This window comes from Cupriavidus phytohabitans, from assembly GCF_000426345.1.
GTDB lineage: Bacteria > Pseudomonadota > Gammaproteobacteria > Burkholderiales > Burkholderiaceae > Cupriavidus.
Map to the genome: position 1 here is coordinate 264,348 of NZ_AUFE01000001.1, position 56,187 is coordinate 320,534.

Here is a 56,187-nt window from a genome sequence, read left to right on the forward strand (position 1 = left end):
GCACTGCGCAACGTACTGACGAAGTCCGTTCGCACGACTTATGACTGGAAGTCCGCCATGAACCAGTTTGCTATCCTGTATGGGGAGAGATTTACCGCGGCCCGAGGCTAACAAAATTCAAAACCGCCTCGCACACAAAAATACGGACAGGTCCACGCACTCCGTGCCCGTGCCCCCGACCTACGATACTGAGCGCGCGCAGCGCAGCCGTAGGCGTCCTCGCGTTGACGCCGGCAGCAGGCGGCCTACGCCCGACATGGGGATCGTTCAATAGTGGGTCGACGCAGCCACTATCCCTAACTCACCTGGCGTAGCAGCTTCGGACCACTAACCACATCGAACGGAAATCACCACCGTCCGAACCACCCACGCCGATAAATTGATTGCCAGCCGCTCAGGCGACGCGCTTTTTGGTTACGTTTTGTCGCTCGGACAAAATGTGACCCGCCCAGCAGGGCGGAACCAGGCGCTTCAACGGCCGACAGCATGTCACAAACAGCGACCACACTGGCAGCACGCGAAAACCGCCCCCCCTTAATCCCCCACCGCCACCCCCTCCCTCCGCGGATCCGCCCCACCCGCCCAAACCACCTTCCCGTCCGGCCCCGGCCGCCGCACGATAGCCTGCGTCCCGCTGGTCATCTCAATCTCGGCAACCTGGTGCCCGCGCTGCTGCAGCGCCTGCACCAGCCCCGGCGACACCAGCCCCTTCTCTACCTCGGTAGGTCCATTCCTGCTGCCGAAATTACCCATGCCGATCGCAGCCTGCGGATCCATGTTCCAGTCCAGCATGCCGACCAGCGTCTTGGACACATACTCGATGATCTGCGAGCCGCCGGGCGAACCGACCGTGGCCACCAACTGCCCGGTCTGGCGGTCGAACACCAGCGTAGGCGCCATCGACGAACGCGGCCGCTTGCCCGGCTCGACGCGATTGGCCACCGGCTTGCCGTTCTCGCTCGGCACGAAGGAGAAGTCGGTCAGCTGGTTGTTCAGCATGAACCCGCGCACCATCAGATGCGAGCCGAAGTACGACTCGATCGTCGTGGTCATCGAGATCGCGCCGCCGCGGTCATCGACCGCGACGATCTGCGAGGTGGAGATGCGCGGTGGCGAGCGGTCCGGGGCGTACGCCACCGCAGGCCCCGGCGGCACGCCCGGCTGCGCCTTGCCCATGCTCTTGTCGCCGATCAGCTCGGCTCGGGACGCAAGATAGTTGGGATTGACCAGGCCGGCGACATCGATCTGCACGAAATCGGCATCCGCCACATACAGGCCGCGGTCGGCATAGGCCAGGCGGTCGGCTTCGGCGATAGCGTGGACCGCGTCCGGATTGGCTTCCACCTGCGCGGGCGTATTGACGTTTTGCGGTTTGAGCGCTGCCAGCGCGTACTTGGGATTCTTTGTCTCCAGCGCCTGCAGCGTGCCCAGGATCTGCGCAATCGCGATACCGCCTGACGACGGCGGTGGCATGCCGCAGATCTTCCAGCGCTTGTAGTCGGTGCAGACCGGCACGCGCTGCTTGGCCCGGTAGCCGCGCAGGTCAGCCATCGACAGCGAGCCCCGGTTGGCGCTGCCGTTGACCTTGGCGACGATGTCCTGCGCGATCGGGCCGCCGTACAGCACGCCGGCGCCGCGCCGCGCGATATCGCGCAGCGTCTGCGCGAGCTTGGGGTTCTTCAGTACCGTGCCTGCCGGCTTGGGCTTGCCCTGCGCATCGAGGAAGTACGCGGCCATTTCCGGCGAGTTGGCCAGGAACTTGTCGGCGGCCACCTGCGTGTACAGGCGCTGCGAGATCGGGAAGCCCTTCTCCGCCAGCGAGATCGCCGGCTCGAACAGCTTGGCCCACGGCAGGCGCCCGTGCTGCCGATGCGCCATCTCCAGCGCGCGCATCACACCCGGCGTGCCGACCGAACGCCCGCCGATCTGTGCCTCGCTGAATTCCATCGGCTTGCCGTCGGCGCGCATGAACAGGTTCTCGGTGGCGCCGGCGGGAGCGGTTTCGCGGCCGTCGAAGGCCTGCACGCGCTTGCCGTCCCAGTACATGATGAAGGCGCCGCCACCGATGCCGGTGGCCTGCGGCTCGACCAGCGTCAGCACGGCCTGCATGGCGATGGCGGCATCGATGGCCGAGCCGCCCTGGCGCAGCATGGCGCGCCCGGCCTCGCTGGCCAGCGGATTGGCCGCGGCGGCCATATGGCGCTGCGCATAGACCGTCGACATGCCGGCGCGGTAGCCGGAAGCGACCTCCGGGGCAGGCGGCATGGCCGCCGCAGGCGCCGCGGCAGCAGCTGGTGCCGCCGTTGCCGCGGGCGTCCCGGTCCCTCCGCCCTGCGTTCCACACGCGCCAAGCAGCGCGGCCGTAGTCAGGGCCAGCGTGCTGCGCCACACCACCGAATCAAGGTCAAAGCGGGCCATGCGATGTCTCCTGGGGGAAGGAATCAGGCGATTGTAGTGGCGATCGCCGCATGTGGGGGTCGGGCGAAGTCTGATTTCCGTCACCTGATTGGGCGTGCAGCGAAAAAAACGTGGAGGATCTAACCCCTCCGGGAACCGTGCGCCGTTTCATGGACAGGCCACCTGGCGTCCCGCCTGCGGCCCACCAGGAGAACAACATGCAACTTCGCGCACCGGTCGTGTCCACCGTTGACGCCCGGCGGATCCGGGCCGCCGCTGCCTGCTGCGCCGCCGCGCTGGCCCTGGCGCTGTCGGCCTGCGGCGGGCATTCGCCTTCACTGACGCAGGCACCGCAATCCGATTCGCCGGCCCCGGCGCCCGCGCCGGTTTGGGACCGTGCCGCCGAAGCGGCCAAGGCCGCAAATTCCACTCCGGCCGCCGAGATGCGCGCTATCGCACCTCATGCCGCGCAGGCCATGTCGCCGCCCTACCACCTGCGGCCACCCCCGGCCGCGGATCGCGAGCGCTACGGCCAGATCGAAGAAAACGGCGTCAAGCTCGTCGCGCAGGCCCCGGTGTCCACCTTCAGCATCGACGTCGATACCGGCAGCTACAGCAATATGCGCCGCCTGCTCAATGCCGGCCGCCTGCCGCCCGCGGATGCCGTGCGCGTGGAAGAACTGCTGAACTACTTCCCGTACGACTACGCCCAGCCCGCCGACGGCAGGCCCTTCGCCGTGCACACCGCGCTGGCGCCCGCGCCCTGGCATCCGTCCAACGTGCTGCTGCGCATCGGCATCAAGGGCAAGGACATCGCCAGCGGCGCGCTGCCGCCGGCCAACCTGGTGTTCCTGGTCGATGTGTCAGGGTCCATGGATTCGCCCGACAAGCTGCCGCTGCTCAAGTCATCGCTGAAGCTGCTGGTGAACAAGCTGCGCGCGCAGGACCGCATTACGCTGGTCACCTATGCCGGCGGCACCCGCGTGGCGCTGCCCCCCACGCCGGGCAGCGACAAGGCCGCGATCAGCGCCGCCATCGACCAGCTGGTGGCAGGCGGCAGCACCGCCGGCGCCAGCGGCATCGCACTGGCCTACCAGGCCGCGCAGCAGAGTTTTATTGCAGACGGGATCAACCGGGTGCTGCTCGCCACCGACGGCGACTTCAATGTCGGCGTCACAGATTTCCGGCAGCTCAAGGGCATGGTCGAAGAAAAGCGCAAGTCGGGCGTGTCGCTGTCGACACTGGGCTTCGGCACTGGCAACTACAACGAGCAGCTGATGGAGCAGCTGGCCGATGCCGGCGACGGCGCGTACTCGTATATCGACAACCTGATGGAAGGCAACAAGGTGCTCGCGAGCGAGATCAGCTCGACGCTGGCCACCATCGCCCGCGACGTGAAGATCCAGGTGGAATTCAACCCGGCGACGGTGAAGGAATACCGGCTGATCGGCTATGAAAACCGCATGCTGGCGCGCGAGGATTTCAACAACGACAAGGTCGATGCCGGCGACATCGGCGCAGGCCATACGGTGACCGCGCTGTACGAGCTGACGCTGGCCGGCCAGCCCGGGCTGGTCGATCCGCTGCGCTACCAGCCGGCCACGCCGGCACCCGCCCGCGACGGCGAACTGGCGCATGTGAAGCTGCGCTACAAGCTGCCTGCGGCCAGCACGAGCCAGCTGATGGATGTCACCGTGGCGCGGCAGGCGATCCGGACCCTGGCCCAGGGCGACGACGACTTCCGCTTCGCCGCCGCAGTGGCCGGCTTCGGCCAGGCGCTGCGCGGCGGCAAGCACACCGGAAGCTGGGGCTACGCCGAGGCGCACGCGCTGGCGCAAGCCGCGCGCGGCCCCGACCGTTTCGGCTACCGCGGCGAATTCCTCAAGCTGGTCGACCTGGCGCAAAGCCTCGCAACCAGCAAACCGGCGGATGCCGGTGGCGCGGTACCCGAGCGGGCGGCGCGCTGACAACGTCGCGGCACAGGGCGGCGCAGCGGTTTGTCGCCCCGCCCTGCGCCCTCTTATACTCGGACGCATGCAGGCTCCAGATCCCGTCCCGTCTCCCCCGTTGGCCGCACTGCCCGACCCGGACCTGATGCTGCTGGTCGCGTCCGGCATCATCGAGCAACCCATCGCCGAGCTGTTCCGCCGCCACAACGCCGGCCTCTACAACTACGTGGCGTGGCTGTGCCAGGGCAATACCGGCGAGGCCGAGGACATCGCGCAGAAGACGTGGATCAAACTGATGACCCGCTGCGGCGACTACCAGCCTGCCGCGGCGTTTCGCACCTTCCTGTACCAGATCGCGCGCAATGCCTGGCTCGACCAGGTGCGCAGCGCGGATGCGCGCCAGCGCCGCGATACGGACGACGGCCAGCCGCCCGAGCTGCCCGTCGACGACCTGTCGCCGGAAGCCGAGCTGCAGTTGCGGCAGCATGCGCACCATGTCCACCTCGCGCTGCTGCAACTGCCGGCGGCACAGCGCGAGGTAGTGGTGCTGCGCTTCTTCAGCGACATGAGCGTCGAGGATATCGCGCAGATGCTGGGCGAGAAGTTCGAGACGGTGAAGAGCCGGCTGCGCTACGCCTTCGCGCGCTTGCGTGCCGAGCTGGCGGGCACCCTGCCGGGCGCGCGGGAGCCTCGGCCATGAGCGCCGCCGACCGCTTCATCGACGGGCAGGACCGGCTTGCCGCGCTGCTGAAGGCATTGCCTGCCTACATGCCACCGGAGCGGCTGGCCGCTGCCGTGCAAGCCGCGGCGCACGCGGCCCAACAGGAAGCCGACGCACGCCGCGCCGGCGCCCTGCCATTCGGCCTGCCTTTCTCCGCGCCGCCGGGGCTGGCGTCCGCGGTGCTGGAAGAAGCCGCGCGGCTGCAGGCAGCGCAGGCGGGCCGGCGCGATGCGGTGCTGGCCAGCATTGAGGCGGGCCAGCCGGCGGCGCAAGCCCTGGGTGCGCCCGTCAGCGATGCCACGCGCGACTGGCTGGCGGCGCAGGCGCGCAGCACGGCCATCGCGCAGGCCGCAGGGCGGACAGAACAGACACGCACGACACGCGCACGCCGTTGGTGGCGTTCGCTCGGCGCCGTGGCGAGCGTGGCGGCCGTGGCGGGGCTGACCACCAGCATCGTGCTGCGGCAGGTCGACGAAGGCGCCTTGCAACCGGGCGCGGTGCGCGAGTCGACCACACCACAGGCGGCCACACCGGCAACCGCGCCCGCGCCCGCGCCGACTGCGGCTCCGACGGCCGGGAACGCTCCCGCGCGCGTGCAGGACGCACCCGTCGCCGCGCCGGCAAACCCCACGCCGCCGGCACCCAAGGCCGCTCCGCCGGCATCGCGGGAGCTACGGCAAGAACGCGAAGCCACCCCGCGCCAGCGCGTGCAGCCGCCCGCCGAACGCAAGGCGACGCCACGCGGCGAAACACAGGCCATGCCCGCCCCTGCCACCGAAGGCTTGCTGCCACAGGCTCCCGCCGTCGCAGCAGCCCCGCCGATGCCTGCATACTCCGCCATGGCGGAAGCCGCGCCTGCACCGGCACCAGCCGCCGCCCCAGGCGCCGATTTCGCGCGCAAGGCCGCCCCGCCGCTGGCAGCGGCACGCGCACCCGCAGCGCTTGCCGCCGCAGCAATGGTCGTCTCGGTACAGGAAGATCCCGCGTCAGTCGCAGCGCGCATGCAGGCAACCCCGGCGCTCGGCCTGTGGGCGGCCGAACCGGACAGCGCGGATATCAGGGAATGGGTGGAACGGCTGTGGCAGTCGATGCCGGCGGGGCAGCGCCCGCCGTTGCCGTATGCCGTGCAGCCTGACCGCACGCTGGCGCCGGGCCAGGTGCGCATCGAGCTGCAGCACCGTGCGCCACAGTGAGCGCGGCGGTGCCTGGTAGCTGGTCGCGGAAGATCAGCGCGTGGTGAAGGACCAGCTCAGGTCCACCGGCTGCGAACCCAGCCGGCCGGTCACGCGCACGTTGTAGCGCTGGCCGCTGGCCAGTGGTGCCACCGGCGTGCAGATCGCCAGTCCGCGCGCGGCGCTGGACAGGCCCGACGAACGGCTGTCGACCTTCAGGCAATTGACGCTGTTGCCCTGCGCGTCGGTGATGGCGAAGTTGTCGGCATCAAACTGCAGCGAGGTATTGATCGCCTGCAGCGAAACCGGGTAGCCCACGGTCTTGCCTTCGTAGCCCGGCGCCGGGTTCGGGCTTTCGGTGTTGACCCAGCTCGCCGGCACATCGGCCTGGCCATTGAACGGGTACGCCACCATCTGGTTGTCGCTGCCGCCCTTGGACGCATCGGCCAGGTCGATGGTCTGGTAGTAGCTCGCGGAAGTGCCGCTGCCGTTCGGGCCCACGCTTTCGGCAAAGCCGCTGCCGGCCGAGCCGTAGCTGCCCAGCAGCGCGGCGCGGTGGAACGGCGCGTTGACCAGGTCGGAAACCAGCGCATCCTTGGGCGTCATCGACAGGTTGGCGTTGGCCACCGAGGTCCAGCGATTGGCGCCGGCCACCACTTCCGCGGTGGCATTGGTCGGGTAGGCTGCCTGGATGCGCTCGTTCGGCGTGGCACCGGTATAGCCGGTCCGGCCGCTGATTTCGTCGTGCGTCAGCGTGGCGTTGGCCAGCATGTACGCGGTGTGGTTCTGCGCCACGGTGTTGAGCGGGTCGCGCGCGGCCAGCGGCGGCAGGCCGACCTGCTCGCGGCGGTAGTTCGCGTAGCACAGGCCCGCAGTGCGCGGTTCCTCCAGCACGCGGTAGTTGCTGACCGCGCTGCCGCGCGCCGGCAACAGCGTGATGCCGCTGCCGGCCGCAGGCGCCGGTGCCGCACCGCTGACGGTGTAGCAGCCACCGGCAGTGGTCGGTGTGGAAGACGTCGAACCAGGACTCGCGCTGGACTGGGTGCCGGATTGCGAGGAGCCTTGCGGCGCGCCGGCCGACGTGGCGCCGTCGCCGCCGTCTCCACCGCCGCCACAGGCGGACAGGGCCAGCACGGCGGCAGCGCAGAGGCCGGTCAGGGTGAACGTGGTGTGCCGCGCGCGTCGCGGCAGCGTCGGTTGGCAATCAGCAAGCAAGCGTGTCCCGGTCATCGGTCTGGATTGTCGTAGTCGTCGGAAGAAGGCATCCGCCTGAGGGATCCGCACGTGGCGAAGCAGCGGCGAACAACCGGCGCGGGAGGCGCCGGAGGCAGAAAGACCGGACGATGGTATGAGGGTGACCCCGCAGGGTCTAGCCTGCGAACAAATGCTTACGTGTGAACCGCGCGCGCGGCACAGTAGCCACGCCGGGCGCACGTTGACGCAACCGGCATGCGACGCGCACAGCGCTTAGCCCGCCGGCGTCACATCGGCGGTGCCGCCACCGAGTGATGTCATCACCGCCAGCAACTGCTCGCGCAGCCACCGGTTGGCGCCATCGTTCTCGCCACCCGCGTGCCAGTACAGGTGCAGTTCCAGCGTCGGCACCTTGAACGGCAGGGACAGCAGCCGGTTGGCGTAAGGCTCGTTGGCGATGCGCGCATAGCGCAGCGGCAGCGTGGCCAGAAGATCGGTGCAGCTGACCACGCGGCAGGCGGCGGCATAGTGCTGGCAGCGCAGCCGCACGCGCCGCGTCAGGCCCATGCGGTGCAGCGCCTGGTCCTCCAGCCCGGCGCCACGCCGGCGCGACGACACGTGCACGTGCTCGGCCGCTAGGTAGCGCTCCAGCGTCAGCTCCTTCTTCACCAGCGGATGGTCGCGGCGCGCCAGCACCACCATCGGGTCGTTCATGAACGGCGCGTGGTGGATAGCCGGCGAGACCGGCAGCAGGATGTCGATCGCGGTATCGATGGTGCCGGCCAGCAGCTCGGACTCCATCTCGCGCCGGTCAAAGCGGATCGCGGCGATTTCCACGTGCGGCGCCATCGCCGTCACCCGCGCCATCAGCGGCGGCAGCAGCGTCGATTCCAGCGCGTCGCGCATGCCGATGGTGAAGCGCCGCACCGTATTGGTGGGATCGAAGTGCGGCGTGTCCTGCAGCGTCCGGGCAAACGACTGCAGCGCGCCGCGCACCTCGCCGGCCAGCGAACGGGCCAGCGGCGTGGGCGCCATGCCCTGCCCGCGGCGCTCGAACAGCGGGTCGTCGAACAGCGTGCGCAGCCGCCCCAGCGCATGGCTGACCGCCGGCTGCGTCAGGTTGAGCTGGCGCGCGGCCGCGGTGATGCTGCCTTCGCTGTAGATGGCGTCGAACACCACGAAGAGGTTGAGGTCGATGCGGGAGAGCTGCATGACGGAGATTCTGGCACGGAATGCAGGGAATTGATACTGGCAAATCCAGAAAATTCATTTTTCTTATTACCGTCTTTCAGATAGAGTGCATTGCATCGGCGATGTCTGCCTGATTGACGAAGCCCGTTGCCCGCCGTTGCCAATGCGCGGCGCCCACCGATCCGTAGCGAGGAGACCACATGGATTTCGAGTACAGCCCGAAGGTCAAGGAAATGCAGGCCAAGCTGCTGGCCTTCTTCGACAAGCACATCTATCCGAACGAGAAGCGCTTCGCCGAAGAGATCGACGCCAACCGCCGCGCCGGCAACGCCTGGATCCCGACCAAGGTGATCGAGGAACTGAAGCCGCTGGCGCGCGAAGCCGGCCTGTGGAACCTGTTCCTGCCGCGCTCGCCGCGCGCGCCGCAGGGCCTGTCCAACCTGGAATACGCCACGCTGTGCGAGATCATGGGCCGTGTGCCCTGGTCGGCCGAGGTGTTCAACTGCGCCGCGCCCGACACCGGCAACATGGAGACGCTGGAGCGCTATGCCTCCGAGGAACTGAAGGACAAGTGGCTGGAGCCGCTGCTCGCCGGCGAGATCCGCTCCGCCTTCCTGATGACCGAGCCGGCGGTGGCCTCGTCAGACGCCACCAATATCGAATGCCGCATCGAGCGCGACGGCGATCACTACGTCATCAACGGCACCAAATGGTGGTCCTCGGGCGCCGGTGATCCGCGCTGCAAGGTCTACATCGTGATGGGCAAGACCAATCCCGACGCCGGCCGCCATGAGCAGCAGTCGATGATCGTGGTGCCGGCCGACACCCCGGGCATCACCATCAAGCGCTTCCTGCCGGTGTTCGGCTACGACGACGCGCCGCACGGCCACATGGAGATCGAGCTGAAGAACGTGCGCGTGCCGGCCTCGAACATCCTGCTGGGCGAAGGCCGCGGCTTCGAGATTGCGCAGGGCCGCCTCGGCCCGGGCCGTATCCACCACTGCATGCGCAGCATCGGCGTGGCCGAGCGCGCGCTGGAGCTGCTGTGCAAGCGCGCGCTGTCGCGCGTGGCCTTCGGCAAGCCGGTGGCCAGCCAGGGCGTCACCCAGGAACGCATCGCCGAAGCGCGGTGCGAGATCGAGATGGCGCGCCTGCTGACGCTCAAGGCCGCGTACATGATGGACACCGTCGGCAACAAGGTGGCCAAGGCCGAGATCGCGATGATCAAGGTGGTGGCACCGAACGTGGCGCTGAAGGTGATCGACTGGGCCATCCAGGTGCATGGCGCCGCCGGTGTTTCCAGCGACTTCCCGCTGGCCAACTGGTGGGCGCACCAGCGCACGCTGCGCCTGGCCGACGGTCCGGACGAGGTGCACCGCAACGCCATCGCCAAGCTGGAACTGGCCAAGCACATGAACGTGAACCCGGACAGCATCAAGATGCCGGTGGCGCGCGGCTTCTGAGCGCCCGCCGCGGGGGGGCGCGCTCGCCCCTGACGCCAGCATGGAAACGCGCAGCCTGCCTGCGCGTTTTTTTCTTCTGTGCTTAAATCGCCCGGTTCGCCACGTCAGTGGTTGACGTGGCAGTCACCACGATCGCAGCCAGGGGAGCTTTTGCGATGATCGACGTCTATACCTGGGCAACGCCCAACGGCCACAAAGTCCACATCATGCTGGAAGAATGTGGCCTGGAGTACAAGGTCCATCCGATCAACATCGGCGCCGGCGACCAGTTCGGCGAGGACTTCCTGAAGATCAGCCCCAACAACAAGATTCCCGCCATCGTCGACCCCGACGGCCCGGACGGCAAGCCGATCTCGCTGTTCGAATCGGGCGCCATCCTGCTGTACCTGGCCGGCAAGACCGGCAAGTTCCTGCCCGAGGACGTGCGCGGCAAGTACGACGCGCTGCAGTGGCTGATGTTCCAGATCGGCGGCGTCGGCCCGATGCTGGGCCAGGCGCACCACTTCCGCATCTACGCCCCGGAGCAAATCGAGTACGCGGTCAACCGCTATACCAACGAGGCCAGGCGCTTGTACGGCGTGATCGACACGCAGCTGTCGAAGCACCAATGGCTGGCTGGCGACCAGTACACCATCGCCGACATCGCCACCTTCCCGTGGCTGCGCAGCTGGCAGAACCAGGGCGTCGAGCTTGACGAATATCCGAACCTGAAGCGCTGGTTCAACGAGATCGCCGAGCGCCCCGCGGTCAAGCGCGGCGTCGAGGTGCTGGCCAGCGCGCGCAAGGCGCTGCAGGACGACAAGGCGCGTGAGGTGCTGTTCGGCGCCACGCAGTACAAGCGCCACTGAGGGCCGCCGGCCCGGGCATGATCCCGGGCCACCGCGGCGTTCACGCCGCCACCAATGCCTGCGTGTCGATGCGCTCCCTGGGCAACCGTCCGGGGCAGCGCGCGGCCTGGCCGGTTCCGCCTTCGTTTTCATTCCCGCGAGCACCGTGCCCGCCCGGCGGGCCGAAACAGCACAGCAGGGCCGTGCCGGGCATGAGCACGTCGAGACGACAGGTTTCATTCGCATCCGGCGCGTAAAGCGCGCCGGGCTGCAGGAACGCCGCCTCGTCCGCCGCTGGCGCCTCGGGCCCGTGCCAATACAAGCCTGCAGCACCGCGATAGCACAGCGCCCAGCGCAAGCCGCGCGCGCGCAGCCGCTGCGCCCAGTCGCCGCCCGAGTCACCAAGCTGGATGAATTCGGGCCGCATGCCTGCCGGGCTTTGCAGCGCGGACTCGTCCGATGATGCGCCGGCCATGCCGCCGGGGTCGTTCGCACCCAGCTGCCCCAGCGTGCAGCGACACGCGCCAGCGGGCAGTGACACCGGCGCCGCGGCCACATCCTGCGCCACGGCGCGCAGCAGGATCGTATCGACCGTCGCGCGGACCTGCATCGACACGCCGGTGGCGGGAGCGAACAACTCACCGCCGCCGGTCAGCAGGCTGCCGCGCCCGGGCGCCGACATGCGCAGCCCGCCGCGAAGGCAGGCCCACCACTCGGGCCGCTGCGCCACGAATTCGGGCTGGGCCTCTCCCGCACGGAGAAATACGTAGTCGCAGGTTTCGCCCAGCCCTGCCGTGGAGGACAGCAAGCGCGACTGGAAACCGATGGTCAGATCCGCCACGGCATGGTGGCCGGATTGGAAGGCGCGCATCTGCGCCTCGAACAGCGTGAATATCTGCATGGCAATTCCCTGAGCAGGGCGACAGGATGCGGTCATCCTGTCCGCGCAACGCGGCGCACGCGAAAGCATCGCGCTCCGGCATCGCACAGTGGTCCCGTCTGGCGCGGCCATGCAAGCCGCCCGGTGTCATGCCATCGTGCCGCGCCATATGCACTGGCGCATCCCTTATTCCGCGGATCGGGCATCGATAGTGAGGGGGAGAATAAGTTGTCGTGGCCTCAAGGTCAAACCCTTAGCCTCAGAACACTCCGAACTTCTTACGATCCCATGACTACTCGACATCTCAGACTTTTCGGATTGCATCTCGCCTGGCTGCGCAAGCAGCGCGGCTGGTCCCAGGAGACGCTGTCGCTGGAAAGCGGTCTGGCGCGTTCCTACCTGAGCGGCATCGAAGGGGGCAAGCGCAACCTGGCGCTGATCAACATCTGCACGCTGGCCGAGACCCTTGCGGTCCCGCCGTCTGAAATGCTGGACTTCGCACGCCACGATGTCAGCGAGCTGCAGGTGGAGCAGGCGCCGATGCCCTACGGCAACCGGCAGCAGGCAGCCATCGAGGCGACCATGCGTCATATGGCCGAGCTCAACGAGCCCGAGCTGAACCTGGTGGCGGCGGTTGCCCGGGCGCTGGCGGGCAAGGGCAGCTTCCGCCCGCCGGTGAGCTACGTCAAACCCGGCGCCAGGGCTGCCGCGGGCGACATCGAGCCCTAGACGCCAAGCATGCCCTGCCGTTCGATGAAGCGGATGACTTCGTCAAGGCCCTGCCCGGACTTGACGCTGCCCATCACGAACGGCCGGGTGCCGCGCATCTTGCGGGCATCGCTCTCCATCACTTCCAGGGACGCGCCGACGTATGGCGCGAGGTCTGTCTTGTTGATCACCAGCAGGTCGGACTTGGTAATTCCCGGGCCGCCTTTTCTCGGAATTTTCTCACCGCCGGCTACGTCGATCACGTAGATCGTCAGATCAGAAAGTTCTGGGCTGAACGTTGCCGCGAGGTTGTCGCCGCCGGACTCGATGAACACCACGTCGGCATCCGGGAACTTCGCCAGCATGCGGTCCACCGCTTCAAGGTTGATCGACGCATCCTCGCGGATCGCGGTGTGCGGGCAGCCGCCGGTTTCCACGCCCATGATGCGTTCCGCCGGCAACGCGCCGGAGATCGTCAGCAGACGCTGGTCTTCCTTGGTGTAGATGTCGTTGGTGATCGCGACCAGGTCATAGCGGTCGCGCATGGCCTTGCACAGCATCTCCAGCAGCGTGGTCTTGCCGGAGCCAACCGGGCCGCCGACGCCGACGCGCAGCGGAGGATTCTTCTTGGTACGGGCCTGGGTCATGGTGGGGTGTGGATTCAGGAACGGAACAGCCGGGAGTACTGCGTTTCGTGGCGTGCGCAAAGCAGGCCCAGCATCGGGGAAAAGGTCGACAGTTGCGGCGGCGTGGCATCGGCGCGGTGCGTGGCTTCGCCTACGGTTTCCAGCACCGCTGCGTGAAGACGGCGCAGCATGTGTTGCCCGGCGACCTGTCCCAGCGGCACCGCCTTGATCGCGGCGGCAACCTGGTTCTCGGCCCAGTTGAAGCAATAGGCGGCCAGGCCGTCACGGGCGTCGACGTCCAGCGCAACGCACGCTGCGGTAAAGGCGGATGGCAGGCAGACCGGCGATAGCGTTGCCAGCGCCTCGCGCAATGCCGGCGTCCCCCACTCCATCTGGGCGATCAGCTTCGCCAGCGACCAGCCCATCTGCTCGGTTTCGAGACGAAGCTCCGAGGTTTCGCGGGTGGCGTGGAACCAGTCATTCCACGCCTGCACTGCTGCCGTGTCACCGGCACGCCAGCAGCGATGCAACAGCAGCCACAGCGGTGCCTCGCATTGCGCCTGGACGTGCAGCAGGTTGTCGCGGATCCAGCGCTCGGCGGTCTGGGCGTCATGGATGACGCCGGCCTCGATCGCGGCTTCAAGCCCTTGCGAATAGCTGAAGCCGCCGATGGGCAAGGCGGGGGATGCGAGGTGCAGCAGGGAGATGAGTTGGTGGAGGGTGGTCATGGCTACAGCACCCGCTTGTCATCGTCTTGCTCCCCTCTCCCGCAAGCGGGAGAGGGGAGCGCGGTGTCGGTATTGGTAAGGTTTTCCGGCTGATTCACAGCGCGCGCCCATTGTAGTCAGCACTAATGTAATCAATGCTTATGCACGCAATTTGCATCATGATCCGCGTCGCCATGTTCGTGATCATGAGCATGCCCGTGCGAGTGCGAGTGCGAGTGCGAGTGCGAGTGCGAGTGCGAGTGCGAGTGCGAGTGCGAGTGCGAGTGCGAGTGCCCATGATGCTCATGGAACACCGCCTGAGCCGCCGCATAGTCCTCCGCGAACGTGGCATCGTGCCCATGCTTGTGCCCGCCGCCATACGCCCCGGCTTCCGGCTCGAACGGCAGCGCCGCGCGCTCGGCACGCACGCCCAGGCGCTGCAGCATGTCGGCCAGCACCGGGTCGTACTCGAGCCGCAGATAGTCGCGCCCGATCTCCACCGGCGTGTGCCGGTTGCCAAGGTGATACGCCGCGCGCATCAGCCCATGCGGATCTTCCGAACGCACATCAAGAACGGCCTCCGCCGCAGCCTGCACCTCGACAAGGCTGCCATCCTCGGCCACCAGCAAATCGCCACCCCGCAGCACCGTGCCGCGCGGCAGGAACAGCGCGGCCTCGGTGCCGTTGTCGAGCACCGCGCGCAAGCGGCTCTTGCTGCGTTCGTTGAAAGGCAGGACCAGCTTGGGAGCACGGCGCACCAGCACCGGCGCGATGCCGTGCGGGGCGCTCAGGAATTTGTCGATCTTCAGCATGCGCGATGCGGGGCGCGGGCCCCGGCGGTTCAGAACAGGAAATAGCGCTGCGCCATGGGCAGCTCGGTGGCGGGCTCGCAGATCAGCAGCTGGCCGTCGGCGACGACCTGGTAGGTCTCGGGATCGACCGTGACGTGCGGTTGCCAATCATTGTGCACCATGTCGCGTTTGCTGACCGTGCGCGTGCCGCGCACCGCCGACAGCGTCTTGGCAAGGCCATAGCGCTCGCCGATATTGGCCGCCAATGCCGCCTGCGAGACAAAGGTCAGCGAAGAGCGGTGCAGCGCCCCGCCCGCCGATGCGAACATCGGCCGGTAGTGCACCGGCTGCGGCGTGGGAATCGACGCATTGGGATCGCCCATCGCCGCGGCGGCGATCATGCCGCCCTTCAGGATCAGGCTCGGCTTGACGCCGAAGAACGCCGGACGCCACAGCACCAGGTCGGCCCATTTGCCGACCTCGACCGAGCCCACCTCGTGCGCGATGCCGTGCGTCAGCGCCGGGTTGATGGTGTACTTGGCGACATAGCGCTTGACGCGGAAGTTGTCGTGCCCGCCGCGCGCATCGTGCGGATCGCCCGGCAGTTTGCCGCGCTGCAGCGCCATCTTGTGCGCGGTCTGCCAGGTGCGGATGATGACCTCGCCGACGCGGCCCATGGCCTGCGAGTCGCTGGAGATCATCGAGAACGCGCCGAGGTCATGCAGGATATCCTCCGCGGCGATGGTCTCGCGGCGGATGCGGCTTTCGGCGAAGGCGATGTCCTCGGCGATCGACGGATCGAGGTGGTGGCACACCATCAGCATGTCGAGGTGCTCGTCCAGCGTATTCACCGTGTACGGCCGCGTCGGGTTGGTCGACGACGGCAGCACATTGGCTTCGCCGCAGACCTTGATGATGTCCGGCGCATGGCCGCCGCCGGCACCTTCGGTGTGATACGTATGGATGGTGCGGCCCTTGAACGCGGCGATGGTGGCCTCGACAAATCCGGCCTCGTTCAGCGTATCGGTGTGGATCGCCACCTGCGTGTCGGTCGCGTCCGCCACCGACAGGCACGTATCGATCGCCGCCGGCGTGGTGCCCCAGTCCTCATGCAGCTTCAGCCCGATCGCACCGGCCTCCACCTGCTCCAGGAGCGGCGCCTGCTGGCTGGCGTTGCCCTTGCCGAGCAGGCCGATATTCATCGGGTAGGCGTCCACCGCCTGCAGCATCCGCTCCATGAACCAAGGCCCCGGCGTCACCGTGGTGGCGAAGGTGCCTGTCGCCGGCCCGGTGCCGCCGCCGATCATGGTGGTGACGCCGCTCATCAGCGCCTCTTCGATCTGCTGCGGACAGATGAAATGGATATGGCTGTCGATGCCGCCCGCCGTGACGATCATGCCCTCGCCCGCGATCACCTCCGTACCCGGCCCGACCACGATGGTCACGCCCGGCTGGATATCCGGGTTGCCGGCCTTGCCGATCGACGCGATGCGCCCGTCCTTCAGCCCGATGTCGGCCTTGACGATGCCCCAGTGGTCGACGATCAGCGCATTGGTGATCACCGTGTCGACGCAGTCCTTCGCCATGCGCTGGCTCTGGCCCATGCCGTCGCGGATCACCTTGCCGCCGCCGAACTTCACTTCCTCGCCGTAGACGGTGAAGTCCTTCTCGACCTCGATGATGAGCCCGGTATCCGCCAGCCGCACGCGGTCGCCGGTGGTCGGGCCGAACATCTCGGCGTAGGCCTGCCTGGAGATCGTTGCCATCACAGCGCTCCCATGATCTTGCCGTTGAAGCCGTAGACGATGCGGTCGCCATCCAGAGCCACCAGTTCGACGGTGCGGGTCTGTCCAGGTTCGAAACGTACCGCCGTACCCGCCGCGATATTCAGCCGGAAGCCGCGCGTGGCCTCGCGATCGAATGACAGCGCGGGGTTGGTCTCGTAGAAGTGGAAGTGCGAGCCGACCTGGATCGGCCGGTCGCCGGTATTGGCCACCGTCACGCTGACCGTGGCGCGGCCGGCGTTGAGTTCGATCTCGCCATCGGCGGGCATCAGTTCACCGGGGATCATGGTGTGTGTCTCCTCAGGCCATCAGCAGGCCGGTGCCGTAGAGCGCCAGGCCGGCACCGGCCAGGCGGGCCAGCCAGCCGGCATGGCGGCGCAGCAGCGTGCCGGCGCCGATGCCGAGCAGGTGCAGCGCCATGGTCGCGACGGCAAAGCCGCCGACGTAGGCGAGCACGGCGGGCATCGCCTCGGCGGCAGCCGGCAGCTCGGCGCCATGCGCATAGCCGTGGAACACCGCAAAGCCCCCTACCAGCAGGGCACCGGCCCAGGCCGGCAGTTGGGCGCGCAGCGCCAGCATCAGGCCCACCACCAGCAACGACACGGCGATCATCGGTTCAACCGCGGGCAGCGCCATGCCAGCCAGACCGAGCGCGGCACCGGCCAGCATCAGCGCAACGAAGACCAGCGGCAGGCGCAGCGTATCGGCAGCCGAGCGCGCCACCAGCGCGCTCCACACGCCCACCGCCGCCATTGCCAGCAGGTGGTCGGCACCGGTGAACGGGTGCGCCAGGCCGGCCCACAGGCTGGCGCCGACGGTGGCGGCGTCATGGCCGGGGTGCGCCAGCGCGGCGGTGGCGGCAGCGGTCAGGGTGGTGCCCAGGGCAAGGCGCAGGCAGGCGGAACGGTTCATGTCGGCTCTCGGTTGGCTTGGTTGTTCGAATCGATCGGAATCGGTCGTTCAGGCGCAGGCTCAGACGATGGGATGGTGCACCGTCACCAGCTTGGTGCCGTCGGGGAACGTCGCTTCGACCTGGATCTCGGGAATCATCTCGGCGACGCCGTCCATCACCTCGTCGCGCGTCAGCACGGTGGTGCCTTCGTGCATCAGGTCGGCCACGGTGCGGCCATCGCGCGCGCCTTCCATGATGGCCGCGGTGATCAGCGCCACGGCTTCCGGATAGTTGAGCCTGAGTCCCCGCGCCTTGCGCCGTTCAGCCAGCAGCGCAGCGGTGAAGATCAGCAGCTTGTCCTTCTCTCTCGGCGTCAGTTCCATCTCTTGTTCCTTGTGTGTCTCGTTGTCCGATCGCGGCCCTACGTCGCCCTACGTCGCCCACAGGCGCAGCGGCCGCGCCACCACGCCGTGCATCGGCTCGCGCAATGCCTGCCAGCTGTCGACCATCACGTGGCGCACGGCTTCCATCTGCCGGCCAAGCACGCGCACCAGCAGCATCGACTGGCCCTGGGCTGCCAGGCAGGTCACGCCCGCGCGCAACTTTGGCCCGTAGGGCAATCGCTCGGCCAGCGATTCCGCCAGTTCCTGCGTGGCGCCCTCGCCCACCGCCCACAGCGTGCCGAGCACATTGAGGCCGTCGAGTCCCGCTACCGCGGCGCGCAGCGGCGATCCCGCATCGAGATGCGACTGTTCGATCCACAGCGCGCGCTCGCCAGCGCCGACGCGTGTATCAAGCCACAACGCGCCGCGCGCCCATTGCTCGCCCGACGCCTGCCGGCCCAGCACTACGGCATCCCAGCCGATCGCGCTGCCGCCCGGCGCTACGTCGAGCACCGTCGCGATGCGCGCGCGCGCATCGTCGAACACGATGTTCTCCTGCGGCAGCCAGTCCAGCCGCGCACCCGCCCCGACCGAGAGCCGCACCTGCTGCACCGCATCGCGGCCGAGCGACTTGTACCACTTGGTGGCGCCGGGCGTGGCCAGCACCGCATGGGCGCCGGCTTCGAGCGTCACATCGATATCCAGGCTGTCGCCACCCGCCACGCCTGCCGGCGGATGCAGGATGACGGCATGGCAGATGCCGCCTTCGGGATAAAGCGGCTTCTGCACCAGCAATGGCCCCTGGTGGCGGCGTTCGACCAGCGCGGAGCGTTCGCCGCGTTGCGCAAAACGCAGCCGCAGGCTGGCCTGCCATGCGGCAGGCACGGCGAGTGACGAAGGAAAATCGGGATGACGCATGGCGTGGCAAGGCCGGCGGGGCGCGCGCGATGGCGGGGGTTGCAGGCAATCATAGCGCGCCCCCTGCCTGTGCGAAAGCGGCGTGCGATGCGCATTCCCCGCCCCGCGCTTACACGGCAATCAACTCCCGTACGCCGTCCTGTTCCATGCTGGCCCCGGCACCGCGGGCAACCACCTCGCCCCGGCTCATCACCACATAGTGGTCGGCGATATGGCGCGCGAATTCATAGTACTGCTCGACCAGCAGCACCGTCATGCCGAACTCGTCTACCAGCAACCGCAGCGCACGGCCGATGTCCTGGATGATCGACGGCTGGATGCCCTCGGTCGGCTCGTCGAGGATCAGCAGTTGCGGCTCGCTCATCAGTGCCCGGCCGATCGCCAGTTGCTGCTGCTGGCCGCCGGACAGGTCGCCGCCGCGGCGCTGGCGCATGGTGCGCAGCACCGGGAACAATTGATAGATGCGATCCGGCACACCCGCTGGCCGCGCGCGGCTGGCGGCACCGATCAGCAGGTTCTCTTCGACCGTCAGCCGCGGGAAGATCTCGCGCCCCTGCGGCACATAAGCCAGTCCGGCCGAGACGCGCTCGTACGGCGCCTTCTTCTCCAGCGGCTTGCCGTCCCAGTGGATGCTGCCGCTGCGCGTCGGCACCACGCCCATCAGGCATTTCAGCAATGTGCTCTTGCCTACGCCATTGCGGCCGAGCAGCGTAGTCAGCTTGCCCGCCGGCACGTCGAAGGAGACGTTGCGCAGGATATGGCTGCCGCCGTAGAACTGGTTCAGTGCATGGACCTGCAGCATGCCTATCTCCCCAGGTAGGATTCGATCACGCGTTCGTCGCGCTTGACGCTGTCGAGCGTGCCTTCGGCCAGCACGCTGCCCTCGGCCAGCACCGTGACCTTGCCGGCATCGCCCGCCAGTGCCGCCACGAACTCCATGTCGTGCTCCACCACCATCATCGAGCAGCTGCCGCGCAGGCCGTTGAGCAGGCTGGCGAGCTGCATGGTTTCCTCATCGGTCATGCCGGCCACGGGTTCGTCGAGCAGCAACAGCTGTGGCTGCTGCATCAGCAGCATGCCGATCTCCAGCCGCTGCTTCTGCCCGTGCGACAGCAGGCCGGCGGGCCGGTACGCCTCGTCCTCCAGGCCGGTCAGCGCCAGCGTCTGTTCGATGCGGCGATGACCCTCGCCGGTGAGCCGCGCGCGCAGCGACGACCACCAGCGCTTGTCGGCCTTCATCGCCAGCTCCAGGTTCTCCCACACCGCATGCTGCTCGAACACGGTTGGCTTCTGGAACTTGCGGCCGATGCCGACCTGCGCGATGCGCGGTTCGGTCATCCGCATCAGGTCGATGGTCTGGCCGAGGAACACGCGCCCGCTGACATTGGCGTTGCGCGGGCCGGTCTTGCCGGTGATGACATCCATCATCGTGGTCTTGCCAGCGCCGTTGGGGCCGATCACGCAGCGCAGTTCGCCATGGTCGATCGACAGGTTCAGCTTGTTGAGCGCGCGGAAGCCGTCGAACTGCACGGTGACGTCTTCCAGGTAGAGGATCGGGCCGTGCGACACATCGATGGTGCCCGGCTCCAGCACCCGGCCCAGCCCGGTGGCGTCGCCGCTTTCAGCCTGGCCATGTTCTAGTGCGGCGTTCATGCTTCACCTCCGGTGCGGCCCGCGACCGCGGGCGTGGATACCGGCTCGGGCACGGATGGCGCCTCGGATGCAGCACGGCGCTCGTGCAGGCGCCTCCACAGGCCGGTCACGCCGTCGGGCAGGTAGAGCGTCACCAGCACGAACATCGCGCCCAGCAGGAACAGCCAGTACTCGGCGAAGTGGGCGGTGAAGAGCGTCTTGGCGCCGTTGACCAGGAACGCGCCGATGACCGGCCCGATCAGCGTGCCGCGCCCGCCCACGGCAACCCACACCGCCATTTCGATCGAGTTGCCGGGCGACATCTCGCCCGGGTTGATGATGCCGACCTGCGGCACGTACAGCGCGCCGGCGATGCCGCACAGCACGGCCGAGAAGGTCCACACGAACAGCTTGTAGCCGAGCGGGTTGTAGCCGGAGAACATGACGCGCATCTCGGCATCGCGCACCGCTGTCACCACGCGGCCCAGCTTGGACGTGACGATGTAGCGGCAGGCAACAAAGCCGCCCAGCAGCGCCAGGAAGGTCAGCACGAACAGCGCCGTGCGCGTCTGCGGCGCGGCGATGGCAAACCCGGCGATGCGCTTGAAATCGGTAAAGCCGTTGTTGCCGCCGAAGCCGGTCTCGTTGCGGAAGAACAGCAGCATCGCCGCATACGTCATCGCCTGCGTGATGATGGACAGGTACACGCCCTTGATGCGCGAGCGGAAGGCAAAGAAGCCGAACAGCCACGCCAGCACGCCCGGCACCAGCACCACCAGCAGCAGCGCATAGCCCAGGTGATCGGTGCCGTGCCAGAACCATGGCAACTCCTTCCAGTCGAGGAACACCATGAAGTCCGGCAGGTCGCTCTTGTACACGCCTTCGCGCCCGATCGAACGCATCAGGTACATGCCCATGGCATAGCCGCCCAGCGCGAAGAACAGGCCATGGCCGAGGCTCAGGATGCCGCAGTAGCCCCACACCAGGTCGAGCGCGATCGCCGCCAGCGCAAAGCACATGATCTTGCCGACCAGCGTCAGCGCATACGCCGACAGGTGCAACGGATGGCCTTCCGGCACGAGCAGCGCGCACACCGGCACGCCGATGCCGACGATCACGGTCAGCACCGCCAGCGCCATCCAGCCGCGTGGCGAGAACAGCGACTGGCGTTCCGGCACGGCAAGCCGGAAAGGCATCGCGGAAGAATCAGGTTGGAATCGCTGCATCATGCCTCCGCGCTGCGCCCCTTGAGCGCGAAAAGTCCCTGCGGCCGTTTCTGGATAAAGAGCACGATCAGCACCAGGACAAGGATCTTGGCCAGCACCGCGCCATAGAACGGCTCGATGAACTTGTTGATGATGCCCAACCCGAACGCACCCACGATGGTGCCGGCCAGCTGCCCCACCCCGCCCAGCACCACCACCATGAACGAATCGATGATGTAGGCCTGGCCCAGGTCCGGACCGACATTGCCGATCTGCGACAGCGCGCAGCCGCCGAGCCCGGCGATGCCGGCACCGAAGGCAAAGGCGTAGCTGTCGACCTTCCAGGTGCGCACGCCGACGCACGCCGCCATGGTGCGGTTCTGCGTGGTGGCGCGCACGAACAGCCCGAGCCGCGTGCGGTTGAGCACCGCCCATGCCACTGCCACCACCGCCAGCGCGAACAGGATGATGACCACGCGGTTGTACGGGATCACCAGTCCCGGCATCCATTCGAAGCCGCCGCTCATCCATCCGGGGTTGGCCACTTCGACGTTCTGCGCGCCGAACAGCGTGCGCACCGCCTGCATCAGCAGCAGGCTGATGCCGAAGGTGGCCAGCAGCGTTTCGAGCGGGCGGCCGTACAGGTGGCGCAGCACCAGCCGCTCCAGCACGAAGCCCACCACCGCCGCCGCCAGGAACGACGCCGGCAGCGCTGCCGGCAGGTACCACGCGAACGCCTCAGGCGCATAGGTACGAAACAGCGACTGCACCACATAGGTGGCATAGGCGCCGATCATCAGGAACTCGCCGTGCGCCATGTTGATGACGCCGATCAGGCCATAGGTGATGGCCAGCCCAAGCGCCGCCAGCAGCAGCACGCTGCCCAGGCTCAGGCCGGCAAACAGGTTGCCGATCAGCTCGGCGCGGCGCTGGTCGCTGCGCAGCTGGTCCAGCGCCTGCTGCGCGGCCAGGCGCACGTCGGCATCGGCCTCGCGGTAGTTGCCGGCGCTGTCGCGCTCGACCAGCGGCGCCAGCTTCTGGCGGCTCTGCGGGTTGCTGTCGCTGGCGAGGATGCGGATCGCTTCGAGCCGCGCATCGTGCGCGGCGGCATCCGCAGGTTCTGCCAGCACGAGGTTCGCCCAGATCACGTCGAGGCTGGCACGCAGGCCGGCATCGGCCTCGGTCTTGCGCGCGGCTTCCACGGCGGCAAGCGAGGCGCTTTCCGGCTGGTCGCGCAATGTGCCGATGGCCTGCGCGCGCGCCGCGATGTCGGGCGATTGCAGCAGCAGGCTGCTGGCGGCGCTGTCGACCAGCGCGCGCAGGCTGTTGTTCAGGGTCAGGGATTCGAGTTCGTCCGGCTTGACCTTGACCGGCTTGCCGGTGATCGCATCGACCGTATTGTCGCCGTCCTGGCGCACCATGCCGACCGACGGCGCATATTGCAGGGCGTCGTCCTGCAAGGCTTTCAGGATCGGTGCGGCTTCGGCGGGCGATGCCTTCGCCAACGCGGACAACGCCGCGGTCTTGGCATCGAAGTCGTCCTCGGCCAGCGGCTTCAGGTCAGCCTGCGTCAGCGCCATGGCCCAGGGCGCTGAGGCCAGTAGCAGCGCTGCCACCAGGACGCGCAGCCAGGGCGGAACGGGAAGGGATATCGAATAGCGCATAGCGGCTGGCAAGTGCGAAGGTGTTGGCAAGCTGAGTGCACACTCCCCTCTCCCGCAAGCGAGAGAGGGGAGCCAAACAGAGGGAAGCCGACCGCCTTACATCACCTTGTCCGGCTTCCCTTCATTGCCCGAGATGAACGGGCTCCACGGCTGCGCGCGTACTGCCTTCGGCGTCTTCCACACCACCGAGAACTGCCCATCACCCTTTACCTCGCCGATCATCACCGGCTTGTACAGGTGATGGTTCTCGCCCATGGTCAGCGTGAAGCCGTCCGGCGCCTTGAAGGTCTGGCCGTACATGGCCGCGCGCACCTTGTCGGTATCGGTGCTGCCGGCCTTCTTCACGGCCTGTGCCCACATATGAATGCCGACATAGGTGGCTTCCATCGGGTCATTGGTCACGCGCTTGTCGCCGCCCGGCAGATTGTTGGCCTTGACCCAGGCCGCCCACTGCTTCTTGAAGGCATCGTTCTGTGCGTTCTTGACCGACATGAAGTAGTTCCACGCCGCCAGGTGGCCGACCAGCGGCTTGGTGTCGATGCCGCGCAGTTCTTCCTCGCCCACCGAGAACGCCACCACCGGCACGTCCTTGGCCTTCAGGCCGGCATTGCCCAGTTCTTTATAGAAGGGCACGTTGGAATCGCCGTTGATGGTCGAGATCACCGCGGTCTTGCCGGCCTGCGAGAACTTCTTGATGTTGGCGACGATGGTCTGGTAGTCGCTGTGGCCGAACGGGGTATAGACCTCTTCGATATCCTTGTCGGCAACGCCCTTGCTCTTCAGGAACGCGCGCAGGATCTTGTTGGTGGTGCGCGGGTAGACGTAGTCCGTGCCCAGCAGGAAGAATCGCTTGGCGCCGCCGCCTTCCTTGCTCATCAGGTATTCCACCGCCGGGATCGCCTGCTGGTTGGGCGCGGCGCCGGTGTAGAAGACGTTCTTGGACATTTCCTCGCCTTCATACTGCACCGGGTAGAACAGCAGCGAGTTCAGCTCTTCATAGACCGGCAGCACCGACTTGCGCGACACCGAGGTCCAGCAGCCGAAGGTCACCGCGACCTTGTCCTTGCTGACCAATTGGCGCGCCTTCTCCGCGAACAGCGGCCAGTTGGAGGCCGGGTCCACCACCACCGGCTCGAGCTTGCGGCCGAGCACGCCGCCGCTCTTGTTGATCTCGTCGATGGTCATCAGGGCCACGTCCTTCAGCGACGTTTCCGAGATGGCCATGGTGCCGGACAGCGAGTGCAGGATACCGACCTTGATCGGTTCCTTGGACTGCGCCATGGCCAGCGGGCTGGTACCGATCATTGCCGCGGCGGCGATGGCCGACAGCTTCAGCATGTCACGTCGTTGCATTTGCAGCTCCCGTTTGTGGTGTTAGTAGGGACACGCTCCCCGAGGTGATGCATCTGCAACTAGCGTGCCATCGGTTTTGAGCGGCAACCCGGCCGCTGCGCGCGGCGCGTATGGCTTCAGCGGGTCGCAGGAACCATCGCGCACCACGAGCGTGCAGCGTGAACCGGCACCGAGATAGTGCAACGGGAGAAATGGGAGCAGTGACGGTGCATGGTGCCCGCGAGCGGGTCGCGGCCATGCGCCAGAATCGGTCGTGTCGTCAGCGGCCGGCCGGCGCCGCACTGGGCAAGGGGAACCGGCGCCGAAGCGTACGGGGCTTGCCAATGGCGACAATCCACGCAGTCCGCGTCAGGGCGCGGCTCGTACCACATGACCAATGGCAATCGAGCGGCCTGAGCGCGATCACCCTCAACACCATCGGCGGCTCGGCGGTGCTGGTGGGCAGTGCCGACCCACGCTGCGAAGGCGTGGTGCTTGGCGATACGTTCAAGCCTTGATGAGGTAGCTGCAAATAAAAAACGGGGCCCCTCGCGGGACCCCGTTTTTTCGATGCCAGGACAGCAGTCCTTACATCGGCATCATGTTGGCGTTCAGGTTGTACATGATCCACAGTGAACCGGCCACCACGATCACCAGGATCAGCGCCGTGAACAGCAGCGCGATCACGTTGCTGCGCTGCTCGGACGAGGTGTCCAGGTGCAGGAAGTACTTCAGGTGGACCAGGATCTGGACCGCGGCCATGCCGAGGATGATCCAGAGGATCGTGCCCTTGTCCATGGTGCCGTCCATCACGAGCTTGAACGGAATCACGGTCAGGACCACCGCCAGCACGAAGCCGATCAGGTACGACTTGAAACTGGCGTGGGTGCTGCCATGCGAATCGTGCGCGGCGTGCGAGTCGTGGGCGCCGTGCGCCGCGGGTGCGTTGTGTTGTGCCATCACAGATGTCCCATCAGGTAGACCACGGTAAACACGCCGATCCAGACCACGTCCAGGAAGTGCCAGAACAGCGACAGGCACATCAGGCGCTTGCTGAGCGTCGGGGTGATGCCCTTCTTGCCCAGCTGCCACATCAGCACGATCATCCACAGCATGCCACTGGCGACGTGCAGGCCGTGGGTGCCGACCAGCGTGAAGAACGACGACAGGAACGCGCTGCGGCCCGGGCCGGCGCCTTCGGCGATCAGGTGGTGGAACTCGTTGATTTCCATCGCCATGAACGCCGCGCCCAGCAGGAACGTGACGCCGAGCCACGTCTGCACGTGCTTGAGGCTGCGGTTCTGCAGCGAGATCATCGCCATGCCGTACGTGATCGAGGAGAACAGCAGGATGAAGGTCTCCACCAGCACGTAGTTGAGCTCGAACAGCTCCTTCGCCGACGGCCCGCCCGCCAGTTCGCCGCGCAGCACGGCGAAGGTGGCGAACAGCCCGGCGAAGATGATGCAGTCGCTCATCAGGTAGATCCAGAAGCCATACACCGTATTGGCACTGGTATCGTGGTGCGCATGGTCATGGCCATGCGCGTCAGCGTGGGCCTTGGCGCCGGCCTGCGCGGGGATGCGGTCTAGGACTTGAGTCGACATGGTTCTTAGGCCTGCGAAGCAATGCGCTGCAGATGGCGCGTTTCGATCTGCTCGACCTCGGTGGCCGGCACGTAGTAATCGATATGGTCGTCGTTGCTGCGGTGGATAAACGCCCACACCATGCCCACCAGGCCAACGATGGCCATCCACCAGATATGCCAGGTCAGGGCAAAGCCGAGCACCAGGCTGAAGGCACCGATGATGAAGCCCGCGCCCGTGTTCTTGGGCATGTGGATCTTCTCGTAGCCTTCGGTCGGCAGGGTCTCGCCACGGGCCTTCATGTCGGCGAACGCGTCCAGGTCACGCACCACCGGAGTGTGCGCGAAGTTGTAGAACGGCGGCGGCGACGAGGTGGCCCACTCCAGGGTACGGCCGCCCCACGGGTCGCCGGTCACGTCGGCCAGCTTCTTGCGGTCGCGGATCGAGACGACGATCTGCAACACCTGGAAGAAGATGCCCAGCGCCACGAACACCACGCCCACCACGGCCAGGTACAGCCACGGCGTCCAGGCCGGGTTGTCGGTGTGGTTCAGGCGGCGGGTCATGCCCATCAGGCCCAGCACGTACAGCGGCATGAAGGCGAAGTAGAAGCCGACCAGCCAGCACCAGAAGGCGCACTTGCCCAGGCGCTCGTTCAGCGTGAAGCCGAACGCCTTCGGCCACCAGTAGGTGATGCCGGCCAGGTAGCCGAACAGCACGCCGCCGATGATCACGTTGTGGAAGTGGGCGATCAGGAACAGGCTGTTGTGCAGCACGAAGTCAGCAGCAGGCACGGCCATCAGCACGCCGGTCATGCCGCCGATCACGAAGGTGATCATGAAGCCCAGCGTCCACAGCACGGGCGAGGTCATCTGGACCCGGCCGCGGTACATGGTGAACAGCCAGTTGAAGATCTTCACCCCGGTCGGGATGGAGATGATCATGGTCGTGATGCCGAAGAACGCGTTGACGTTGGCGCCCGAGCCCATCGTGAAGAAGTGGTGCAGCCACACGATGAACGACAGCACCATGATCGCGGCGGTCGCGTACACCATGCCCTTGTAGCCAAACAGCTTCTTGCCGGAGAACGTGGAAATCACTTCAGAGAAGATGCCGAACGCCGGCAGGATCAGGATGTACACCTCGGGGTGGCCCCAGATCCAGATCAGGTTCACGTACATCATGGCGTTGCCGCCACCGTCGTTCGTGAAGAAGTGCATGCCGAAGTAGCGGTCCAGGCCCAGCAGCGCCAGGGTCACGGTCAGCACCGGGAAGGCGGCCACGATCAGCACGTTGGTGCACAGCGCGGTCCAGGTGAACACCGGCATGCGCATCAGGGTCATGCCCGGGGCGCGCATGCGCAGGATCGTCACCAGGAAGTTCACGCCGGTCAGCAGCGTGCCCAGGCCCGAGATCTGCAAGCTCCAGAGGTAATAGTCCACCCCTACGCCAGGGCTGTAATCCAGGCCCGACAGTGGCGGGTAGGCCAGCCAGCCGGTCTTGGCGAACTCACCGACGCCCAGCGAGATGTTGACCAGCATGGCACCCGCCACGAACAGCCAGAACGACAGCGTGTTCAGGAACGGGAAGGCCACGTCGCGCGCGCCGATCTGCAGCGGCACGACCAGGTTCATCAGGCCGGTCATCAGCGGCATGGCCACGAAGAAGATCATGATCACGCCGTGGGCGGTGAAGATCTGGTCGTAGTGCTCGGGCGGCAGGACACCGGTGGCGCCATTGGTGGCGAGCGCCAGCTGGGTACGCATCATGACTGCGTCGGCAAAGCCGCGCAGCAGCATGATCAGGGCGACCAGGCAGTACATCACGCCGATCTTCTTGTGATCGACGGACGTGAACCACTCGTTCCAGAGATAGCCCCACTTCTTGAAATACGTGATCGCGCCCAGTAGCGCGGCACCGCCCAGGGCGACGCCGGCCAGCACGACCATGATGATCGGCTCATGAAACGGAATCGCCGACAAACTCAACTTGCCAAACATCATTGCTCCCAGGATTACGCGCCCGCCGCCAGCTTGGCCGGCGTGGTCATCGACAACTGCTCTTCACCGAGGGTGTTGCGCGACGTGCAGATCGGGCCGCCCTTGAACCTGTCCGCGGCGACAGCCGTGCTGCTGTGGTCCATGTACTTGTGCAGGATGTTGTGGAAGAGCTGGTCTTCCACCTTGCCGTAGTACGTGACCGGCTCCTTCTCGCTGGGCTGTGCCAGCGTCTTGTAGCCTGCAACGCCCAGTTCGGTCGACGAGGCGCGAACCTTGGCGACCCACTCGTCGAACTCGTAATTCGACATGGCGACCGCCGTGAACTTCATGCCCGAGAAGCCGCCGCCACTGTAGTTGGCGGACACGCCGTCATACGAGCCGGCATGGTTGGCGATCAGGTGCAGCTTGGTCTCCATCCCTGCCATGGCGTACACCTGGCTGCCCAGTTGCGGGATGAAGAACGAATTCATGATCGAATCCGAGGTGATCTTGAAGTTCACCGGGGTGTCGACCGGGAAGGCGATCTGGTTGACCGTGGCGATCTTCAGTTCCGGATAGATGAACAGCCACTTCCAGTTCAGCGCGACCACCTCGACGGTGACCGGCTTCTTGTTCGATTCCAGCGGCTTGTACGGGTCCAGGTCGTGCGAGGACTTCCAGGTGATGATGCCCAGCGCGATGATGATCAGGCACGGGATCAGCCACACCACCACTTCGATCGCGGTCGAGTGGGACCAGTCCGGCTCATAGCGCGCCTTGGTATTGGACGCGCGGTACTTCCAGGCGAACACCAGCGTGAGCACGATCACCGGCACCACCACCAGCAGCATGAGCCAGGTGGCGATCAGGATGATGTTCTTGATGTCGACGCCGACCTGCCCTTTCGGGTCGAGCAGCGTCATGTTGCAACCGGCCAGCAGGAGCAGGCCGAGGCAGGGCAGGAACCGCGTCCAACGCGGCAGTATGGGTTTCTTCATGTCACGACTGGTTTGGTTGCACCGCGCTTTGGGCAAAAGCGTGGCTAAACCGCCTGATGCTCGCGCAAGAGGCGTGGGGCTATGGGAAAACCGGAAGGACGTGTCCTTAGCTGGCGTTGCGGTCGGGCGGCGGATCTAACGCCGGGGGACCATGCGGCCTTGCAACGCCATGAACACGGAAGGACAACTGACTGCGCGCGCTGCAGGCCCTGTGGGACCTTGCCGGCGCTGCGGCACCTGGTGGCCGAAACCGCGAACGGTCCCGGCTCAGTACAGCGGCCGGGTAGCGTTGGAATACGAGGTTTTTGCACTTCCCGACGGACTTGCCATCAGAAGCCTGGCAGCAAGCGCGGTTTTCGGCCGGGGAGCGCAACACGTAAAACATCGTGGGCGCGAATGTACCGCAACGCAACATTGAGGGTAAACCCAACGCCACAGAACACAGCGTTCAGATAAACGGACAATCACGTGCCGTCGTCGCATCGCAGCACTTGCTTGCCGTCAAGATCACAATTTCGATCATAAATATGCACAAAGCCGCGCATTGGCGCGGCTTTGCAGGTGCGACATTTCTGTGTGGCATATTGTCGCAGCGCATCAAAAGCTTTGTCGCAGCTCAACTGCGACTCGGTCGTTTTCCGCTCATCCGTAGCGGCGGGAAATCGACTCCGCGACACATACCGGACGCTCGCTGCCTTCGCGCTCGATCGTCACCTCCCACGTGGACTGGGCACCCAGCAGTTCGGGCGACTTCGGCAGCGGATCGAGCCGTTCGACCTTGAGGAGCTTGATTCGTGCCCGTAACTTGCTGCCCACCGGCACGGGTGCGGTGAAACGCACGCGGTTCAGGCCATAGTTGACGCCGATCTTCGACGGCATGTGCAGCGCGTTGTGCATGAACCTGGGCAGCAGCGACAGCGTCAGGAAGCCGTGGGCGATCGGGCCGCCATAGGGCGATTCCTTCCTGGCGCGCTCCACGTCGACGTGGATCCACTGGTGGTCGCCGGTGGCCTCGGCGAACTGGTTGACCTGCTGCTGGGTCACCTCCATCCAGTCGCTGACCGCGACTTCCTGCCCTTGCAGGCCTTCCAGCTCTTCCAGCGTTGCGATGGTACGCATTTCGGTTGTCTCCTCGATGGGTGGGTGGATGTGTCGTTATGCGGGGCGGCGGCCGTACATGCCCATGCCCTTGACCGTGCAGACCAGTTCTCCGCGCTGGTTGGTGGCTTCCCACTGCGTATGCACGATGCCGCGGTCGGGCTTCGATTGCGAGGGGCGCGTGTCCAGCACGTTGAGCACCACGGTCAACGTGTCGCCGGCATAGACCGGCTTGATCCAGCGGATCTCGTCCACGCCGGGCGAGCCCATGCTGGCCGATTTGCCGGTGGTGCTCAGCACCAGCAGGCGCATCATGATCGAGCACGTCATCCAGCCGCTCGAGATCAGCCCGCCGTAGATGCTGCTGGCGGCGGCTTCCTTGTCGATATGGAACGGCTGCGGGTCGTACTGGCGGGCAAAGGCGAGCAGCTCTTCCTCGGTGACGACGTAGGAACCCAGTTCACGGCGGCTGCCGACCTCAAAATCCTCGAAATACAGCATTGATTGTCTCTCCGTTGTGGATGGCAATGGGGATGGCCTTGTCTTGACGATGATCGCACGCAGGCTGGGGCGGAGCGTCCGTATTTGCCGAACCCGCCCCTAACAGCGCGCAAAGAAAAAAACCGCGCCTGGGACTACGGCGCGGTTTTGACTGGCATGGCAGACGCGAGGATCAGGCTGCTTCCTGGAACCCCGGCTGGGCAGCGAACCGGCCCAGGTGGTGATCAACGTCGCCGAAGGTGGTGTTGATCAGCGTCAGCCGCTTGAACATGTGCGCGGCCGGCAATTCGTTGGTCACGCCCATGCCGCCGTGGATCTGCACCGCTTCCTGGCCGACCGTGCGCGCAGCCTGTCCCACGCGCGCCTTGGCGGCGGAGACGTAGCGGCGGCGCTCTTCCGGCGTAGCCTCTTCAAAGCGGGCCGCGGCCAGCAGCGTGATCGAGCGCGACTGCTCGGCATGGATGAACATCTCGACCATGCGGTGCTGCAGCGCCTGGAAGCGCGCGATCGGCTGGCCGAACTGCTGGCGCGTCTTGGCATATTCCAGCGTGGCGGCGTTGAGGGTGTCCATCACGCCCACGGCCTCGGCGCACAGCAGCACCGCGGCATAGTCGGCCACTTGCTCGATCACCGGGAAGGCCTTGCCGGCCTCGCCCAGCAACTGGGCGGGCGCATCCTGGAAGGTGATGTCGGCCGCGCGCAGGTTATCGATGGTGCGGTAGTCCTTGATGCTGACACCGGCGCCCTTGGCGTCGACCAGGAACAGCGAGATGCCATCCTGGTCGGCATCGCCGCCGCTGCTGCGCGCCGACACGATCAGCTTGTCGGCCTGCGCGCCATGCAGCACCACGGTCTTGCGGCCGTTGAGCTTGCCGTCGCGGGCGGTGACGCGCACGTTGTTCAGTTCATAGCGCGCCTGCGGCTCGTTGAAGGCCACGGCCAGCTTCAGTTCGCCGCCGGCGACCTGCTCCAGCAGCGCATCCTGGCCGCCGGCCAGGCCGAGTGCGTAGGCACCCACCACGGTGGCCAGGTACGGCTCCACCACCAGCCCGCGGCCCAGCTCCTGCTGCACCACCATCATGTCGAGCGCCTTGCCCGAGAAACCGCCCTGCGCTTCCGGCACCGGCAGCGCGGTCAGGCCGAGCTCGACCAGCGAGCCCCAGGCGGATTCGCCGTAGCCGGCGGCGCTTTCGTAGTTCTTCTTGCGATCCTCGAAGCCGTAGTCTTTCTCGACAAAACGGCGGACGGCGTCGGCCAGTTGCTTCTGTTCGTCGCTGAGATTGAAGTTCATGTTACGTGTCTCCTCACAGCCCCAGAATCATCTGGCTGATGATGTTCTTCTGAATTTCGTTGGACCCGCCGTAGATGGAGGTCTTGCGATAGTTGAAGTAGTACGCGGCCAGCGGCGCGGCGTCGTCGTTGCCGGTCACCGCGTGCTCGGTCTCGCACTCCAGGTAGGCCGTGTCAAACGGCTGGGCATATGGGCCGACGGCCTCGACCATCAGCTCGGTCAGCAACTGCTGGATCTCGGTGCCCTTGATCTTCAGCATCGAGGCTTCGGGGCCAGGGCCCTTGCCGGCGGCTTCGCTCGACACCACGCGCAGCACGGTGATCTCCAGCGCCATCAGTTCGATTTCCAGCGCGGCCACCTTGGCGCCGAACACCGGATCCTCCAGCAGCGGCTTGCCATTCTTCTGCTGCTGGCGCGCCACGCGCTTCAGGAAGCCCAGCTCGCGCTTGGAGTTGCCCACGCGCGCAATGCCGGTACGCTCATGGCCAAGCAGGTACTTGGCGTAGGTCCAGCCCTTGTTCTCGTCGCCGACGCGGTTCTCCACCGGCACCTTGACGTTATCAAAGAAGACTTCATTCACCTCATGCTCTTCGTCGAGCATGATGATCGGACGCACTGTGATGCCAGGCGTCTTCATGTCGATCAGCAGGAAGGAGATGCCCTCCTGCTTCTTGGCTTCCGGATCGGTGCGCACCAGGCAGAAAATCATGTCGGCGTGCTGGCCGAGCGTGGTCCAGGTCTTCTGGCCGTTGACGATGTAGTGCTTGCCGTCCGAGGTCAGCTCGGCGCGGGTCTTGACCGAAGCCAGGTCCGAACCCGAGCCCGGCTCCGAATAGCCCTGGCACCACCAGTCGGTGCAGTCCAGAATGCGCGGCAGGTAGTACGACTTCTGCTGCTCGTTGCCGTACTTCATGATCACGGGCGCCACCATGGCCACGCCGAACGGCAGCACGCCGGGCGCGCCGACGCGGGCGTTCTCTTCGTCCCAGATATGGCGCTGGGTGGCGTTCCAGCCGGTGCCGCCGAATTGGACGGGCCAGTGCGGCGCCGACCAGCCCTTGCCGGCGAGGATCTTGTGCCAGCGCACCAGGTCGTCGCGGTTCGGACGGCGGTGGTTGAGAATCTTGCTGCGGATATCCGCCGGCAAGTTGGCTTCGAGCCAGCTACGCACTTCCTCGCGGAAGGCGTTGTCGGACGCCGAGTAGTTGAGATCCATGCCCGTCTCCATGATGGTGCCGGCATCGTCTCAGGCTGCCGGCGGTTTGTTCTGCCTTGCGCGTCATGCGCCGACAGCAACGGGCACAGGACGCAATTCAGTGAGCCGTCTGCTTCAGCGCATCCGGCACGATAAGCGGGAAAGTCTCGATGCCCTCCTCGGCCAGCGCCTGCACTTCCTCTGGCGAAGCGGAGCCGCGGATGCCGCGTTCCGGCGCTTCGTCATAGTGCATGCGCCTTGCCTCCTCGGCAAAGCGCTCGCCAACGTCCTCGGTCTGGGCCAGCACCTGCTTCACTGCCTTCATGTACAGCGCTTGCAGTGTCGCCGGCGCCGCGGCGGTTGCCGCTTGTTGCGCCGGCTTGGCGGCACCCTTCGGCGCGGTCGCGCCTGACAGGTTCAGGCGCGGCGCGCTGGGTAGCCGCGTCACGGCGTGGTCGCCACAGACCGGGCATTGGACGAGGTCGCGCGCGATTTGCGACTGCGCTTCTTCCTCCGAGGCAAACCAGCCCTCGAAACGATGGTCATGCGCGCAGCGCAGGTCGAGCACCTTCATGATCTTTCCAGCCCGTCAAAAGCTATATTATCCGCGAATCGAAATTTTGTGAACGGTCGTGCTAAATTTTCTCGAACGACCGCTCGGAGAACGAACATGCAGTGTTAGGCACATGCGCTCACCACCTTTACACCCAGCTTAGCGCAGTGCGCGCCCCGCTGCCGAAGCGAGTCAGCGCGGCATTGTCTGCTCGCCCGGCTGCCATGCACCGGAAACGACTTTCTCGAGCCAGAACGCGCCGATGATGGTCTTCACATCCGTGATGCGGCCGCTGCGCACCCAGTCAATCACCTGCCCCACTGGCGTGATGAACGTCTCCAGGAATTCGCCGTCGTCCAGCTGCGCCTCGCCATGCGTCAGGTCGCGCGCCAGGAAGATGTCGATGAACTCGGTCGAGTAAGAGATGACCGGATGGATGCGCGTCAGGTAGTCCCAGCGTTTGGCCGTATAGCCGGTCTCTTCCTGCAACTCGCGTTCGCCGCAGCGTTGCGCGCCCTCTTGCGGATCGAGCTTGCCGGCGGGGAATTCCAGCATGACTTCGCCGACCGGATAACGGAACTGCCGCTCCATCAGCACGGTGCCGTCGTCGAACAACGGGATCATCATCACGGCGCCCGGATGCACGATGTACTCGCGCCCGGTCTGCTTGCCGTCGGGCAGGCGGACGATGTCTTGCTTCAGGGTGAGGAATTTGCCGCGATGGACCGTGGCCGAGGCGACGCAGACTTCTTTCAGTGCGTCGTCGTTTCCGGCGGGGTCGGCGGAATCGGCGAGCGAATGGGTGCCGCGTTGGATCTTGTCGGTCATGGACGCTCCGGAGCAGGCAGGCCCGGCGCCGACAAGACCGGCTTCAGGCCGTGCGGTGTTTGACGAGGTATTGCCAGGTGAAGCCCGGAAAGGCGAACACCAGCATCATGCAGGCGGTGATGGCGTAGAACTGCCAGCCCTGCGGGAAGGCATTGCCGAGGCCGGCCTCCACCGCGAAACCGGTGGCACCGGCCACCGCATACCAGGCGATCAGCTCCAGCAGGCGCAGCCACAGCGGCTTGTGCGCCCACCGGAGCGGGATCACCATGAACAGGCGCTGGTTCACAAACGGCAGGTTCGCACTGACGAGTGCCAGCAGGATGACAAACCAGCCGCTTGCGGATGCGCTCATGGATATTGGCGGATCAGGAGCCCAGGGTCGAGCGGATGGCCTGGTAGCACAGGTTCATCAGCGCGGCCGGGAAAATGCCCAGCACGATCACAGCGGCGCCGTTCAGGCTCAGCACCGAGCGCAGGCCGGCAGTCGCTTCCAGCTGCTCTTCGCCAACCGGCTCATCGAAGTACATCAGCTTGACGATGCGCAGATAGTAGAAGGCGCCGATCAGCGAGAACATCACCGCGACCACGGCCAGCCAGCTCATGCCGGCCTTGATCACCGCATCCAGCACCGCCAGCTTGGCGTAGAAGCCCACGGTCGGCGGAATGCCGGCCAGCGAGAACATCATCACCAGCATCAGGAAGGCGAACCACGGGTTGCGGCGCGACATGCCCTTCAGGTCTTCCAGCGTCTCGGCCTCGAAGCCCTTGCTGGTACGAAGCAGGATGATGCCGAAGGTGCCCAGCGTGGTCAGCAGGTAGGTCACCGAGTAGAACATCGCCGAACTGTACGCATCGGCGGCGCCATCAGCCTTGCTGGCCACCACGCCCGACAGCAGGCCCAGCAGCACGAAGCCCATGTGCGAAATGGTCGAGTACGCCAGCATCCGCTTCAGGTTGGACTGGACGATGGCGGTCAGGTTGCCGATCGCCAGCGAGATGATCGACAGCACCACCAGCATCATCTGCCAATCGTTGGCCAGCGGCAGCAGGCCTTCCACCAGCACGCGGATGAACAGCGCGAACGCGGCAACCTTCGGGCCGCCCGCGATCAGCAGCGTCACCGCGGTCGGCGAACCCTGGTAGATGTCCGGGATCCACATGTGGAACGGCGCGGCACCCAGCTTGAACGACAGGCCGGCGACGATGAACACCACGCCGAAGGCCAGCATGGTGGTGTTGACGCGGCCCGACTCGACCACGCGGAACACCTCGCCCAGGTTCAGCGAACCGGTGGCGCCGTACATCATCGAGATGCCGTACAGCAGGAAACCCGAAGCCAGCGCGCCCAGCACGAAATACTTCATCGCCGATTCAGACGTCACGCGCGACTCGCGGCGCAGCGCCACCAGCGCATACGACGACAGCGACAGCAGTTCCAGGCCCAGGTACAGGGTCAGGAAGTTGTTGCCGGTGATCATCACGATCTGGCCGCCCAGCGTGAACAGCGCCAGCATGTAGAACTCGCCGGCGAACATGTCGCGATCGGCCAGGTAGCTGCGCGTATAGACCAGCGTGATGAACAGGCCGGCCGCGCAGAACGCGGACAGCACGTTGGCCATCGGGTCGATCACCACCAGGTTGGAGAACGCATAGTGCGTCTCGCCGGCGGCGGCGTTCATGCCGAACCAGACGGTCAGCACCGCCGTGGTCAGCAGCGACAGCGGATAGGCCACGCTCTGCTTGCCCTTGCCCCGGGCCAGGTCGATCCAGTTGATCGCGGCGATGGCGATCGCCAGGAAGATGATCGGCGCCACGGGGGCGAGTGTCGAGGACGGTTGCATATTGATATCTCTCCCCGATTACAGCTTCGACTGCGCCGCGTGCTGCAGCAGGTTGACCACGGACGGGTGCATCACGTCGGTAAAGGGCTTCGGGTGCAGGCCCATGTACAGGGTCATGATGGCCAGCAGGCCGAGCATGACGAATTCACGCTTGTTCAGGTCGGCCAGCTCGCGCACATGCTGGTGCACAACGTCGCCGAAGATCACGCGCTTGACCATCCACAGCGAGTAGGCGGCGCCGAAGATCAGGGCGGTGGCTGCCAGCACGCCGATCCAGAAGTCGAACTTGACCGCACCCAGGATCACCATGAATTCGCCGACGAAGCCCGAGGTGGCCGGCAGGCCGCAGTTGGCCATCGCAAAGAACACCACCAGCGCCGCGAACTTGGGCATGGTGTTGACCACGCCGCCGTAGTCGGCGATCTGGCGCGAGTGCACGCGGTCGTACAGTACGCCGATGCAAAGGAACATCGCGCCCGAGATAAAGCCGTGCGAGATCATCTGCACGATGCCGCCCTCGATGCCGATGTCGCTGAAGATGAAGAAGCCCAGCGTGACGAAGCCCATGTGGGCGATCGACGAGTACGCCACCAGCTTCTTCATGTCAGCCTGCACCAGCGCGACCAGGCCGATGTAGATCACCGCGATCAGCGAGATGGTGATGATGAACGGGGCCAGGTAGTGGCTGGCGTCGGGCGCGATCGGCAGCGAGAACCGCAGGAAGCCGTAGGCGCCCAGCTTCAGCATGATGGCGGCCAGCACCACCGAACCGCCGGTCGGCGCTTCCACGTGGGCGTCAGGCAGCCAGGTGTGCACCGGCCACATCGGCACCTTGACCGAGAACGCGGCGAAGAAGGCAATGAACAGCACGATCTGCTCGTTCATCGACAGCTTGGCCTGGTGCCATTCCAGGATCTGGAAGGTGCCGGTCTTGTTGTACAGGTACAGCAGCGCGACCAGCGTCAGCAGCGAGCCCAGCAGCGTGTACAGGAAGAACTTGAAGGCCGCGTAGACGCGGTTCGCGCCGCCCCACACGCCGATGATGATGTACATCGGGATCAGCGTGGCCTCGAAGAACACGTAGAACAGCATGCCGTCCAGCGCGCAGAAGACGCCGATCATCAGGCCCGACAGGATCAGGAACGAGGCCATGTATTCAGCCACGCGCTCGGTGATCACTTCCCAGGCCGAGATCACCACGATCACCGTGATGAAGGCGGTCAGCACCACGAACCACATCGAGATGCCGTCAACGCCCAGCAGGTACTGGATATTGAAGCGCTCGATCCAGTTCGCTTTTTCCATGAACTGCATCGCCGCGGTGGCGCGGTCGAAGTGGAATACCAGCGGCAGCGTGACGATAAAGCTGACGATCGAGCCGAACAGCGACATCCACCGCACGAAGCCAGGGCTACGGTCCGAGCCGAAGGCGAGGATCAGCAGGCCAAAAAAGACAGGCAGCCAGATTGAGAAAGACAGAACCATTTCTATGTTTTCCTTACTTGGTGCCTATCACTTGGTGCCGATCACGCCCGTGATCGTCAGCGTCAGCAGCACCAGCATGCCGACGATCATCGCGAACGCGTAGTGGTAGATGTAGCCCGACTGCAGGTAGCGGCTGGCCGAAGCGAACGATGCCACCACACGCGCCGCGCCGTTGACGAACAGGCCGTCGATCAGGCTCTGGTCGCCGCCCTTCCACAGGCCGGTACCGAGCAGGCGTGCACCGCGGGCGAACACGGCCTGGTTGATGGCGTCCATGTAGTACTTGTTGTCCAGCAGCTTGTACAGGCCCGAGAAGCGGTTCGCGATGGCCTCGGGGATATCCGGGCGCTTCATGTAGAAGAACCACGACAGCACGACACCGGCGACGGCCAGCCACAGCACGGGCGTCGTCAGCGAGTGGATCGCCATCGGCACCCAGCCGTGGAACGCTTCCTTCAGTTCGGCCATGGCGTGGTGGTTCTCACCGACGAAGATCACGTCCTTGAAGGCGATGCCCATCTTGAAGAAGTTGCCGAACAGCATCGGCTCGATCGCGATGGCGCCGACAATCACCGACGGGATCGCCAGCAGCACCAGCGGCAGGGTCACCACCCACGGCGACTCGTGCGGCTTCTCGCCGGCGGCCAGGCCATGGTGGTGGTCGTGCGAGACTTCCTCGTCCTCGTGGTCGCCCTCATGGTGCTGGTGCGCATGGTTCTGGCCCCAGCGCTCCTTGCCGTGGAAGACCAGGAAGTACATGCGGAACGAGTAGAACGCGGTCACGAACACGCCGGCCAGCACGGCGTAGTAGGCAAAGCCCGAACCGGCGATATGCGACTCGGCCACGGCCTCGATGATCGAGTCCTTGGAATAGAAGCCCGCGAAGAACGGTGTGCCGATCAGCGCCAGCGAACCCACCAGCGACGTGATCCAGGTGATCGGCATGTACTTGCGCAGGCCGCCCATGTTGCGGATGTCCTGGTCGTGGTGCATGCCGATGATGACCGAGCCCGCGCCCAGGAACAGCAGCGCCTTGAAGAAGGCGTGCGTCATCAGGTGGAACACGGCCACCGAGTAGGCCGAGGCGCCCAGCGCCACGGTCATGTAGCCCAGCTGCGACAGCGTCGAGTACGCGACCACGCGCTTGATGTCGTTCTGGATGATGCCCAGGAAGCCCATGAACAGCGCGGTGATGGCGCCGATCACCAGCACGAACGACAGCGCGGCATCCGACAGCTCGAACAGCGGCGACATGCGCGCGACCATGAAGATGCCCGCGGTCACCATCGTTGCCGCGTGGATCAGCGCGGAGATCGGGGTGGGACCTTCCATCGAGTCAGGCAGCCAGACGTGCAGCGGGAACTGTGCCGACTTGCCCATCGCGCCGATGAACAGGCAGATGCACGCGACCGTGATCATCATCCAGTCGGTGCCCGGGAAAACCACGGTAGCCAGCTGGTCGCGCGCGGCGAATACTTCGGTGTAGTTCATGCTGCCGCTGTAGGCCAGCAGCAGGCCGATGCCCAGGATAAAGCCGAAGTCACCCACGCGGTTGACCAGGAACGCCTTCAGGTTGGCGAAGATCGCCGTCGGGCGCGTGTACCAGAAGCCGATCAGCAGGTACGACACCAGGCCCACCGCTTCCCAGCCGAAGAACAGCTGCAGGAAGTTGTTGCTCATCACCAGCATCAGCATCGAGAAGGTGAAGAGCGAGATGTAGGCAAAGAAGCGGTTGTAGCCGGGATCCCCGTCCATGTAGCCGACGGTGTAGATATGCACCATCAGCGAGACGAAGGTCACCACGACCATCATCATCGCGGTCAGCGAGTCGACCAGGAAGCCGACCTCCATCTTCAGGCTGCCGATGGCCATCCACTCGTAGACGGTGCCGTTGTAGCCGGCGCCGTTCATCACGTCGAGCAGCACCATCACAGACAGCACGAAGGAAATAGCCACGCCCAGGATGGTCGCGGAATGCGCCACCATCCGGCCGCCGCGCGACTCCGAGGAAAACAGGTCGAAGAACTTGGTACCGAACAGGCCGGCGATTGCTGAGCCGACTAGCGGCGCCAGCGCAATCGCGAGCAGCAGGTTGGGGTTGAGCGTGGTTGCCATAGGACGCTTATTGGTGTGCGGTCGGTGAGTCTTGGTTATCTGCGTAGTGCGGCACGGATCAGTACTTCAGGGTGTCCATGTCGTCCACGTTGATCGTATCCAGGTTGCGGAACAGCACGACCAGGATTGCCAGACCGATTGCCGACTCGGCGGCGGCCACCGTAAGGATGAAGAAAACGAAAACCTGACCAGCCAGGTCGCCCAGGTAATGCGAGAAGGCGACGAAGTTGATGTTCACTGCAAGCAGCATCAGTTCGATCGCCATCAGCAGCACGATCACGTTCTTGCGGTTCAGGAAGATGCCGACGATGCTGATCGCGAACAGGATCGCACCGAGCACGAGGAAGTGGGCGAGAGAGAGCACAGCGTTTCTCCGGGCTTTAGTTCTTATTGGCGGCAGCCGCGGCTTCCGTCTGCGGGTTCTGGACTTCGGCCTGCATCGGCACCAGGCGCACGCGCTCGTCGCGGCGGGTACGCAGCTGCGCCGACACGTCCTGGGCCTTGGTGTCCTTGCGGCGGCGCAGGGTCAGCGCCACGGCGGCGATGATGGCCACCAGCAGGATGATGCCGGCCACTTCGAAGGCGTAGATGTAGTCGGTGTAGATCAGCTTGCCGAGCGCGCCGGTGTTCGTGTAGCCCGGCTCCTGCGACCCGCTGGCGGCCACCGGCGTGGTGGTGCCGATGAAGTTGCGCACCAGCACGATCGCCATCTCGGCAATGATCAGCGCGCCCACCACCGAGGCCATCGGCACGTAGGTCCAGAAATCGCGGCGCAGGTGCTCGATATCGATATCGATCATCATCACCACGAACAGGAACAGCACCATCACCGCGCCGACATAGACCAGCACCAGCAGGATGGCGAGGAATTCCGCCTTGAGCAGCATCCAGATCGCGGCCGCCGTAAAGAACGACAGCACGAGGAACAGTGCGGAGTGCACCGGGTTCTTCGCAGTGATGACTTTCAGTGCGGAGAGCACCAGCACCAGCGCAAAGACGTAGAAGATGGTGGTCGTGAGTTCCATGGTTCCTATCGGATCCTCTCAGGGCCGTCCGGCACAAGCCATCCCCTTCGGGTGGCCCGCTCCTGCGGCATCCTTGCTTTGGCCCTCACATTGGAGGGACCGTATTCAAATTCGGTGGCAGCGGCCGCTACGTCTGATACTTTCGGCAGCCCTGCCGTTTGGCGCCTGGCGCCGGTCAGCGATACTTGGCGTCGGCAGCCTTGGCCGCCGCGATCTGCGGCTCGTAGCGGTCGCCCACTGCCAGCAGCATGTCCTTGGTGAAGTACAGGTCGCCGCGCTTCTCGCCGTGGTACTCCAGGATCTGCGTTTCCACGATGGCGTCGACCGGGCAAGCCTCTTCGCAGAAACCGCAGAAAATGCACTTGGTCAGGTCGATGTCGTAGCGGGTGGTACGGCGCGTGCCGTCGTTGCGCACGTCCGACTCGATGGTGATGGCCAGCGCCGGGCACACCGCTTCGCACAGCTTGCAGGCAATGCAGCGCTCTTCGCCGTTCGGATAGCGGCGCAGCGCGTGCAGGCCACGGAAGCGCGGCGAGATCGGCGTTTTCTCTTCCGGAAACTGGACGGTGACCTTGCGCGCGAAGAGATAGCGGCCGGTCAGCGCCATGCCCTTGAAGAGTTCCTTCAGGAGCAGGCTGTTGAAGAAGTCCTTGATGGCGAGCAGCATGACGATTGCTTCCTAGTATTTCCACGCGGTGCGCGCTCTGCCGTGTTGCAGGCGGCGCACCGTCGCTTGGCTGTTCAGGGCCAGATGTTCCACGGCGACTTGATCCAGATCGCCACGATGATCAGCCACACCACGGTCAGCGGAATGAACACCTTCCAGCCCAGGCGCATGATCTGGTCATAGCGGTAGCGCGGGAACGATGCACGGATCCAGATAAAGACCGACAGCAGCAGGAAAACCTTGATCAGCAGCCAGAAGAAACCGGGGACCGCATTGGTGACCACGCTCGAGAACGGAGGTGCCCAGCCACCCAGGAACATCAGCGCGGTCATCGCCGAGATGATGATCATGTTGATGTACTCGGCCAGGAAGAACAGCGCGAAGCCCATGCCCGAATATTCGATCATGTGGCCGGCCACGATTTCCGACTCGCCTTCCACCACGTCGAACGGGTGGCGGTTGGTTTCGGCCACGCCCGAGATGAAGTAGACGCCGAACATCGGCAGCAGCGGCAGCCAGTTCCACGACAGGATGTTGATGCCCATGTCGGCGAAGTAGCCGGTGTTCTGGCCGTTGACGATGGCCGACAGGTTCAGGCTACCGGCGACCATCAGCACCGTCACCAGCGCGAAGCCCATGGCGATTTCATACGACACCATCTGTGCCGCGGCGCGCATGGCGCCGATGAAGGCGTACTTGGAGTTCGAGGCCCAGCCGGCCAGGATCACGCCGTAGACGCCGACCGAGCTGATCGCCATCACGTACAGCAGGCCGGCATTGACGTCCGCCATCACCACTTCGGCCTGGAACGGAATCACCGCCCAGACCGCGACAGCAGGCATCAGCACCATCAGCGGCGCGATCAGGTACATGCCGCGGCTGACCTGCGTCGGCATCATGACTTCCTTGAGCAGCAGCTTCAGCACGTCGGCGATCGGCTGCAGCAGGCCGAGCGGGCCGACGCGGTTCGGGCCCAGACGGACGTGCATCCAGCCGATCAGCTTGCGCTCCCACAGGATCAGGTAAGCCACGCACAGCAGCAGGGGCACCACGATCAGCACGGCGCGGATCAGGATCCACAGCGGCGTCCAGTACGCGCCCAGTACGCCCTGCCCTTGCGAGGTAATCCAGTCAATCATGTCTTCTTCTCGCTCTTGTTCTTACGCCGTGGCCACGGCGCCGGTGTTGGCCGGCGCCAGGTCGATGGCCTTCTCTACGGTGACCGTGCCGAACATGCCGCCCAGGCCCACGGCCGCCGGCGTTGCCGCCGGCACGCGCACGGTGTTGGCCGGCAGCGTGGCTTCGAGCACGGCCGGCAGCACCACGCTGCCCTGCCCTTGCGTGACGCGGACCGGGTCGCCCGACTGGATGCCCAGGCGGGCAAACATGTCGGCCGGCAGCGCGATCTGCATGGCGCGGCGCGCGGCAGCGGTCAGCTGCAGCGAGTCGGCGCGGCGCACGATCGGGTCGGCGTGGTAGATAGGCACGTCGGCGATGCGTTCGATGCCGTTGGCGGCAGCGGCGGCAACGCGGATCGGCGCATCGGTGGCGTTGTCCAGCTGTGCCTCGACCGGGGCCGACAACACTTCAGCACGGACCGACTCGGCAGTTTCGTAGTCGAAACCCGCCACGTCCAGCAGATTGCCCAGCACGCGCAGCACCTTCCAGCCCGGACGCGACTCGCCCAGCGCGCGAACCACGCCGTTGAAACTCTGTGCCTTGCCTTCGCAGTTGACGAAAGTGCCGGAGGTTTCCGTGAACGGCGCGACCGGCAGGATCACGTCAGCGTACTGCATGGCCGCTTCCGAACGGAACGGCGACAGCACCACCACCGTGTTGGCCTGCGCCAGCGCGGCCAGGGCCTTGCCCGGATCGGCGGTGTCGAATTCCGGCTCGGTGTTCAGCAGGATGTAGGCCTTGCGCGGCGCGTCCAGCATCGCCTGCGCGTTGGCGCCGCCTTGCTTCGGCAGCGCGCCGGCGACGTAGCCGCCGACGGTGTTGGCCGCTTCGGTCAGGAAACCCAGCGTCGCACCCGTTTCCGTCGCGATCCACTGTGCCAGCGCATGCAGCGCCGAGAACTGCGGATGACGCACCGCTTCGTTGCCGAGGAACACGGCACGGCGCTCGCCCTGCAGCAGCGCTTCTGCCGTCTTGGCGGCGGCGTCGCCACCATCGATGCCCTCGGTGCCGGCCGGGGCCGCGACGCCCTTGGCGGCGGCGACGGCTCGGGCCACGCCGGCCAGTGCGGCGGTCCAGCCGGACGGCGCCACGTCGATGCGGGTCGCCGGCATCAGCAGGTCTTCACCGCCGGCACCCAGCACGGCCACGCGGGCGCCCTTCTTGGTCGCCTGGCGCAGGCGCGAGGCCAGCAGCGGATGATCCTTGCGCAGCGACGAGCCGATCACCAGCACGCGTTGCAGCGCGGTGACGTCGGCAACCGGCAGGCCGAGCCACGGCGCGCCCTTGAGCGCGGCCGAGAAGTCGGACTGGCGCAGGCGGAAGTCAACGTTGTCGCTGCCCAGGCCACGCACCAGCTTGCCCAGCAGGAACAGTTCTTCCAGTGTGCTGTGCGGGCTGGCCAGCGCGGCGATCTGGTCGGCGCCATGCTCGCGCTTGATGCCGGCCAGGCCGTTGGCCACGTATTCGAGCGCGGTCTGCCAGTCGGTTTCCATCCATTCGCCGCCCTGCTTGAGCAGCGGGCGGGTCAGGCGGTCGGCACTGTTCAGGCCTTCATACGAGAAGCGGTCCTTGTCGGAGATCCAGCACTCGTTGATGTCTTCGTTTTCCAGCGGCAGCACGCGCATCACGCGCTGGTTCTTGGTCTGCACCACCAGGTTCGCGCCCAGGCCGTCGTGCGGGGACACCGACTTGCGGCGGGCCAGTTCCCAGGTACGGGCCGAGTAGCGGAACGGCTTGCTGGTCAGCGCGCCGACCGGGCACAGGTCGATCATGTTGCCCGACAGTTCCGAGTCGACCGTCTTGCCGACGAAGGTGGTGATTTCCGAGTGCTCGCCGCGGTTGAGCATGCCCAGCTCCATCACGCCGGCCACTTCCTGGCCGAAGCGCACGCAGCGGGTGCAGTGGATGCAGCGGGTCATCTCCTCCATGGAGATCAGCGGGCCCACGTTCTTGTGGAACACCACGCGCTTCTCTTCCTTATAGCGCGACTCCGAGGCACCGTAGCCCACGGCCAGATCCTGCAGCTGGCACTCGCCGCCCTGATCGCAGATCGGGCAATCCAGCGGGTGGTTGATCAGCAGGAATTCCATCACGGACTTCTGCGCCTTGACTGCCTTCTCCGAATTGGTGAAGACCTTCATGCCGGGGGTCACCGGCGTGGCGCACGCAGGCAGCGCCTTGGGGGCCTTCTCGACCTCGACCAGGCACATGCGGCAGTTGGCCGCGATGGACAGTTTGCGGTGGTAGCAGAAGTGCGGGATGTAGGTGCCCAGCTTGCGGGCCGCTTCCATCACCAGGCTGCCCTCAGCAACCTCAACCTTCTTGCCGTCGATCTCTAGTTCAACCATGTTCTGCCACGCTTAGATGTAGGCCGGAACCATGCACTGCTTGTGTTCGACGTGATATTCGAACTCTTTCCAGTAGTGCTTGAGCATGCCGCGGACCGGCATCGCCGCGGCATCGCCGAGCGCGCAGATGGTGCGGCCCATGATGTTTTCCGCGACGTTGTTGAGCAGGTCCAGGTCTTCCTGGCGCCCTTCTCCGTGTTCGATGCGATTGACCATGCGATACAGCCAGCCGGTGCCTTCGCGGCAAGGCGTGCACTGGCCGCACGATTCCTCAAAATAGAAGTACGACAGGCGCAGCAGCGAGCGGACCATGCAGCGCGTCTCGTCCATCACGATCACCGCGCCCGAGCCCAGCATCGAGCCGGCCTTGGCGATCGAGTCGTAGTCCATGTCGGACGCCATCATCAGGTCGCCCGGCACCACCGGCGCGGACGAACCGCCCGGGATCACCGCCTTGATGCGCTTGCCGCCGCGCATGCCGCCGGCAAGTTCCAGCAGCTTGGCGAACGGCGTACCCAGCGGGATCTCGTAGTTGCCGGGACGCTCGACGTCGCCCGAAACCGAGAAGATCTTGGTGCCGCCGTTGTTCGGCTTGCCCAGCTTCAGGTAGTTTTCCGGGCCGACGGCCAGCAGGAACGGCACCGCGGCGAAGGTCTCGGTGTTGTTGATGGTGGTCGGCTTGCCATACAGGCCGAAGCTGGCCGGGAACGGCGGCTTGAAGCGCGGCTGGCCCTTCTTGCCTTCCAGCGATTCGAGCAGCGCGGTTTCCTCGCCGCAGATGTAGGCGCCATAGCCGTGGTGGGCGTGCAGCTGGAAGCTGAAGCCCGAGCCCAGGATGTTGTCGCCCAGGAAGCCTGCCGCACGCGCCTCTTCGAGGGCTTCCTCGAAGATCTTGTACTCGTTCCAGATCTCGCCGTGGATGTAGTTGTAGCCCACGGTGATGCCCATCGCATACGCGCCGATGGCCATGCCCTCGATCAGCGCATGCGGGTTGTAGCGGATGATGTCGCGGTCCTTGAACGTGCCCGGCTCGCCCTCATCGGTGTTACAGACCAGGTATTTCTGACCCGGGAACGTGCGCGGCATGAAGCTCCACTTCAGGCCGGTCGGGAAACCCGCGCCGCCGCGGCCACGCAGGCCCGATGTCTTGACGTCGGCGATCACCTGCTCGGGCGGGATCTTCTCGGTCAGGATGCGCTTCAGTTGCTGGTAGCCGCCACGCTTGACGTAGTCTTCCAGATGCCAATTCTTGCCGTCCAGGCCGGCCAGGATCAGCGGCTGGATATGGCGGTCGTGCAGACTGGTCATATTACTTGCCCCCCTTGGCGGCTTCGCTCTTGAGCTCGTCGACAAGCGCGTCGAGTTTGTCGTCGCTCATGAAGCTGCACATGCGGGTGTTGTTGACGATCATCACCGGCGCGTCGCCGCAAGCGCCCATGCACTCGCCCTCTTTCAGGGTGAAGCAGCCATCAGCGGTGGTCTCGTTGTAGTCGATCCCGAGCTTGCGCTTCAGGTACTCGCCAGCCCGCTCGCCGCCCGACAGGGCGCACGGCAGGTTGGTGCACACGGCGAGCTTGAATTTGCCCACCGGCTTGGTGTCGTACATGTTGTAGAAGGTCGCCACCTCTTCCACCCACACGGGCGGCATCTCGAGGTAGTTGGCGACGAACTGCATGACTTCGGGGGAAACCCAGCCCACCTCGCCCTGTGCCACGGCAAGCGCCGCCATCACGGCCGACTGCTTCTGGTCGGCCGGATACTTCGCGATCGCGCGATCGATTTCCTTGAGAGCTTCTGCTGATAGCATGGTCATTGCAGTAAAACGGCGGAGTCAGCGCCACTGGGCGTCCATCCGCAGGTTTGCAGCCGTCGCTGCCGTTCCGCCGGCGGGCCTTAGGCCTTGCCGGTCCGCCGCGGGTCTTCCGGGCCGCTCCGCTCGGCGGAGCACCTCGGAAAGCGCCCGGATCGTCGTCCGGGCCGGCGGTCCGTGATTAGCGGTCGATCTCGCCGAAGACGATGTCTTGCGTGCCGATGATCGTTACCGCGTCAGCAATCATGTGTCCCTTGGCCATTTCGTCCAGCGCGGCCAGGTGCGGGAAGCCAGGCGCACGGATCTTCAGGCGGTACGGCTTGTTCGCGCCGTCCGAGATCGCGTAGATGCCGAACTCGCCCTTCGGGTGCTCCACCGCTGCGTACGCTTCGCCTTCGGGCACGTGGATGCCCTCGGTGAACAGCTTGAAGTGGTGAATCAGTTCTTCCATGTTGGACTTCATGTCCACGCGCGAGGGCGGCGCCACCTTGTGGTTATCGGTGATCACCGGGCCCGGGTTGCGGCGCAGCCACTCGATGCACTGCCTGATGATGCGGTTGGACTGGCGCATCTCTTCCACGCGCACCAGGTAGCGCGCGTAGCAGTCGCCGCCCACGCCCACCGGCACATCGAAGTCCATCTTGTCGTACACCTCGTACGGCTGCTTCTTGCGCAGGTCCCACTCGATGCCCGAGCCGCGCAGCATCGGGCCGGTAAAGCCCATCTGCATCGCACGTTCCGGACTGACGACACCGATGTCCACCAGCCGCTGCTTCCAGATCCGGTTGTCGGTCAGCAGCGTCTCGTACTCGTCGACATACTTCGGGAAGCGGTTGGTGAAGTCCTCGATGAAGTCCAGCAGCGAGCCCGAACGCGCTTCGTTCATCGCCTTGATGGCACGCTCGTTGTGGATCTTCGAGGCACGATATTGCGGCATCGTGTCAGGCAGGTCGCGGTAGACGCCGCCGGGGCGATAGTAGGCCGCGTGCATGCGCGCGCCCGACACCGCCTCGTACATGTCGAACAGGTCTTCGCGCTCGCGGAAGGCGTACAGGAACACCGCCATCGCGCCCACGTCGAGGGCGTGCGCACCGATCCACATCAGGTGGTTCATGATGCGGGTGATCTCGTCGAACATCACGCGGATATACTGCGCGCGGACCGGCACTTCCAGGCCCAGCAGGCGCTCGATCGCCATCACGTATGCGTGCTCGTTGGACATCATCGACACGTAGTCGAGACGGTCCATGTAGGGCACGCTCTGGATCCAGGACTTCTGTTCGGCCAGTTTCTCGGTGGCACGGTGCAGCAGGCCGATATGCGGGTCGGCGCGCTGGATGACTTCACCGTCCAGCTCGAGCACCAGGCGCAGCACGCCGTGCGCGGCCGGGTGCTGCGGGCCGAAGTTCAGGGTGTAATTCTTGATGTCTGCCATGGCGCGTTCTCAGTGCTCCAAACCGCCGTACTTGTCCTCGCGGATCACGCGCGGCGTGATTTCGCGCGGCTCGATCGTGACCGGCTGGTAGATGACCCGCTTCTGCTCGGGGTCGTAGCGCATCTCGACGTAGCCGGAGACCGGGAAATCCTTGCGGAACGGATGGCCGACGAAGCCGTAGTCGGTCAGGATGCGACGCAGGTCCGGGTGACCGTCGAACACGATGCCGTAGAAATCGAAGGCTTCGCGCTCGAACCAGTTCACCGAGTTCCACACGTCGATCAGGCTGGCCACCACCGGGAAATCGTCATCCGGAGCGAACACGCGCAGGCGCAGGCGCCAGTTGTTGGTAATCGACAGCAGGTGCGAGACGGCGGCAAAGCGCGGGCCTTCCCAGGCGCCGTCGCCGAACTCGGAGTAGTCCACGCCGCACAGGTCGATCAGCTGCTCGAAGCGCAGCGAGGGATCGTCGCGCAGGATGCGGGCGGCTTCCAGGTAGTCGTCGGCCTTGACGATCAGCGTCAGTTCGCCGGTCGCCTCGATCAGTTTCTGCACGCGCTTGCCGAGAGCCTTCTCGAGCGCGGCCTTCAGGGTGTCGAGCTTCGCCATTTCAGCCCTTGCGCGCGATGGTGTTGGTACGCTTGATCTTGTTCTGCAGCTGGATCACGCCGTAGATCAGCGCCTCGGCCGTCGGCGGGCAGCCCGGCACGTAGATATCCACCGGCACGATGCGGTCGCAGCCACGCACCACCGAGTACGAATAGTGGTAGTAGCCACCGCCGTTGGCGCACGAGCCCATCGAGATCACCCAGCGCGGTTCGGCCATCTGGTCGTAGACCTTGCGCAGCGCGGGGGCCATCTTGTTGCACAGCGTGCCGGCCACGATCATCACGTCCGACTGGCGCGGCGACGGGCGGAACACCACGCCGAAGCGGTCCAGATCGTAGCGCGCGGCGCCGGCATGCATCATTTCCACGGCACAGCAGGCCAGGCCGAAAGTCATCGGCCACAGCGACCCGGTGCGGGTCCAATTGATCAGCTTGTCAGCGGTAGTCGTGACAAAGCCTTCGTTGAGAACGCCTTCGATTGCCATTTCACATCACTCCCAATCGAGCGCGCCCTTTTTCCAGATGTAGACGAAGCCCACGATGAATTCCAGCAGAAACACGCCCATGGCGATGAAACCCGGCCAGCCGATATCCCTCAGGGCAACACCCCAGGGAAACAGGAAGGCGGTTTCGAGATCGAACAGGATAAAAAGGATGGCGATGAGGTAGTAGCGCACGTCGAACTTCATGCGCGCATCCTCGAACGCTTCGAAGCCGCACTCGTACGGCGACAGCTTCGCGGGATCGGGCTTGTTCGGACCAAGGATCCGACCAATCGACATCAGTGCCACGCCGAGCACGACACCGAAGATGATGAAGATGAGAACGGGGAAGTAGGCTTCGAGATTCAAGGTACGGCCAGCCTTATCTGGAATGTTGTCAACAGCACCAGCTGAAGCGGCGTCCTGTTGCCCACCCCAGGCGCTAAGCCACGAGAATCATGGCGCGCCGCCTTGCGGACTGCCGGAGCCCCACGCTCGGGTGCATTGCCCGGCCAGGGACTCCGATCAAGTTGTTTGGTGCCGACGGCGAGACTCGAACTCGCACAGCTTTCGCCACTACCCCCTCAAGATAGCGTGTCTACCAATTTCACCACGTCGGCTGGGGGAGAAACAATATTGCCTGGCGCCGGGTTTTCAGGCCCTTCGGGACTCTCGCCGGGGCGTTCCGCCTTCGCTCAAGACCCATCGCTGGGGAATCGTTTCAAGCCTTGCATTCTAACCTAAATTTCTTGCTTTGTTCAACGCACAACTGCAAAAAAACTCAGGAATCCGCCGCAAGGCAATCGGATTATTTCGGTACAGCGGGGCCTGCGGGCGCCGAAGCGCCGGCCGCGGCGGCCGGGGCTGCGGCCGGTGCCGATGCGCCTGCCGTGGCCGGTGCCGAGGCCGGAGCGGCGCCCATCACGCCCAGCGATGCAGCGGGCTTGTAGTTGCCCAGCAACGTCAACGCCAGCGTGGACACGAAGAACAGCGTGGCCAGCACGGCGGTGGTGCGCGACAGGAAGTTTGCCGAGCCGGTGGCACCGAACAGGCTGCCCGAGGCGCCCGAGCCGAATGCCGCGCCCACATCGGCGCCCTTGCCATGCTGGATCAGCACCAGACCAATCACGCCCAGGGCCGACAGCACCTGCAACACCACCAACAAAGTCTTGAAGATTGCCATTTGATTTAAATAAGCGTTACTTGCCTGGTTACTTCCTGATCGAAACCATCGAAACGACCCGGAACGGCCGGCATTCAGGCGTTGCCGATCGCGAGAAAATCTTCCGATTTCAGCGAGGCGCCGCCAATCAGCCCCCCGTCGATATCGGCCATGGAAAACAGTTCGGCCGCGTTGTCCGGCTTTACGCTGCCGCCGTACAGGATGGCCATGCGCCCGGCCACGCCGGCGTCGCGGGCCGCCACCTTGCCGCGCAGGAAAGCATGCACGGCTTGCGCCTGGGCGCTGGTCGCGGTCTTGCCGGTGCCGATCGCCCAGACCGGCTCGTAGGCCAGCACCACGCGGCTCAGCTGCTCCACCGACAGCGCGTCCAGCACTGCCTGCAGCTGGCGGCCGACAACGGCCTCGGTCTGGCCTGCCTCGCGCTCGGCCAGCGTTTCGCCGACGCAGACCACCGGGACGATGCCGAACTCCAGCGCGCGCAGCGCCTTGGCGGCGACGGCCTGGTCGGTTTCGCCATGGTAGGTGCGACGCTCCGAGTGGCCAACCAGCGCATAAGTGCAGCCGAACTCACCCAACATCGATGCAGCCACCTCGCCGGTAAAAGCGCCGCGCGCCTCCGCCGAGACATCCTGTGCACCCCAGGCCACTTGCGAGCCGTTCAGCACCGCCTGGCATTGTGCAAGATAGGGGAACGGTGCGCACACCGCCAGCGACGCATGCGCCACGCCGGCCTTGATTTCCTCCAGCAGCGCCGCGTTTGCAGCCAGGCTGCCATGCATCTTCCAGTTGCCGATGACGAGCTTTTGTCTCACGAGGTGCCCCTCCCAAATCAAACCCGCTATTGTAGCGTGTGGCAGGGGCGGGACGCTACCGCCGCCCGACAACGGCGGGCGGCGGTATTTTGTCGCGTGGATTCAGCGCCGGCACACGGCGCACGGCATCACCAGGTCAGCACGATCTTGCCGATATGCTCGCTCGACTCCATCAGGCGGTGCGCGTCGGCGGCCTGCGCGGCGGGGAAGACCTGGTGGATCACCGGCTTGATCTTGCCCGCAGCCAGCAGCGGCCACACCTGCTCGTGCAGCGCCGCGGCAATCTTGCCCTTGAACGACGCCGGACGCGGTCGCAGCGTCGAGCCGGTCACGGTGATGCGGCGGCGCAGGATATCGCCCAGCGGGATCTCGGCCTTGGCGCCACCCAGCAGCGCGATGATGACGATGCGGCCATCGTCGGCGATGCACTTCAGCTCGCGCGCCAGGTACGGGCCGGCGACCATGTCGAGGATCACGTCGACGCCCTTGCCGCCGGTCAGCGCGGCTACCTCGGCAACGAAGTCCTGCGTCTTGTAGTTGATCGCGCGATCGGCGCCCAGGTCCTCGCACGCCTTGCACTTTTCATCGGTGCCGGCGGTGACGAACACCGTGAAGCCCAGCGCCTTCGCAATCTGGATCGCGGTGGTGCCAATGCCGCTGGAGCCGCCCTGGATCAGCAGCGTTTCGTCCTTGCCGCGCGGGCCCTGGCCCAGGTAACCGCGGTCGAATACATTGCTCCACACCGTGAAAAAGGTTTCCGGCAGCGCGGCGGCTTCGATATCGCTGAGACCGTCAGGCGCCGGCAATACCTGCGCCAGCGGCGCGGTGCAAAGCTGCGCGTAGCCGCCGCCCTGCACCAGCGCGCAGACGCGATCGCCAACCTTCAAGCCGAAGCGGTTGTCGGCATGCGACAGGTCGCCGCCGACCACCACGCCTGCCACTTCGAGGCCAGGCAGGTCCGACGCACCCGGCGGCACCGGATAGTTGCCGGTGCGCTGGAACACGTCCGGGCGGTTCACGCCGGCTGCCGCCACGCGGATCAGCACCTCGCCTGCGGCGGGCACGGGATCGGGCCGCTCGGTCAGCTGGAGGACTTCGGGGGCGCCGTATTCGCGGATCTCGATGGCTTGCATGCTTCTTTGCTCCTTGTCTTTGCTCGGTGTGAGGCTTTGCTCGATGGGTTGCCGCAGTGTAAACAAAAAAACGGCCGGGCATCGCCCGGCCGTTTTTTCCGCGGCACCGCCTTACGGCGGCACCGTTGGGACAGCGACTGCCCCGCTTACTGCTGCTGCTCCGAGCCGCCGGCCGGTGCCGCCGGGGCAGCGCCTTCGCCAGCGTTGATCGGGCTGATGCTGCCGCCCTCTTCGGCCAGCGCTGCCTTCAGCGACAGGCGCAGGCGGCCCTTCTCGTCGGCCTGGATCAGCTTGACGCGGACCTGCTGGCCTTCCTTCAGCCAGTCCTTGATGTCCTTCACACGCTCGTTGACGATTTCCGAGATGTGCAGCAGGCCATCCTTGCCCGGCAGGATGTTGACGATGGCGCCGAAGTCCAGCAGCTTCAGCACGGTGCCGTTGTAGATCTTGCCCACTTCGGCTTCCGCGGTGATGCCCTCGATGCGGCGCTTGGCTTCGGCCATGCCTTCGGTCGAGGTCGAGGCGATGGTGATGGTGCCGTCTTCCTGGATGTCGATGGTGGTGCCGGTTTCCTTGGTCAGCGCCTGGATGGTCGAGCCGCCCTTGCCGATCACTTCGCGGATCTTGTCCGGATGGATCTTCATGGTGATCATGCGCGGGGCATGCTCCGACAGCTCGGTGCGGGCGTGGCCCATGGCTTCCTGCATGTTCGACAGGATGTGCAGGCGGCCTTCCTTGGCCTGCGCCAGCGCGACCTGCATGATCTCCTTGGTGATGCCCTGGACCTTGATGTCCATCTGCAGCGCGGTGATGCCGTTGTCGGTACCCGCCACCTTGAAGTCCATGTCGCCCAGGTGATCTTCATCGCCCAGGATGTCGGTCAGCACGGCAAACTTGTTGCCTTCCAGGATCAGGCCCATGGCCACGCCGGCCACGTGCGCCTTGACCGGAACGCCGGCATCCATCAGCGCCAGGCAGCCGCCGCAGACCGAAGCCATCGACGACGAGCCGTTGGATTCGGTGATCTCCGAAACCAGGCGGATGGTGTAGGCGAATTCATCGTCCTTCGGCAGCACCGGGATCAGTGCGCGCTTGGCCAGGCGGCCATGGCCGATTTCGCGGCGCTTCGGACTGCCCACGCGGCCGGTTTCACCGGTGGCGAACGGGGGCATGTTGTAGTGGAGCATGAAGCGGTCGCGGTACTCGCCGGCCAGCGCGTCGATGATCTGCTCGTCGCTCTTGGTGCCCAGCGTGGCCACCACCAGCGCCTGCGTCTCGCCGCGGGTGAACAGCGCCGAGCCGTGCGCGCGCGGCAGCACCGACGAACGGATCTCGATCGGGCGCACGGTGCGGGTGTCGCGGCCGTCGATGCGCGGCTCGCCGTTCAGGATCTGGCCGCGGACGATCTTGGCTTCCAGGTCGAACATAATGTTGCCGACTTCCACCTTGTCGGCTTCCACGCCGGCTTCGGCCAGCGCGGCGGCCACGTTGGCCGACACTTCCTTCAGCTTCTGGCTGCGGGCCGACTTCTGGCGCAGCTGGTAGGCTTCCTGCAGCAGCGGCAGCGCGACTTCGGTGACCTTGGCGATCAGCGGCTCGTTCTTGGCGGCCGGGGTCCAGTCCCACTCGGGCTTGCCGCCTTCGCGCACCAGTTCATGGATGGCGTTGATGGCGGTCTGCATCTGCTCGTGGCCATAGACCACGGCGCCCAGCATCACGTCTTCCGACAGCTGGTTGGCTTCCGATTCCACCATCAGCACGGCGCGCTCGGTGCCGGCGACCACCAGGTCCAGGTCCGAGGTGGCGATCTGCGAGCGGGTCGGGTTCAGCAGGTACTGGCCGTCCTTGTAGCCAACGCGCGCGGCGCCCACCGGGCCGCTGAACGGGATGCCCGACACGGCCAGCGCGGCCGACGCGCCGATCAGCGCGGGGATGTCAGCCGGCACTTCCGGGTTCAGCGACACCACGTGCACCACCACCTGCACTTCGTTGTAGAAGCTTTCCGGGAACAGCGGGCGCAGCGGACGATCGATCAGGCGCGAGGTCAGGGTCTCGTTTTCCGACGGACGGCCTTCACGCTTGAAGAAGCCGCCGGGGATCTTGCCGGCCGCGTAGGTCTTCTCGATGTAGTCGACGGTCAGCGGGAAGAAGTCCTGGCCCGGCTTCGGGTTCTTGGCGGCGACCACGGTCGCCAGCACCACGGTGTCTTCCACATCGACCAGCACGGCGCCGCCGGCCTGGCGGGCGATTTCGCCGGTTTCCATGCGGACCTTGTGCTGGCCCCACTGGAATTCCTTGACGACCTTGTTGAACATGGACATGTGCATTCCTTGTCTTGCGTGCACGCCGCAATCGTTGCGCAGCGTGCCACGCCTGCGTTCTCAGCCGCAGGCTAACTGCCGGAGACAGCTGCAGTCGCAGGGAAGTGCTATGCCATTCCAGCGCGGCACTGTTGCCGATGCCGCGCTGGAATGACACAAAGCCCTGTTTCCTTGGCCGATCCGGATACTAAACCCAGAAAAAAGAACAACTTACTCCGTTGCGCGCCTTGCCGCAACGGGGTTCCGGCGAATCCAGATCCTCGCCGGAAGCAGTGAAGCGAAAATCACTCCAACAATCTGCAGCATTACCGGCCGGCGCGGAATCGCCCGGCCAGAAATGCAAAATGCCTGCCCCAGCAATGCTGAAGCAGGCATCCAGGCCTCACGCGAAACCGTGCAAACCCAGGAATCGCGCTGCCATCGTACGCAACCTCTTGCGCGAGCTTATTTGCGCAGGCCCAGCTTTTCGATCAGGGCGCGGTAGCGGTCGGCATCGTTGGACTTGAGGTAGTCCAGCAGGCGGCGGCGGCGGCTCACCATGCGCAGCAGGCCGCGGCGGCTGTGGTGATCCTTCATGTTGGCCTTGAAGTGCGGGGTCAGTTCGTTGATGCGGGTGGTCAGCAGGGCCACTTGCACTTCGGGGCTGCCGGTGTCGTTGGCGCCACGGGCGAACTGCTTGATGACTTCGGACTTGTTGATATCGGCGACTGCCATGATGATTTCCTTTCACTTGCGACCGCCACAGCGCGGGATGCGCCGCATGCGTCGTGTCACGGATTTGCCGCCATCCGGCCAGGAGCCAGGCGACGACAGCCGCGCATTATAGCCGAAAAGGCGCGCGAGGAGAATCGGAACTCCCGCGCGGCCTTCCGGCGCTCAGGGGGCGCTCTATCAAGGACGCTCCATCCGGCACGTGGTCGGCAGCGTGGTCTGCGCCGCCTTCAGCTTGCGCACGGTGCGGAAGCCGTAGCCCGAGCCCTCGTTGTCGAACCGCACCGCACCGCCCTGCTTGTCCATCACGGACACATAGAGCGGCTGCAGCACCTGGTGGTCCTCCGCGCGGATTGTAGCTTCATGGAAGTCGTTGACGTAGCGCATGTTCTCCAGCGTCCGCGCCACCCTGACCGCGTCGGTGGTGCCCGCCTTCTCGATGGCGCGTGCCAGCATTTCCACCATCATCTGCATGCGCAGATGCACGTAATCGTCCTTCGGCTCGGGGTAACGCGCCCGGAACTGCTGGTAAAACGCATCCGAGGCAGCGCCGCCCACGTTCGGGTGCCA

The 56,187-nt window shown here is 65.5% G+C and carries 55 protein-coding genes and 1 tRNA gene (1 of these 56 cut by a window edge); 7 read left to right on the plus strand and 49 right to left on the minus strand.

Annotation, left to right across the window (positions count from 1 at the left end):
- Positions 1-534: 534 nt before the first annotated feature.
- Positions 535-2,418 (minus strand): gamma-glutamyltransferase, encoded by a 1,884-nt coding sequence (gene ggt, locus K309_RS0101275; RefSeq protein ID WP_029044729.1) that lies wholly within the window; start codon positions 2,416-2,418, stop codon positions 535-537.
- A 197-nt stretch (positions 2,419-2,615) separates the two neighbouring features.
- Between ggt and K309_RS0101280 the strand changes: the two genes are divergently transcribed.
- The 3 genes from K309_RS0101280 (at position 2,616) to K309_RS0101290 (ending at position 6,260) form a co-directional block, all read left to right on the plus strand.
- Positions 2,616-4,364, plus strand: a complete 1,749-nt coding sequence (locus tag K309_RS0101280; protein WP_064737418.1) for a vWA domain-containing protein — start codon at positions 2,616-2,618, stop codon at positions 4,362-4,364.
- A gap of 100 nt (positions 4,365-4,464) precedes the next feature.
- Positions 4,465-5,046, plus strand: coding sequence for a sigma-70 family RNA polymerase sigma factor (locus K309_RS35690; RefSeq protein ID WP_232232291.1), 582 nt, complete (start codon positions 4,465-4,467; stop codon positions 5,044-5,046).
- On the plus strand, positions 5,043-6,260 hold the full coding sequence (locus K309_RS0101290; protein WP_029044731.1) for a hypothetical protein: 1,218 nt from the start codon (positions 5,043-5,045) through the stop codon (positions 6,258-6,260). Before K309_RS35690 ends, K309_RS0101290 begins: the two co-directional genes overlap by 4 nt.
- A gap of 33 nt (positions 6,261-6,293) precedes the next feature.
- On the opposite strand, the gene K309_RS0101295 is transcribed toward K309_RS0101290, so the two are convergent.
- Entirely contained in the window at positions 6,294-7,469 is a 1,176-nt protein-coding gene (locus K309_RS0101295) for a CAP domain-containing protein (RefSeq protein ID WP_029044732.1), read from the minus strand.
- Between the two features lie 237 nt (positions 7,470-7,706).
- On the minus strand, positions 7,707-8,645 hold the full coding sequence (locus K309_RS0101300) for a LysR family transcriptional regulator (RefSeq protein WP_029044733.1): 939 nt from the start codon (positions 8,643-8,645) through the stop codon (positions 7,707-7,709).
- A gap of 179 nt (positions 8,646-8,824) precedes the next feature.
- Between K309_RS0101300 and K309_RS0101305 the strand changes: the two genes are divergently transcribed.
- The gene (locus K309_RS0101305) at positions 8,825-10,087 is read left to right on the plus strand and encodes an acyl-CoA dehydrogenase family protein (protein ID WP_029044734.1); all 1,263 of its coding nucleotides are present in this window, start codon (positions 8,825-8,827) and stop codon (positions 10,085-10,087) included.
- 155 nt (positions 10,088-10,242) lie between these two features.
- Entirely contained in the window at positions 10,243-10,935 is a 693-nt protein-coding gene (locus tag K309_RS0101310) for a glutathione binding-like protein (RefSeq protein ID WP_029044735.1), read from the plus strand.
- Positions 10,936-10,975: 40 nt separating this feature from the next.
- Here the strand turns inward: K309_RS0101310 and K309_RS35695 are convergent, their stop codons facing one another.
- Positions 10,976-11,815 (minus strand): hypothetical protein, encoded by an 840-nt coding sequence (locus K309_RS35695; protein WP_064737419.1) that lies wholly within the window; start codon positions 11,813-11,815, stop codon positions 10,976-10,978.
- A 267-nt stretch (positions 11,816-12,082) separates the two neighbouring features.
- Here K309_RS35695 and K309_RS0101320 point away from each other — a divergent pair, with 267 nt between their 5' ends.
- On the plus strand, positions 12,083-12,523 hold the full coding sequence (locus tag K309_RS0101320; RefSeq protein ID WP_029044736.1) for a helix-turn-helix domain-containing protein: 441 nt from the start codon (positions 12,083-12,085) through the stop codon (positions 12,521-12,523).
- On the opposite strand, the gene ureG is transcribed toward K309_RS0101320, so the two are convergent.
- The 13 genes from ureG to urtA form a co-directional block, all read right to left on the minus strand.
- Positions 12,520-13,149 carry an urease accessory protein UreG gene (gene ureG, locus K309_RS0101325; RefSeq protein WP_029044737.1) on the minus strand — a complete coding sequence of 210 codons (630 nt, stop codon included), beginning with the start codon at positions 13,147-13,149 and terminating at the stop codon, positions 12,520-12,522. The two genes, K309_RS0101320 and ureG, sit on opposite strands and share 4 nt — an antisense overlap.
- 14 nt (positions 13,150-13,163) lie before the next feature.
- Positions 13,164-13,856, minus strand: coding sequence for an urease accessory protein UreF (locus tag K309_RS0101330; RefSeq protein WP_029044738.1), 693 nt, complete (start codon positions 13,854-13,856; stop codon positions 13,164-13,166).
- A gap of 131 nt (positions 13,857-13,987) precedes the next feature.
- Positions 13,988-14,647 (minus strand): urease accessory protein UreE, encoded by a 660-nt coding sequence (ureE, locus tag K309_RS35700; protein ID WP_051320276.1) that lies wholly within the window; start codon positions 14,645-14,647, stop codon positions 13,988-13,990.
- A gap of 29 nt (positions 14,648-14,676) precedes the next feature.
- Positions 14,677-16,392, minus strand: coding sequence for an urease subunit alpha (ureC, locus tag K309_RS0101340; RefSeq protein WP_029044739.1), 1,716 nt, complete (start codon positions 16,390-16,392; stop codon positions 14,677-14,679).
- On the minus strand, positions 16,392-16,697 hold the full coding sequence (locus K309_RS0101345) for an urease subunit beta (protein ID WP_029044740.1): 306 nt from the start codon (positions 16,695-16,697) through the stop codon (positions 16,392-16,394). Before K309_RS0101345 ends, ureC begins: the two co-directional genes overlap by 1 nt.
- 13 nt (positions 16,698-16,710) lie before the next feature.
- Entirely contained in the window at positions 16,711-17,322 is a 612-nt protein-coding gene (locus tag K309_RS0101350; protein WP_029044741.1) for a HupE/UreJ family protein, read from the minus strand.
- A 60-nt stretch (positions 17,323-17,382) separates the two neighbouring features.
- A complete protein-coding gene (locus K309_RS0101355; protein ID WP_029044742.1) occupies positions 17,383-17,685 on the minus strand; it encodes an urease subunit gamma in 303 nt (100 codons plus the stop codon).
- A 48-nt stretch (positions 17,686-17,733) separates the two neighbouring features.
- Positions 17,734-18,603, minus strand: a complete 870-nt coding sequence (locus K309_RS0101360) for an urease accessory protein UreD (RefSeq protein WP_029044743.1) — start codon at positions 18,601-18,603, stop codon at positions 17,734-17,736.
- A 109-nt stretch (positions 18,604-18,712) separates the two neighbouring features.
- On the minus strand, positions 18,713-19,405 hold the full coding sequence (gene urtE, locus K309_RS0101365; RefSeq protein ID WP_029044744.1) for an urea ABC transporter ATP-binding subunit UrtE: 693 nt from the start codon (positions 19,403-19,405) through the stop codon (positions 18,713-18,715).
- A gap of 2 nt (positions 19,406-19,407) precedes the next feature.
- The gene (gene urtD / locus K309_RS0101370) at positions 19,408-20,256 is read right to left on the minus strand and encodes an urea ABC transporter ATP-binding protein UrtD (RefSeq protein ID WP_029044745.1); all 849 of its coding nucleotides are present in this window, start codon (positions 20,254-20,256) and stop codon (positions 19,408-19,410) included.
- Positions 20,253-21,461, minus strand: a complete 1,209-nt coding sequence (gene urtC, locus K309_RS0101375) for an urea ABC transporter permease subunit UrtC (RefSeq protein WP_029044746.1) — start codon at positions 21,459-21,461, stop codon at positions 20,253-20,255. The genes urtD and urtC overlap by 4 nt, the downstream gene beginning before the upstream one ends.
- A complete protein-coding gene (gene urtB, locus K309_RS0101380) occupies positions 21,461-23,104 on the minus strand; it encodes an urea ABC transporter permease subunit UrtB (RefSeq protein ID WP_035876491.1) in 1,644 nt (547 codons plus the stop codon). The genes urtC and urtB overlap by 1 nt, the downstream gene beginning before the upstream one ends.
- A gap of 96 nt (positions 23,105-23,200) precedes the next feature.
- Positions 23,201-24,457, minus strand: coding sequence for an urea ABC transporter substrate-binding protein (gene urtA, locus K309_RS0101385; RefSeq protein ID WP_029044748.1), 1,257 nt, complete (start codon positions 24,455-24,457; stop codon positions 23,201-23,203).
- A 323-nt stretch (positions 24,458-24,780) separates the two neighbouring features.
- Here urtA and K309_RS41500 point away from each other — a divergent pair, with 323 nt between their 5' ends.
- A complete protein-coding gene (locus tag K309_RS41500; RefSeq protein ID WP_156914274.1) occupies positions 24,781-24,954 on the plus strand; it encodes a hypothetical protein in 174 nt (57 codons plus the stop codon).
- Between the two features lie 70 nt (positions 24,955-25,024).
- On the opposite strand, the gene K309_RS0101395 is transcribed toward K309_RS41500, so the two are convergent.
- From K309_RS0101395 to K309_RS0101550, 32 genes are all read right to left on the minus strand, one after another.
- Positions 25,025-25,396 (minus strand): cytochrome o ubiquinol oxidase subunit IV, encoded by a 372-nt coding sequence (locus tag K309_RS0101395; RefSeq protein WP_029044749.1) that lies wholly within the window; start codon positions 25,394-25,396, stop codon positions 25,025-25,027.
- Positions 25,396-26,040: a cytochrome o ubiquinol oxidase subunit III gene (gene cyoC / locus K309_RS0101400; protein ID WP_029044750.1), complete on the minus strand. Its 645-nt coding sequence runs from the start codon at positions 26,038-26,040 to the stop codon at positions 25,396-25,398. The genes K309_RS0101395 and cyoC overlap by 1 nt, the downstream gene beginning before the upstream one ends.
- 5 nt (positions 26,041-26,045) lie before the next feature.
- Positions 26,046-28,019, minus strand: coding sequence for a cytochrome o ubiquinol oxidase subunit I (gene cyoB, locus K309_RS0101405; RefSeq protein ID WP_029044751.1), 1,974 nt, complete (start codon positions 28,017-28,019; stop codon positions 26,046-26,048).
- Positions 28,020-28,033: 14 nt separating this feature from the next.
- On the minus strand, positions 28,034-28,996 hold the full coding sequence (cyoA, locus tag K309_RS0101410) for a ubiquinol oxidase subunit II (RefSeq protein WP_029044752.1): 963 nt from the start codon (positions 28,994-28,996) through the stop codon (positions 28,034-28,036).
- 642 nt (positions 28,997-29,638) lie between these two features.
- Positions 29,639-30,115: a MaoC family dehydratase gene (locus tag K309_RS0101415; protein WP_029044753.1), complete on the minus strand. Its 477-nt coding sequence runs from the start codon at positions 30,113-30,115 to the stop codon at positions 29,639-29,641.
- Positions 30,116-30,151: 36 nt separating this feature from the next.
- Positions 30,152-30,595 carry a MaoC family dehydratase gene (locus K309_RS0101420; RefSeq protein ID WP_029044754.1) on the minus strand — a complete coding sequence of 148 codons (444 nt, stop codon included), beginning with the start codon at positions 30,593-30,595 and terminating at the stop codon, positions 30,152-30,154.
- A 172-nt stretch (positions 30,596-30,767) separates the two neighbouring features.
- Positions 30,768-31,886: an acyl-CoA dehydrogenase family protein gene (locus K309_RS0101425; RefSeq protein WP_029044755.1), complete on the minus strand. Its 1,119-nt coding sequence runs from the start codon at positions 31,884-31,886 to the stop codon at positions 30,768-30,770.
- A gap of 13 nt (positions 31,887-31,899) precedes the next feature.
- Positions 31,900-33,102 carry an acyl-CoA dehydrogenase family protein gene (locus tag K309_RS0101430; protein WP_029044756.1) on the minus strand — a complete coding sequence of 401 codons (1,203 nt, stop codon included), beginning with the start codon at positions 33,100-33,102 and terminating at the stop codon, positions 31,900-31,902.
- A 97-nt stretch (positions 33,103-33,199) separates the two neighbouring features.
- Positions 33,200-33,655: a DUF1178 family protein gene (locus K309_RS0101435; RefSeq protein ID WP_029044757.1), complete on the minus strand. Its 456-nt coding sequence runs from the start codon at positions 33,653-33,655 to the stop codon at positions 33,200-33,202.
- Positions 33,656-33,826: 171 nt separating this feature from the next.
- Entirely contained in the window at positions 33,827-34,462 is a 636-nt protein-coding gene (locus tag K309_RS0101440) for an NUDIX domain-containing protein (RefSeq protein WP_029044758.1), read from the minus strand.
- Between the two features lie 43 nt (positions 34,463-34,505).
- On the minus strand, positions 34,506-34,814 hold the full coding sequence (locus tag K309_RS0101445; protein WP_029044759.1) for a DUF2818 family protein: 309 nt from the start codon (positions 34,812-34,814) through the stop codon (positions 34,506-34,508).
- A 13-nt stretch (positions 34,815-34,827) separates the two neighbouring features.
- Positions 34,828-36,303: an NADH-quinone oxidoreductase subunit NuoN gene (gene nuoN, locus K309_RS0101450; RefSeq protein WP_029044760.1), complete on the minus strand. Its 1,476-nt coding sequence runs from the start codon at positions 36,301-36,303 to the stop codon at positions 34,828-34,830.
- An 18-nt stretch (positions 36,304-36,321) separates the two neighbouring features.
- Positions 36,322-37,788 carry an NADH-quinone oxidoreductase subunit M gene (locus K309_RS0101455; protein WP_029044761.1) on the minus strand — a complete coding sequence of 489 codons (1,467 nt, stop codon included), beginning with the start codon at positions 37,786-37,788 and terminating at the stop codon, positions 36,322-36,324.
- A 27-nt stretch (positions 37,789-37,815) separates the two neighbouring features.
- Positions 37,816-39,903: an NADH-quinone oxidoreductase subunit L gene (gene nuoL, locus K309_RS0101460; protein ID WP_029044762.1), complete on the minus strand. Its 2,088-nt coding sequence runs from the start codon at positions 39,901-39,903 to the stop codon at positions 37,816-37,818.
- Positions 39,904-39,961: 58 nt separating this feature from the next.
- Positions 39,962-40,267, minus strand: a complete 306-nt coding sequence (gene nuoK / locus K309_RS0101465) for an NADH-quinone oxidoreductase subunit NuoK (protein WP_029044763.1) — start codon at positions 40,265-40,267, stop codon at positions 39,962-39,964.
- A 16-nt stretch (positions 40,268-40,283) separates the two neighbouring features.
- Positions 40,284-40,928 carry an NADH-quinone oxidoreductase subunit J gene (locus tag K309_RS0101470; protein ID WP_029044764.1) on the minus strand — a complete coding sequence of 215 codons (645 nt, stop codon included), beginning with the start codon at positions 40,926-40,928 and terminating at the stop codon, positions 40,284-40,286.
- A gap of 175 nt (positions 40,929-41,103) precedes the next feature.
- Positions 41,104-41,595 (minus strand): NADH-quinone oxidoreductase subunit NuoI, encoded by a 492-nt coding sequence (gene nuoI, locus K309_RS0101475; RefSeq protein ID WP_022534067.1) that lies wholly within the window; start codon positions 41,593-41,595, stop codon positions 41,104-41,106.
- Between the two features lie 74 nt (positions 41,596-41,669).
- Positions 41,670-42,734 carry an NADH-quinone oxidoreductase subunit NuoH gene (nuoH, locus tag K309_RS0101480; protein WP_029044765.1) on the minus strand — a complete coding sequence of 355 codons (1,065 nt, stop codon included), beginning with the start codon at positions 42,732-42,734 and terminating at the stop codon, positions 41,670-41,672.
- A gap of 21 nt (positions 42,735-42,755) precedes the next feature.
- Positions 42,756-45,122, minus strand: a complete 2,367-nt coding sequence (nuoG, locus tag K309_RS0101485) for an NADH-quinone oxidoreductase subunit NuoG (RefSeq protein WP_029044766.1) — start codon at positions 45,120-45,122, stop codon at positions 42,756-42,758.
- A 12-nt stretch (positions 45,123-45,134) separates the two neighbouring features.
- Complete coding sequence (gene nuoF, locus K309_RS0101490; RefSeq protein WP_029044767.1) at positions 45,135-46,430, minus strand: NADH-quinone oxidoreductase subunit NuoF; 1,296 nt, start codon at positions 46,428-46,430, stop codon at positions 45,135-45,137.
- A 1-nt stretch (position 46,431) separates the two neighbouring features.
- Positions 46,432-46,929, minus strand: a complete 498-nt coding sequence (gene nuoE / locus K309_RS0101495; RefSeq protein WP_029044768.1) for an NADH-quinone oxidoreductase subunit NuoE — start codon at positions 46,927-46,929, stop codon at positions 46,432-46,434.
- Positions 46,930-47,113: 184 nt separating this feature from the next.
- Complete coding sequence (locus K309_RS0101500; protein WP_029044769.1) at positions 47,114-48,367, minus strand: NADH-quinone oxidoreductase subunit D; 1,254 nt, start codon at positions 48,365-48,367, stop codon at positions 47,114-47,116.
- A gap of 9 nt (positions 48,368-48,376) precedes the next feature.
- Positions 48,377-48,976, minus strand: a complete 600-nt coding sequence (locus K309_RS0101505; RefSeq protein ID WP_029044770.1) for an NADH-quinone oxidoreductase subunit C — start codon at positions 48,974-48,976, stop codon at positions 48,377-48,379.
- 1 nt (position 48,977) lies between these two features.
- The gene (locus tag K309_RS0101510) at positions 48,978-49,460 is read right to left on the minus strand and encodes a NuoB/complex I 20 kDa subunit family protein (protein ID WP_011297145.1); all 483 of its coding nucleotides are present in this window, start codon (positions 49,458-49,460) and stop codon (positions 48,978-48,980) included.
- 6 nt (positions 49,461-49,466) lie between these two features.
- On the minus strand, positions 49,467-49,826 hold the full coding sequence (locus K309_RS0101515; protein ID WP_010809131.1) for an NADH-quinone oxidoreductase subunit A: 360 nt from the start codon (positions 49,824-49,826) through the stop codon (positions 49,467-49,469).
- A gap of 166 nt (positions 49,827-49,992) precedes the next feature.
- Positions 49,993-50,077, minus strand: a tRNA-Leu gene (locus K309_RS0101520).
- A 188-nt stretch (positions 50,078-50,265) separates the two neighbouring features.
- Positions 50,266-50,640: a preprotein translocase subunit SecG gene (secG, locus tag K309_RS0101525; protein ID WP_029044771.1), complete on the minus strand. Its 375-nt coding sequence runs from the start codon at positions 50,638-50,640 to the stop codon at positions 50,266-50,268.
- 74 nt (positions 50,641-50,714) lie between these two features.
- Positions 50,715-51,452, minus strand: a complete 738-nt coding sequence (gene tpiA / locus K309_RS0101530) for a triose-phosphate isomerase (RefSeq protein ID WP_029044772.1) — start codon at positions 51,450-51,452, stop codon at positions 50,715-50,717.
- Between the two features lie 128 nt (positions 51,453-51,580).
- Positions 51,581-52,585: an NAD(P)H-quinone oxidoreductase gene (locus tag K309_RS0101535; RefSeq protein WP_029044773.1), complete on the minus strand. Its 1,005-nt coding sequence runs from the start codon at positions 52,583-52,585 to the stop codon at positions 51,581-51,583.
- Positions 52,586-52,731: 146 nt separating this feature from the next.
- The gene (gene pnp, locus K309_RS0101540; RefSeq protein WP_029044774.1) at positions 52,732-54,906 is read right to left on the minus strand and encodes a polyribonucleotide nucleotidyltransferase; all 2,175 of its coding nucleotides are present in this window, start codon (positions 54,904-54,906) and stop codon (positions 52,732-52,734) included.
- 444 nt (positions 54,907-55,350) lie between these two features.
- Positions 55,351-55,620 (minus strand): 30S ribosomal protein S15, encoded by a 270-nt coding sequence (rpsO, locus tag K309_RS0101545; protein WP_010809136.1) that lies wholly within the window; start codon positions 55,618-55,620, stop codon positions 55,351-55,353.
- A gap of 177 nt (positions 55,621-55,797) precedes the next feature.
- On the minus strand, positions 55,798-56,187 hold the end of the coding sequence (locus K309_RS0101550) for a branched-chain amino acid ABC transporter substrate-binding protein (RefSeq protein WP_029044775.1). The gene runs 867 nt beyond the window's last position; 390 of the gene's 1,257 nt are visible here — the last part of the coding sequence; its start codon lies beyond the right edge, outside the window; the stop codon is at positions 55,798-55,800.

What these genes read in the sequence shown, in the direction of transcription:
- ggt (WP_029044729.1), bottom strand. Translation starts at nt 2,418, where the DNA reads ATGGCCCGCTTTGACCTTGATTCGGTGGTGTGGCGCAGCACGCTGGCC.
- K309_RS0101280 (WP_064737418.1), top strand. Translation starts at nt 2,616, where the DNA reads ATGCAACTTCGCGCACCGGTCGTGTCCACCGTTGACGCCCGGCGGATC.
- K309_RS0101290 (WP_029044731.1), top strand. Translation starts at nt 5,043, where the DNA reads ATGAGCGCCGCCGACCGCTTCATCGACGGGCAGGACCGGCTTGCCGCG.
- K309_RS0101295 (WP_029044732.1), bottom strand. Translation starts at nt 7,469, where the DNA reads ATGACCGGGACACGCTTGCTTGCTGATTGCCAACCGACGCTGCCGCGA.
- K309_RS0101300 (WP_029044733.1), bottom strand. Translation starts at nt 8,645, where the DNA reads ATGCAGCTCTCCCGCATCGACCTCAACCTCTTCGTGGTGTTCGACGCC.
- K309_RS0101305 (WP_029044734.1), top strand. Translation starts at nt 8,825, where the DNA reads ATGGATTTCGAGTACAGCCCGAAGGTCAAGGAAATGCAGGCCAAGCTG.
- K309_RS0101310 (WP_029044735.1), top strand. Translation starts at nt 10,243, where the DNA reads ATGATCGACGTCTATACCTGGGCAACGCCCAACGGCCACAAAGTCCAC.
- K309_RS35695 (WP_064737419.1), bottom strand. Translation starts at nt 11,815, where the DNA reads ATGCAGATATTCACGCTGTTCGAGGCGCAGATGCGCGCCTTCCAATCC.
- K309_RS0101320 (WP_029044736.1), top strand. Translation starts at nt 12,083, where the DNA reads ATGACTACTCGACATCTCAGACTTTTCGGATTGCATCTCGCCTGGCTG.
- ureG (WP_029044737.1), bottom strand. Translation starts at nt 13,149, where the DNA reads ATGACCCAGGCCCGTACCAAGAAGAATCCTCCGCTGCGCGTCGGCGTC.
- K309_RS0101330 (WP_029044738.1), bottom strand. Translation starts at nt 13,856, where the DNA reads ATGACCACCCTCCACCAACTCATCTCCCTGCTGCACCTCGCATCCCCC.
- ureE (WP_051320276.1), bottom strand. Translation starts at nt 14,647, where the DNA reads ATGCTGAAGATCGACAAATTCCTGAGCGCCCCGCACGGCATCGCGCCG.
- ureC (WP_029044739.1), bottom strand. Translation starts at nt 16,392, where the DNA reads ATGGCAACGATCTCCAGGCAGGCCTACGCCGAGATGTTCGGCCCGACC.
- K309_RS0101345 (WP_029044740.1), bottom strand. Translation starts at nt 16,697, where the DNA reads ATGATCCCCGGTGAACTGATGCCCGCCGATGGCGAGATCGAACTCAAC.
- K309_RS0101350 (WP_029044741.1), bottom strand. Translation starts at nt 17,322, where the DNA reads ATGAACCGTTCCGCCTGCCTGCGCCTTGCCCTGGGCACCACCCTGACC.
- K309_RS0101355 (WP_029044742.1), bottom strand. Translation starts at nt 17,685, where the DNA reads ATGGAACTGACGCCGAGAGAGAAGGACAAGCTGCTGATCTTCACCGCT.
- K309_RS0101360 (WP_029044743.1), bottom strand. Translation starts at nt 18,603, where the DNA reads ATGCGTCATCCCGATTTTCCTTCGTCACTCGCCGTGCCTGCCGCATGG.
- urtE (WP_029044744.1), bottom strand. Translation starts at nt 19,405, where the DNA reads ATGCTGCAGGTCCATGCACTGAACCAGTTCTACGGCGGCAGCCATATC.
- urtD (WP_029044745.1), bottom strand. Translation starts at nt 20,256, where the DNA reads ATGAACGCCGCACTAGAACATGGCCAGGCTGAAAGCGGCGACGCCACC.
- urtC (WP_029044746.1), bottom strand. Translation starts at nt 21,461, where the DNA reads ATGCAGCGATTCCAACCTGATTCTTCCGCGATGCCTTTCCGGCTTGCC.
- urtB (WP_035876491.1), bottom strand. Translation starts at nt 23,104, where the DNA reads ATGCGCTATTCGATATCCCTTCCCGTTCCGCCCTGGCTGCGCGTCCTG.
- urtA (WP_029044748.1), bottom strand. Translation starts at nt 24,457, where the DNA reads ATGCAACGACGTGACATGCTGAAGCTGTCGGCCATCGCCGCCGCGGCA.
- K309_RS41500 (WP_156914274.1), top strand. Translation starts at nt 24,781, where the DNA reads ATGGCGACAATCCACGCAGTCCGCGTCAGGGCGCGGCTCGTACCACAT.
- K309_RS0101395 (WP_029044749.1), bottom strand. Translation starts at nt 25,396, where the DNA reads ATGGCACAACACAACGCACCCGCGGCGCACGGCGCCCACGACTCGCAC.
- cyoC (WP_029044750.1), bottom strand. Translation starts at nt 26,040, where the DNA reads ATGTCGACTCAAGTCCTAGACCGCATCCCCGCGCAGGCCGGCGCCAAG.
- cyoB (WP_029044751.1), bottom strand. Translation starts at nt 28,019, where the DNA reads ATGTTTGGCAAGTTGAGTTTGTCGGCGATTCCGTTTCATGAGCCGATC.
- cyoA (WP_029044752.1), bottom strand. Translation starts at nt 28,996, where the DNA reads ATGAAGAAACCCATACTGCCGCGTTGGACGCGGTTCCTGCCCTGCCTC.
- K309_RS0101415 (WP_029044753.1), bottom strand. Translation starts at nt 30,115, where the DNA reads ATGCGTACCATCGCAACGCTGGAAGAGCTGGAAGGCCTGCAAGGGCAG.
- K309_RS0101420 (WP_029044754.1), bottom strand. Translation starts at nt 30,595, where the DNA reads ATGCTGTATTTCGAGGATTTTGAGGTCGGCAGCCGCCGTGAACTGGGT.
- K309_RS0101425 (WP_029044755.1), bottom strand. Translation starts at nt 31,886, where the DNA reads ATGAACTTCAATCTCAGCGACGAACAGAAGCAACTGGCCGACGCCGTC.
- K309_RS0101430 (WP_029044756.1), bottom strand. Translation starts at nt 33,102, where the DNA reads ATGGATCTCAACTACTCGGCGTCCGACAACGCCTTCCGCGAGGAAGTG.
- K309_RS0101435 (WP_029044757.1), bottom strand. Translation starts at nt 33,655, where the DNA reads ATGAAGGTGCTCGACCTGCGCTGCGCGCATGACCATCGTTTCGAGGGC.
- K309_RS0101440 (WP_029044758.1), bottom strand. Translation starts at nt 34,462, where the DNA reads ATGACCGACAAGATCCAACGCGGCACCCATTCGCTCGCCGATTCCGCC.
- K309_RS0101445 (WP_029044759.1), bottom strand. Translation starts at nt 34,814, where the DNA reads ATGAGCGCATCCGCAAGCGGCTGGTTTGTCATCCTGCTGGCACTCGTC.
- nuoN (WP_029044760.1), bottom strand. Translation starts at nt 36,303, where the DNA reads ATGCAACCGTCCTCGACACTCGCCCCCGTGGCGCCGATCATCTTCCTG.
- K309_RS0101455 (WP_029044761.1), bottom strand. Translation starts at nt 37,788, where the DNA reads ATGGTTCTGTCTTTCTCAATCTGGCTGCCTGTCTTTTTTGGCCTGCTG.
- nuoL (WP_029044762.1), bottom strand. Translation starts at nt 39,903, where the DNA reads ATGGCAACCACGCTCAACCCCAACCTGCTGCTCGCGATTGCGCTGGCG.
- K309_RS0101470 (WP_029044764.1), bottom strand. Translation starts at nt 40,928, where the DNA reads ATGGAACTCACGACCACCATCTTCTACGTCTTTGCGCTGGTGCTGGTG.
- nuoI (WP_022534067.1), bottom strand. Translation starts at nt 41,595, where the DNA reads ATGCTGCTCGCCATCAAGGACTTCTTCAACAGCCTGCTCCTGAAGGAA.
- nuoH (WP_029044765.1), bottom strand. Translation starts at nt 42,734, where the DNA reads ATGATTGACTGGATTACCTCGCAAGGGCAGGGCGTACTGGGCGCGTAC.
- nuoG (WP_029044766.1), bottom strand. Translation starts at nt 45,122, where the DNA reads ATGGTTGAACTAGAGATCGACGGCAAGAAGGTTGAGGTTGCTGAGGGC.
- nuoF (WP_029044767.1), bottom strand. Translation starts at nt 46,430, where the DNA reads ATGACCAGTCTGCACGACCGCCATATCCAGCCGCTGATCCTGGCCGGC.
- nuoE (WP_029044768.1), bottom strand. Translation starts at nt 46,929, where the DNA reads ATGCTATCAGCAGAAGCTCTCAAGGAAATCGATCGCGCGATCGCGAAG.
- K309_RS0101500 (WP_029044769.1), bottom strand. Translation starts at nt 48,367, where the DNA reads ATGGCAGACATCAAGAATTACACCCTGAACTTCGGCCCGCAGCACCCG.
- K309_RS0101505 (WP_029044770.1), bottom strand. Translation starts at nt 48,976, where the DNA reads ATGGCGAAGCTCGACACCCTGAAGGCCGCGCTCGAGAAGGCTCTCGGC.
- K309_RS0101510 (WP_011297145.1), bottom strand. Translation starts at nt 49,460, where the DNA reads ATGGCAATCGAAGGCGTTCTCAACGAAGGCTTTGTCACGACTACCGCT.
- secG (WP_029044771.1), bottom strand. Translation starts at nt 50,640, where the DNA reads ATGGCAATCTTCAAGACTTTGTTGGTGGTGTTGCAGGTGCTGTCGGCC.
- K309_RS0101535 (WP_029044773.1), bottom strand. Translation starts at nt 52,585, where the DNA reads ATGCAAGCCATCGAGATCCGCGAATACGGCGCCCCCGAAGTCCTCCAG.
- pnp (WP_029044774.1), bottom strand. Translation starts at nt 54,906, where the DNA reads ATGTCCATGTTCAACAAGGTCGTCAAGGAATTCCAGTGGGGCCAGCAC.
- rpsO (WP_010809136.1), bottom strand. Translation starts at nt 55,620, where the DNA reads ATGGCAGTCGCCGATATCAACAAGTCCGAAGTCATCAAGCAGTTCGCC.